This is a genomic window from Sphingosinicella sp. BN140058 (assembly GCF_004135585.1).
Classification (GTDB): domain Bacteria; phylum Pseudomonadota; class Alphaproteobacteria; order Sphingomonadales; family Sphingomonadaceae; genus Allosphingosinicella.
The window spans coordinates 4,667,351-4,724,135 of record NZ_CP035501.1 but is presented as its reverse complement, the minus strand read 5'-3'; the positions used below and the strand labels follow the sequence as shown (position 1 = coordinate 4,724,135).

At 64.7% G+C, this 56,785-nt stretch carries 55 protein-coding genes (2 of these 55 cut by a window edge); 21 read left to right on the top strand and 34 right to left on the bottom strand.

Going from position 1 to position 56,785, the window contains the following annotated elements:
• Nucleotides 1-51, top strand: partial view of a tetratricopeptide repeat protein gene (locus ETR14_RS21320; RefSeq protein WP_165356562.1) — the end only. 894 nt of this gene lie to the left of the window's left edge; only the last 51 of its 945 coding nucleotides appear in the window; its start codon lies beyond the left edge, outside the window; the stop codon is at nt 49-51.
• 15 nt (nt 52-66) lie between these two features.
• Here ETR14_RS21320 and ETR14_RS21315 read toward each other — a convergent pair whose 3' ends face one another.
• Nucleotides 67-1,698 (bottom strand): ATP-binding protein, encoded by a 1,632-nt coding sequence (locus ETR14_RS21315; protein WP_165356561.1) that lies wholly within the window; start codon nt 1,696-1,698, stop codon nt 67-69.
• 250 nt (nt 1,699-1,948) lie between these two features.
• Between ETR14_RS21315 and ETR14_RS21310 the strand changes: the two genes are divergently transcribed.
• From ETR14_RS21310 to ETR14_RS21295, 4 genes are all read left to right on the top strand, one after another.
• Nucleotides 1,949-2,281 (top strand): hypothetical protein, encoded by a 333-nt coding sequence (locus ETR14_RS21310; protein ID WP_206185887.1) that lies wholly within the window; start codon nt 1,949-1,951, stop codon nt 2,279-2,281.
• A gap of 99 nt (nt 2,282-2,380) precedes the next feature.
• The gene (locus ETR14_RS21305) at nt 2,381-3,094 is read left to right on the top strand and encodes a hypothetical protein (RefSeq protein ID WP_129388648.1); all 714 of its coding nucleotides are present in this window, start codon (nt 2,381-2,383) and stop codon (nt 3,092-3,094) included.
• A 57-nt stretch (nt 3,095-3,151) separates the two neighbouring features.
• Nucleotides 3,152-4,528, top strand: a complete 1,377-nt coding sequence (locus ETR14_RS21300; RefSeq protein ID WP_129388646.1) for a M24 family metallopeptidase — start codon at nt 3,152-3,154, stop codon at nt 4,526-4,528.
• A 147-nt stretch (nt 4,529-4,675) separates the two neighbouring features.
• Nucleotides 4,676-5,056, top strand: coding sequence for a hypothetical protein (locus ETR14_RS21295; RefSeq protein WP_129388644.1), 381 nt, complete (start codon nt 4,676-4,678; stop codon nt 5,054-5,056).
• A 34-nt stretch (nt 5,057-5,090) separates the two neighbouring features.
• Here the strand turns inward: ETR14_RS21295 and ETR14_RS21290 are convergent, their stop codons facing one another.
• Nucleotides 5,091-5,555, bottom strand: coding sequence for a TM2 domain-containing protein (locus ETR14_RS21290; protein WP_129388641.1), 465 nt, complete (start codon nt 5,553-5,555; stop codon nt 5,091-5,093).
• Nucleotides 5,556-5,686: 131 nt separating this feature from the next.
• On the opposite strand from ETR14_RS21290, the gene ETR14_RS21285 reads away from it, so the two are divergent.
• Together ETR14_RS21285 and ETR14_RS21280 are read left to right on the top strand one after the other, a co-directional pair.
• A complete protein-coding gene (locus tag ETR14_RS21285) occupies nt 5,687-5,887 on the top strand; it encodes an HIG1 domain-containing protein (RefSeq protein ID WP_129388638.1) in 201 nt (66 codons plus the stop codon).
• Nucleotides 5,851-6,612, top strand: coding sequence for an SDR family NAD(P)-dependent oxidoreductase (locus ETR14_RS21280; protein WP_371416828.1), 762 nt, complete (start codon nt 5,851-5,853; stop codon nt 6,610-6,612). The genes ETR14_RS21285 and ETR14_RS21280 overlap by 37 nt, the downstream gene beginning before the upstream one ends.
• A gap of 12 nt (nt 6,613-6,624) precedes the next feature.
• On the opposite strand, the gene ETR14_RS21275 is transcribed toward ETR14_RS21280, so the two are convergent.
• On the bottom strand, nt 6,625-7,752 hold the full coding sequence (locus ETR14_RS21275; protein WP_243455625.1) for a radical SAM protein: 1,128 nt from the start codon (nt 7,750-7,752) through the stop codon (nt 6,625-6,627).
• Entirely contained in the window at nt 7,752-9,239 is a 1,488-nt protein-coding gene (locus tag ETR14_RS21270; RefSeq protein ID WP_129388632.1) for a deoxyribodipyrimidine photo-lyase, read from the bottom strand. Before ETR14_RS21270 ends, ETR14_RS21275 begins: the two co-directional genes overlap by 1 nt.
• Nucleotides 9,240-9,318: 79 nt before the next feature.
• Here ETR14_RS21270 and ETR14_RS21265 point away from each other — a divergent pair, with 79 nt between their 5' ends.
• On the top strand, nt 9,319-9,654 hold the full coding sequence (locus ETR14_RS21265; protein WP_129388629.1) for a hypothetical protein: 336 nt from the start codon (nt 9,319-9,321) through the stop codon (nt 9,652-9,654).
• A gap of 12 nt (nt 9,655-9,666) precedes the next feature.
• On the opposite strand, the gene ETR14_RS21260 is transcribed toward ETR14_RS21265, so the two are convergent.
• From ETR14_RS21260 to ETR14_RS21220, 9 genes are all read right to left on the bottom strand, one after another.
• Nucleotides 9,667-9,996 (bottom strand): Lrp/AsnC ligand binding domain-containing protein, encoded by a 330-nt coding sequence (locus tag ETR14_RS21260; RefSeq protein WP_129388626.1) that lies wholly within the window; start codon nt 9,994-9,996, stop codon nt 9,667-9,669.
• A 76-nt stretch (nt 9,997-10,072) separates the two neighbouring features.
• Complete coding sequence (locus tag ETR14_RS21255; RefSeq protein WP_129388623.1) at nt 10,073-11,044, bottom strand: bifunctional helix-turn-helix transcriptional regulator/GNAT family N-acetyltransferase; 972 nt, start codon at nt 11,042-11,044, stop codon at nt 10,073-10,075.
• A gap of 130 nt (nt 11,045-11,174) precedes the next feature.
• Nucleotides 11,175-11,840, bottom strand: a complete 666-nt coding sequence (locus tag ETR14_RS21250; RefSeq protein WP_371416713.1) for a hypothetical protein — start codon at nt 11,838-11,840, stop codon at nt 11,175-11,177.
• 296 nt (nt 11,841-12,136) lie between these two features.
• Nucleotides 12,137-12,631: a hypothetical protein gene (locus ETR14_RS21245; RefSeq protein WP_129388620.1), complete on the bottom strand. Its 495-nt coding sequence runs from the start codon at nt 12,629-12,631 to the stop codon at nt 12,137-12,139.
• Nucleotides 12,632-12,672: 41 nt separating this feature from the next.
• Nucleotides 12,673-13,587, bottom strand: coding sequence for a subclass B3 metallo-beta-lactamase (bla, locus tag ETR14_RS21240; RefSeq protein WP_243455624.1), 915 nt, complete (start codon nt 13,585-13,587; stop codon nt 12,673-12,675).
• Nucleotides 13,588-13,893: 306 nt separating this feature from the next.
• Nucleotides 13,894-14,502, bottom strand: a complete 609-nt coding sequence (locus ETR14_RS21235; protein WP_129388617.1) for a DNA-3-methyladenine glycosylase I — start codon at nt 14,500-14,502, stop codon at nt 13,894-13,896.
• Nucleotides 14,503-14,604: 102 nt separating this feature from the next.
• A complete protein-coding gene (locus tag ETR14_RS21230) occupies nt 14,605-15,567 on the bottom strand; it encodes a rhodanese-related sulfurtransferase (protein WP_129388614.1) in 963 nt (320 codons plus the stop codon).
• Nucleotides 15,568-15,797: 230 nt separating this feature from the next.
• The gene (locus ETR14_RS21225; protein ID WP_129388611.1) at nt 15,798-16,256 is read right to left on the bottom strand and encodes a hypothetical protein; all 459 of its coding nucleotides are present in this window, start codon (nt 16,254-16,256) and stop codon (nt 15,798-15,800) included.
• Between the two features lie 64 nt (nt 16,257-16,320).
• Nucleotides 16,321-17,868 carry a carboxylesterase/lipase family protein gene (locus ETR14_RS21220; RefSeq protein WP_165356560.1) on the bottom strand — a complete coding sequence of 516 codons (1,548 nt, stop codon included), beginning with the start codon at nt 17,866-17,868 and terminating at the stop codon, nt 16,321-16,323.
• Nucleotides 17,869-18,052: 184 nt separating this feature from the next.
• On the opposite strand from ETR14_RS21220, the gene ETR14_RS21215 reads away from it, so the two are divergent.
• The gene (locus tag ETR14_RS21215) at nt 18,053-18,532 is read left to right on the top strand and encodes an ACT domain-containing protein (RefSeq protein ID WP_243455623.1); all 480 of its coding nucleotides are present in this window, start codon (nt 18,053-18,055) and stop codon (nt 18,530-18,532) included.
• 75 nt (nt 18,533-18,607) lie between these two features.
• Here the strand turns inward: ETR14_RS21215 and ETR14_RS28555 are convergent, their stop codons facing one another.
• Both ETR14_RS28555 and ETR14_RS21210 read right to left on the bottom strand, forming a co-directional pair.
• Nucleotides 18,608-18,784 (bottom strand): hypothetical protein, encoded by a 177-nt coding sequence (locus ETR14_RS28555; RefSeq protein WP_165356559.1) that lies wholly within the window; start codon nt 18,782-18,784, stop codon nt 18,608-18,610.
• A 48-nt stretch (nt 18,785-18,832) separates the two neighbouring features.
• Complete coding sequence (locus ETR14_RS21210) at nt 18,833-19,261, bottom strand: hypothetical protein (RefSeq protein WP_129388602.1); 429 nt, start codon at nt 19,259-19,261, stop codon at nt 18,833-18,835.
• Nucleotides 19,262-19,557: 296 nt separating this feature from the next.
• Between ETR14_RS21210 and ETR14_RS21205 the strand changes: the two genes are divergently transcribed.
• Nucleotides 19,558-19,851, top strand: a complete 294-nt coding sequence (locus ETR14_RS21205; RefSeq protein WP_129388599.1) for a hypothetical protein — start codon at nt 19,558-19,560, stop codon at nt 19,849-19,851.
• Nucleotides 19,852-19,929: 78 nt separating this feature from the next.
• Here ETR14_RS21205 and ETR14_RS21200 read toward each other — a convergent pair whose 3' ends face one another.
• A complete protein-coding gene (locus tag ETR14_RS21200) occupies nt 19,930-20,214 on the bottom strand; it encodes a hypothetical protein (protein WP_129388596.1) in 285 nt (94 codons plus the stop codon).
• Nucleotides 20,215-20,548: 334 nt separating this feature from the next.
• Nucleotides 20,549-21,022 carry a helix-turn-helix transcriptional regulator gene (locus tag ETR14_RS21195; protein WP_129388594.1) on the bottom strand — a complete coding sequence of 158 codons (474 nt, stop codon included), beginning with the start codon at nt 21,020-21,022 and terminating at the stop codon, nt 20,549-20,551.
• 240 nt (nt 21,023-21,262) lie between these two features.
• On the opposite strand from ETR14_RS21195, the gene ETR14_RS21190 reads away from it, so the two are divergent.
• From ETR14_RS21190 to ETR14_RS21180, 3 genes are all read left to right on the top strand, one after another.
• Entirely contained in the window at nt 21,263-21,754 is a 492-nt protein-coding gene (locus ETR14_RS21190) for a hypothetical protein (RefSeq protein WP_129388591.1), read from the top strand.
• Nucleotides 21,755-21,901: 147 nt separating this feature from the next.
• Nucleotides 21,902-22,342 (top strand): N-acetylmuramoyl-L-alanine amidase, encoded by a 441-nt coding sequence (locus ETR14_RS21185; protein WP_129388588.1) that lies wholly within the window; start codon nt 21,902-21,904, stop codon nt 22,340-22,342.
• Nucleotides 22,343-22,585: 243 nt separating this feature from the next.
• A complete protein-coding gene (locus ETR14_RS21180; RefSeq protein ID WP_129388585.1) occupies nt 22,586-23,059 on the top strand; it encodes a hypothetical protein in 474 nt (157 codons plus the stop codon).
• An 818-nt stretch (nt 23,060-23,877) separates the two neighbouring features.
• Here ETR14_RS21180 and ETR14_RS21175 read toward each other — a convergent pair.
• Nucleotides 23,878-24,831: a LysR family transcriptional regulator gene (locus tag ETR14_RS21175; protein ID WP_243455622.1), complete on the bottom strand. Its 954-nt coding sequence runs from the start codon at nt 24,829-24,831 to the stop codon at nt 23,878-23,880.
• Nucleotides 24,832-25,205: 374 nt separating this feature from the next.
• Between ETR14_RS21175 and ETR14_RS21170 the strand changes: the two genes are divergently transcribed.
• Nucleotides 25,206-25,565, top strand: coding sequence for an NIPSNAP family protein (locus ETR14_RS21170; RefSeq protein WP_129388582.1), 360 nt, complete (start codon nt 25,206-25,208; stop codon nt 25,563-25,565).
• A gap of 29 nt (nt 25,566-25,594) precedes the next feature.
• On the opposite strand, the gene ETR14_RS21165 is transcribed toward ETR14_RS21170, so the two are convergent.
• On the bottom strand, nt 25,595-26,401 hold the full coding sequence (locus ETR14_RS21165) for an RNA methyltransferase (protein WP_243455621.1): 807 nt from the start codon (nt 26,399-26,401) through the stop codon (nt 25,595-25,597).
• A gap of 73 nt (nt 26,402-26,474) precedes the next feature.
• The gene (gene leuA / locus ETR14_RS21160; protein ID WP_129388575.1) at nt 26,475-28,151 is read right to left on the bottom strand and encodes a 2-isopropylmalate synthase; all 1,677 of its coding nucleotides are present in this window, start codon (nt 28,149-28,151) and stop codon (nt 26,475-26,477) included.
• 271 nt (nt 28,152-28,422) lie between these two features.
• On the opposite strand from leuA, the gene ETR14_RS21155 reads away from it, so the two are divergent.
• Nucleotides 28,423-28,623 carry a hypothetical protein gene (locus ETR14_RS21155; RefSeq protein ID WP_129388573.1) on the top strand — a complete coding sequence of 67 codons (201 nt, stop codon included), beginning with the start codon at nt 28,423-28,425 and terminating at the stop codon, nt 28,621-28,623.
• 28 nt (nt 28,624-28,651) lie between these two features.
• Here the strand turns inward: ETR14_RS21155 and ETR14_RS28550 are convergent, their stop codons facing one another.
• Entirely contained in the window at nt 28,652-28,801 is a 150-nt protein-coding gene (locus ETR14_RS28550) for a hypothetical protein (RefSeq protein ID WP_165356558.1), read from the bottom strand.
• An 87-nt stretch (nt 28,802-28,888) separates the two neighbouring features.
• Nucleotides 28,889-29,239: a thermonuclease family protein gene (locus ETR14_RS21150; protein WP_129388570.1), complete on the bottom strand. Its 351-nt coding sequence runs from the start codon at nt 29,237-29,239 to the stop codon at nt 28,889-28,891.
• A 299-nt stretch (nt 29,240-29,538) separates the two neighbouring features.
• On the opposite strand from ETR14_RS21150, the gene ETR14_RS21145 reads away from it, so the two are divergent.
• Nucleotides 29,539-31,092 carry a DUF885 family protein gene (locus ETR14_RS21145; protein ID WP_206185886.1) on the top strand — a complete coding sequence of 518 codons (1,554 nt, stop codon included), beginning with the start codon at nt 29,539-29,541 and terminating at the stop codon, nt 31,090-31,092.
• 35 nt (nt 31,093-31,127) lie between these two features.
• Here ETR14_RS21145 and ETR14_RS21140 read toward each other — a convergent pair whose 3' ends face one another.
• From ETR14_RS21140 to ETR14_RS21125, 4 genes are read right to left on the bottom strand one after another with little or no spacing between them, the layout of a single operon-like run.
• On the bottom strand, nt 31,128-32,552 hold the full coding sequence (locus tag ETR14_RS21140) for an amino acid permease (protein ID WP_129388566.1): 1,425 nt from the start codon (nt 32,550-32,552) through the stop codon (nt 31,128-31,130).
• 19 nt (nt 32,553-32,571) lie between these two features.
• Nucleotides 32,572-33,234, bottom strand: coding sequence for a GntR family transcriptional regulator (locus ETR14_RS21135; RefSeq protein ID WP_129388563.1), 663 nt, complete (start codon nt 33,232-33,234; stop codon nt 32,572-32,574).
• 58 nt (nt 33,235-33,292) lie between these two features.
• On the bottom strand, nt 33,293-34,291 hold the full coding sequence (locus ETR14_RS21130; protein ID WP_129388560.1) for a 4-hydroxyproline epimerase: 999 nt from the start codon (nt 34,289-34,291) through the stop codon (nt 33,293-33,295).
• Between the two features lie 12 nt (nt 34,292-34,303).
• On the bottom strand, nt 34,304-35,221 hold the full coding sequence (locus ETR14_RS21125) for a dihydrodipicolinate synthase family protein (RefSeq protein WP_129388556.1): 918 nt from the start codon (nt 35,219-35,221) through the stop codon (nt 34,304-34,306).
• Nucleotides 35,222-35,296: 75 nt separating this feature from the next.
• On the opposite strand from ETR14_RS21125, the gene ETR14_RS21120 reads away from it, so the two are divergent.
• Both ETR14_RS21120 and ETR14_RS21115 read left to right on the top strand, forming a co-directional pair.
• Nucleotides 35,297-36,532, top strand: coding sequence for an FAD-binding oxidoreductase (locus ETR14_RS21120; protein ID WP_243455619.1), 1,236 nt, complete (start codon nt 35,297-35,299; stop codon nt 36,530-36,532).
• Nucleotides 36,529-37,710: a Xaa-Pro peptidase family protein gene (locus ETR14_RS21115; protein ID WP_129388553.1), complete on the top strand. Its 1,182-nt coding sequence runs from the start codon at nt 36,529-36,531 to the stop codon at nt 37,708-37,710. Before ETR14_RS21120 ends, ETR14_RS21115 begins: the two co-directional genes overlap by 4 nt.
• Before the next feature lie 72 nt (nt 37,711-37,782).
• On the opposite strand, the gene ETR14_RS21110 is transcribed toward ETR14_RS21115, so the two are convergent.
• Genes ETR14_RS21110 through ETR14_RS21100 form a run of 3 tightly spaced genes read right to left on the bottom strand, consistent with a single transcriptional unit; the run spans nt 37,783 to nt 42,922 of the window.
• Entirely contained in the window at nt 37,783-39,558 is a 1,776-nt protein-coding gene (locus ETR14_RS21110) for a DUF885 family protein (RefSeq protein WP_129388550.1), read from the bottom strand.
• Complete coding sequence (locus ETR14_RS21105; RefSeq protein ID WP_129392211.1) at nt 39,555-40,556, bottom strand: Ldh family oxidoreductase; 1,002 nt, start codon at nt 40,554-40,556, stop codon at nt 39,555-39,557. The genes ETR14_RS21110 and ETR14_RS21105 overlap by 4 nt, the downstream gene beginning before the upstream one ends.
• 29 nt (nt 40,557-40,585) lie before the next feature.
• Nucleotides 40,586-42,922: a glycoside hydrolase family 127 protein gene (locus tag ETR14_RS21100; RefSeq protein ID WP_243455618.1), complete on the bottom strand. Its 2,337-nt coding sequence runs from the start codon at nt 42,920-42,922 to the stop codon at nt 40,586-40,588.
• 134 nt (nt 42,923-43,056) lie between these two features.
• Here ETR14_RS21100 and ETR14_RS21095 point away from each other — a divergent pair, with 134 nt between their 5' ends.
• The gene (locus ETR14_RS21095) at nt 43,057-45,894 is read left to right on the top strand and encodes a DUF5695 domain-containing protein (protein ID WP_206185885.1); all 2,838 of its coding nucleotides are present in this window, start codon (nt 43,057-43,059) and stop codon (nt 45,892-45,894) included.
• A 45-nt stretch (nt 45,895-45,939) separates the two neighbouring features.
• Nucleotides 45,940-47,736 (top strand): DUF885 family protein, encoded by a 1,797-nt coding sequence (locus ETR14_RS21090; RefSeq protein ID WP_129388544.1) that lies wholly within the window; start codon nt 45,940-45,942, stop codon nt 47,734-47,736.
• Here the strand turns inward: ETR14_RS21090 and ETR14_RS29365 are convergent.
• Nucleotides 47,640-48,131: a S9 family peptidase gene (locus tag ETR14_RS29365; RefSeq protein WP_243455617.1), complete on the bottom strand. Its 492-nt coding sequence runs from the start codon at nt 48,129-48,131 to the stop codon at nt 47,640-47,642. The genes ETR14_RS21090 and ETR14_RS29365 overlap by 97 nt on opposite strands.
• A gap of 358 nt (nt 48,132-48,489) precedes the next feature.
• Entirely contained in the window at nt 48,490-51,363 is a 2,874-nt protein-coding gene (locus ETR14_RS21080) for a TonB-dependent receptor domain-containing protein (protein ID WP_243455616.1), read from the bottom strand.
• A gap of 312 nt (nt 51,364-51,675) precedes the next feature.
• On the opposite strand from ETR14_RS21080, the gene ETR14_RS21075 reads away from it, so the two are divergent.
• Nucleotides 51,676-52,131 carry a RidA family protein gene (locus tag ETR14_RS21075; protein WP_129388538.1) on the top strand — a complete coding sequence of 152 codons (456 nt, stop codon included), beginning with the start codon at nt 51,676-51,678 and terminating at the stop codon, nt 52,129-52,131.
• Nucleotides 52,132-52,237: 106 nt separating this feature from the next.
• Here ETR14_RS21075 and ETR14_RS21070 read toward each other — a convergent pair whose 3' ends face one another.
• The 3 genes from ETR14_RS21070 to ETR14_RS21060 form a co-directional block, all read right to left on the bottom strand.
• Complete coding sequence (locus ETR14_RS21070; protein WP_129388535.1) at nt 52,238-52,513, bottom strand: hypothetical protein; 276 nt, start codon at nt 52,511-52,513, stop codon at nt 52,238-52,240.
• A gap of 180 nt (nt 52,514-52,693) precedes the next feature.
• A complete protein-coding gene (locus ETR14_RS21065; protein WP_129388532.1) occupies nt 52,694-54,712 on the bottom strand; it encodes a glycoside hydrolase family 97 protein in 2,019 nt (672 codons plus the stop codon).
• Nucleotides 54,713-54,831: 119 nt separating this feature from the next.
• On the bottom strand, nt 54,832-56,785 hold the 3' portion of the coding sequence (locus tag ETR14_RS21060) for a TonB-dependent receptor (RefSeq protein WP_243455615.1). The gene runs 1,496 nt beyond the window's last position; only the last 1,954 of its 3,450 coding nucleotides appear in the window; its start codon lies beyond the right edge, outside the window — the gene reads right to left on this strand; the stop codon is at nt 54,832-54,834.

Below are 56,785 nucleotides of genomic sequence, written 5' to 3'. Positions count from 1 at the left end.
GCGGAGCGGGCAGCAGCCCTCGATCCGCGCTACGCCGACTTGCCGAACTGAACCCCTCGCCTGGATTCAGGCCGCGTCGGACAGATCGTCGGCCTGCGCGAGCGTGAAATGAAAGGAGGCGCCGCCATCGGGCTCGTTCACGGCCCAGATCCTGCCGCCATGCGCACGAACGATGGTGGCGCAGATCGAAAGCCCCGCCCCGAGCCCGCCGCTGGTCGACTGATGCAAGGTGGTGAACAGCATTCCGAACGCTTCCTCCGGTATCCCTGGCCCGTAATCGCGAACCGTGACCTCGACGCAATCAGCATCGACGGCATGCGCCGTAACCATGACCAGGCATTCCGAACCGGATCGATTCGCCTGATAGGCGTTGCGGATGAGATTCAGGAGGACCTGCTCGATCTGGATACGATCCACGCAAACCGTCGACCGGACCGGTGCCAGCTCGGTGCGAATGCTCAGACCCGGGCACTCCCCAGATGCCGCCAGGAGGGCACGAACCCGCGCAACGAGATCTGCGAATTCGACCAGTTCTCGTTTGACGAGGCCGCTGGTCACCAGGGTGCGCGCGCTGCGAATGATCTGGCCGGCACGCGCGAGCTGATCGTCGGCGAGCGCCGCCGCCTCGGCGACCTTGGCAAGCTTGTCGCCGGCCAGGGAGGGCAGCAGATAGCGGACCGCGCTGAGGTAGTTCCCGGCGGCCGCCAGCGGCTGATTGAGCTCATGCGCGATGGTCGTCGCCATCAGGCCCATCGCGCTGACCTGCCGACCATGCTCGATCTGGGCCCGCAGGCGCGCCGCCTGATCCTTCGCCTGATGTTCCTCGGTCATGTCGGAACCGGCACATAGCAATCCGACGATACGCCCATTGGCACCGACCATCGGCTCGACGATCATGTCGACGTGGCGACATGACGAGCCCGCCGAAGACTTTTTCCTGCGCAACGGGAGATCCCGGCCCCTGAATGGCGCTCCGCTGTCCCAGACGCTGCGGAGATGCACGAGAAGATCGTCGTCGTTCAGATCCCGAAGGGCTTCTTCCGCTGCATGTCCGAAGACGGTCTCACGACCGATGAGATCATGGAAGGCACGATTGGCGTAGCCGAACTGCAAGGCGGGACCTTCGCACAAGGCCAGGAACAGCGGCGCCTGCTCGAACAGCAACTGGAAACGCTGAAGCTGGATGCGCTGTTCGGCAAGTGATCGCCTGAGCTCGAGCTCGCTCATCACCTGCCGCGCCAGGCCGCGCAAAAGGCGCTGCTGACGCGGGCTAAGCCCTTCCGGCCGCGGACAACGATCGAGCACCGATAGAGTCCCCAGCGGAACCCCGTCGCGCCCGATCAACTGGACCCCGGCGTAGAACCGCAGATTTTCGGCTCCGGTGACCAGCGGATTGTCGGTGAAGCGAGTATCCCGGCTAAGATCCGGAACGATGAACGTGTCCGGCTCCAGCATGGCGTGCGCGCAGACGGCGACCGCACGCGGCGTTTCGCGCTGACCAAGGCCGTATTCGGCCTTGAACCACTGCCGCAACTCGTCGACCAGGCTGACGAGCGCAATCGGCGTGTCGCACACTTCGGCCGCAAGCGCGACGATCTCGTCGAAGACCGGCTCCGGCGGCGTATCCAGAATCGAGTAATCGCGGAGTATGCGCAGCCGCTCAACTTCGGTCCATGACGCACTGGAACCCTTGGACATTCTGGCAAGCTCCTGACGCTTCATCTTAGGAATGGCGGCGCAAAGGGCAAGACAACAACCCGCGCGCAGGCCGCCGGTTTCGTTCCGCCCCGGTTCCAAGCTCGTCGCTCGTGCGATGCCTTGCCTGTTGCCAGCCGCTGTCTTCTGCGGGCGGGAGCGAGACGATAAGCCGCCTTTATCACCGAAGCGGGGGAATTGCCTGTCACCGGTCGACGGTCGAATGCTAGAATCCGGTTTTTGAGAGGCGCCGATGAACAGGCCTACCATGATCTTACGACGCTGGTCTTCCCGGATCAGGACCTCGGACACAGCCGACTATGTTCGCTATATCGAGGAGACCGGGTTCAAGGACTATCGAGCTACCGCCGGCAACCTTGGTTGCCAGATGCTGCTGCGCGATCTTGCCGATGGCTCGACCGAAGTGACGACGCTCAGTTGGTGGGAATCGCTGGCGGCGATCGAAGCCTTCGCCGGACAGCCGATCGACGTGGCGCGCTATTATCCGGAGGACGACCAGTATCTGCTCGAGAAGCCGCAGTCGGTCGAGCACCACCGCATCGCAGCGAGCGACATGCGCCTTTGAGGTCGATCCGTCAGAGCCTCGTGCGGTGCGCATCCGGATCCATTGCGGAAGCGACGCATCCACGGCATTCTCCCACCGAATACGTGTGGGGGAGCCTCAATGAGCCGATATCTGGTCGCAGCCCTGGCCCTGGCGCTCGCGGGCCCTGCCGCGGCGGGCAATTACCGCGTGCAGCTGAGCGGCCAGGATCACAAATTGCTGCACGGCTATGGCGGGCTTCATGCCGCCGACAGCCGCACCGAGGGTTCGCTGGTGCGGGTGATCTCGCCGGGAAGCGCGATCACGAGGCGCGGCACAGTTCGGGTGCTGGTGATGAACCTGGGCGCCAAGGTCTTCGATTTCGGCCCCGCGAGCGTCCGATTGGAACTCGCCGACGGCTCGGTGCTGAGCGAAGTACCGCTGACCGAATTTGCCAAGGGCGCCAATCTCGTAGAGCGCGAGATGGGACGTGCCGCATCGGTCGACCGCCGGGTCAAGGGCGATCTGTCGAGCCTAGCCCAGTCGGCGAGCACCGGCACCCAGGTGCCGACCGGCTTCGTCAGCGGCGGGAACGGCACGGCGGCGAGCAATGCGGCAGCCGCAAGGCAAGATCGCAATCAGGACGCGGACCTGCTGCCCGGTGCAAAGCTGCTGAGCGCGATCGACGGCGTTCTGCAGCCCGCCAAGGTCGGCCCTCAGGAGGCGTCGGGCGGCTATCTCGTCTTCGAATTGCCGAAGATCGTGCGATCGCAAAAGGCGGATCAGCCGCTCACCATCGTCGTCACGGCCGGCCGCGACGAGCACCGGTTTGCGGCGATGCTGCACCGCGACTGAGGCGCCGGAGAATCCTGCCCCGGCAAAGCGCCGCCTGCCCCTCCTTCAGGAGTGCACATGACCCTGATCCTTCGCGGCACCCGTGCCGTCGCCCTCTCGCTGGCTGTTGCCTTGCTCCCGCCGGCGGCCGCCGAGGCGCTGCCGTCCACTCCCACCGCGGACGCCGAGCAGCTGCCGGCCGTGCTACCGCCGATCATGCCGCTGCGCGATCAGGCGCGGCTTCGCGACACGTGGCTGGCGCAACGGCTCGATACGGTCGTGCCCGCACTGATGCGCGAGCAGGGTATCGACATGTGGGTGCTGGTCGCCCGCGAATATCTCGAGGATCCCGTCGTAGCGACGATGCTGGACGCCGAGAGCATGCGGGCGCGCCGGCGGACCATCCTGATCTTCTTCGATCCGGGCGGGGGGCAAGGCGTGCAGCGGCTGACGGTCAGCCGGTACGGGATGGGCGGCCTGTTTCAGCCGGCGTGGCGGCCCGAAGAGGAACCGGATCAGTTTCGGCGGCTCGCCGCCATCATTACCGAGAAAAACCCGCGCAGGATCGCCCTCAACGTCTCGGAGAACAGCGCCTTTGCCGATGGGCTGACCAAGAGCCAGCATGATTCGGTGTTGGCAGCCTTGCCGGCCGGCTACGCGAAGCGGGTGGTGTCCGGAGAGGAACTCGCGATCGGCTGGCTGGAGGCGCGCAGCGCAGCCGAGATGGAGACCTATCCGACGATCGTGCGAACCGCGCACGCGATCATCGGCGAAGGGTTTTCGCGCCACGTGATCACCCCCGGCCGGACAACCGCGGCCGACCTCGTCTGGTGGTTTCGCGAGCGGATCGCGGCATTGAAGCTTTCCACATGGTTCCAGCCTTCGGTCGGCATCTTCCGCAAGGGCGCTGCCGGCGAGCTCTCCGGCGACACCGTGATCCAGCCGGGCGACATGCTTTGGACCGACTTCGGGATCATGCATCTCGGTCTCGCGACGGACACGCAGCATCTCGCCTACGTGCTGAAGCCCGGCGAACGCGATGCACCGCCGGGATTGCGTGCCGGCCTCGCCAACGCCAATCGAGTCCAGGACTCCCTGGCGACATCCTTTGCCGTCGGCCTTTCCGGCAATCAGATGCTGGAACGTGCCCGCGCGAAGGCGACTGCGCTCGGACTGGAGCCGAGCATCTATTCTCACCCGATCGGCTTTCACGGTCATGGTGCGGGCGCCGCGATCGGCTTCTGGGACGATCAGAAGCCGAGCCCCAGAGGCGAGCGGCGGCTCCGCGCCAATACGGCCTGGTCGATCGAGCTATCGCAAACCCAGGCCGTGCCCGAATGGGGCGGACAGAGGATCCCGTTCCGACTGGAGGAAGATGCCTATTTCGACGGCACGAGCCTCACCTACCTGGACGGCCGCCAGAAGGCGTTCCACTTGATCGAGACCACGCGGTAGCGTTCGCCCTGCCCCTTCAGAAAACCGTCCGGGTCGCCTGGCAGTGACATCTTCGTTCCGGGCCGGAAACGGCTGGGCAAGATCGGCGCGACTTTGTAGGGCGCGCGCGGCCGGCTGCCAGATCCCTTATGCCGGCGGAGACCGTACATGCCGATTGTCGCCATTCTTCTCGCACTTGCCGCGCCGGCGGCGGCCTCGCCGAAGGCATCGCCCGGGCAGGTCCCGGCGAAGTTTCAGGGCGAATGGGTCATCGATCCGGCCCATTGCGCGTCGCGCGGCGGCGACAATGTCGAGGGCGCGAAGATCACCGCGACGGACATCGTCCGCTACGAGGAAGGCGTCACGATCGTGCGAGTCACGGCGTTGAGCCCCGACAGCATCCGCTATGAGGGCACCTTGTCGACCTATGACGGCGACTCGCCAGCGACCGGTATCCTCGAACTCTCGCCCGATGGACGCCGGCTCAAAGGTGCGGGCTATGCCGACGGCCCGGACGCTCAGGGGCCCGAGCTTCAGCGTTGCGAGTGAGAACGACCCGACGCCGAATGCGCCCCCGTCGCAGCTATGCTTCGTACCGCGGGTAGCGCGCCTCGAATTCGCGCTCGGACATGACCAGATAGCGGATCATGTCGATGATCGCCCAGGGCACCGAGAGCAGCAATCCGACGATGGTGCAGCTGAGCACCAGCATCAGGATGCCGGTACCGGTGCGGCCCAGGTAGAAACGGTGAATGCCGAGCGGGCCGAACGCGAAGGCGATCAGCGCCGCGATATATTTGTTGCGGTCGTTCGCAACGGGCGCGCGGACGCTCGCGATGTCGTACGCGGGCCGAACCGGCGCCGCGCCCGGAACCGGGAAGATGCTGAGCGCACGGCTCTGGTCGGTTTCGAAATCCACCTGGAGGCCGACGGCGGGCTCGCCGCGATCGGCCCAATCGCGCGGCCGGAAGGTGTAACGGCGGCCATCGTCGCCGAGGACGATCCCGTCGCCCGTCCGTGTGTCTACGCCAAGTACCTGTCCGCGCATATTTCCCCTGCCCTTCGTTCCTCCATCTTGCCGAGAGACGGGTCTTTGACAATGGCGAATGCGGCGGCAAGATCTTTGCGGAGCGCTGCCGTGCCGATGAAAACTGCGGGGGGAGGTCCTATATCCCGATCATGCAGATCCTTCTTTTTATCCTGATCATCGCCGCCGCCGGAGCGACCTTGTTCGTGCTGGTCAAAGGCCTCGTTGCCATGGCGCAGGGTGGCGGCGACGTCCACGCTGTCCGATCGCAGGCGCTGATGCAGAAACGCGTCGCCTATCAGGCGATCGCGATCGTATTCGCGGTCCTGTTCATCCTGATCGGCCGCAGCTGACCGAACGGCGGCGCCTCGACCATGTCGTCATCGTCGGCGCCTCCGGCGGTGTCGGTGCAGCGCTCGCCGCCGCCTTCGCGGATCGCGGCGCATTGGTCCATGCCCTTTCGCGCCGCGCCGATGGTGGCGACCAGCGCGTTCGGCGGGTTGCGATCGACATCGAGGACGAAGCCAGCATCCAGCGGGCGGCAGCGACCGTGTCGCAATCGGGAAAGCCGATCGACCTCGTGCTGGTCGCGACCGGGATCCTGCACGGCGACGGAGTCGCGCCGGAAAAGACCTATCGGCAGATCTCGGCAGAGGGGATGGCGCGCACCTTTGCAATCAATACGATCGGCCCTGGTCTGATCGCGAAGCACTTCCTGCCGCTGCTGCCGGTACACGCACCCTCGATGATGGCGATGCTCTCGGCCCGGGTCGGCAGCATCGGCGACAACCGGCTCGGCGGCTGGTACAGCTATCGGGCGTCTAAGGCGGCGCTGAACATGATCGTCAGATCGCTCGCAATCGAACTCGCCCGGACGCGGCCGCTGACGGCGTGCGTCGCGCTTCACCCTGGCACGGTCGATACGAAGCTGAGCCAGCCATTCCAGCGCGGCGTGCCGGCCGACAGGCTGTTCTCCCCCCAGACGGCGGCGCGGCAGCTGATCGACGTTATCGAGCAGCTCCCGGCCGATGCCAGCGGCAAGCTGTTCGCGTGGGATGGGCGCGAGATCGTCCCCTGACGTCCGCTTTGCTCAGGTGAAGTAGAGGATCCGGGCACCGGGCAAGGCCTGGGAGATGCGCTCCTCGAAGAAGCTCTTGAGACCGGCCATCGTCGGCGGATCGTAGACGTGCTTGATGCTGCCGAATTTGGTGCGCTTTTCCACACGGTTTCGCGCCGACATGTCGAGATCCGACCCCGGATACCAGCGAGTCAGCACCTCCTTCGATCCGGGAGTGTAGCGATGGGTGATCAATTCGACAGTGAGATCGACAGGTATCCCAAGCAGGGCTTCGGCCACCTCGTCGATGAGATCGCCATAGACGTCGCGCCACCCGGGAGCCGCGATGATCGGCGCGATGGTGAGCCCGATCCGGTACCCCGCTTCCGCCATCAGGCGCAGGCCGGCGATCCGCGCCGCGACGGGGCTGGTGCCGCCCTCGTGACGGGCGAATGCCGGCGGGTTGACCGAGATGCGCATGCGTGTGCGCCCGCCATGGTCCCTTGCCAGCAAAGGCGTCACCGACGAAAACTTCGTCGTGAAGCGCAGCTGGACATCGGCGTTCCAGCGACCGAAGAAGTCGATCAGCGCGGAAAGAGAGCCTGTGATATGCTCGATCGCAAGCGGATCGGTATAGCAGGAGGCTTCGTAGGTCGTGCCTTCATGGCCGCGCAGCTTCGTTCCCGAGGTGACAGAACCCTTGCCGAGATAATCGGGCAAGGCCGCTAAAATTTCGGGGAGATTGGCGTAGGCGCGGGTGATCGGCGGTCCCTTCAACGACCCTGCCAGATAGCAATAGCTGCAATGCGCCGGGCACCCTTCTGCAAGGTCGACCCGCCAGTCGGCGCTTGGCGCGATCGGCTGCAGGCGCCGCTTCGAGGGCGAAGCATTCACCACGGCGAGGGTCTGCTTCGCCTCGGCATAAGCCCGCCTGGGATCCGTCCAGCGATCCAGCATCAGGCGATCGGACGGAAGCTCAATGATCTCGATGCCGAGAGCACTCGCCCGTTCGGCGATGGCGCGGCCATGATCGAATGACCGGGCGGAACGGGTGAGGAGGACACGTTTGGGGCGCCAGAGCCGGGACGATGCAGCCTGCGGGTTGCCGGCGGCGGCATCTTCGTGCCCGCCGATCGGGGCGGCTGCGGCGCGATCGCCCATCAGATCGGCAGCGTCTCAGTGATATAGGGATCTTCCGGAGCCCTTTCGGGGACTGCCAGCCGGGGGCCAGCCCGTGCAGCGGCGGCGCGCAGCCATTCCGGTCCACCGGGCCGCTCGCGGATCGAACGATCGGTCCGCTTCTGGACGAGGCCGTAAACGGGATTGTCGCGGTAGCCGGGCGCCGCATCGCCGAACGCCCAGGCGAGATTGCCGTAAGTGGAAGGATCGCGCCCGTCGAGGCTCAGCCGATCGTTGAGATAGCAGGCTGTCGCCCAAGCCGTCTTCGGATCGGGTGTCATCGCGATGATCCGCTTCGCCCAGTACATGCGCAGATTGTTGTGCATCCAGCCGTCGATCAGATACTGCTTCTGACACGCATTCCAGCTCTCGTCGCCTGTCTCTCCGTGGAGCAGCGCTTCGAGGGACTCTAAGTCCGGCCGGGGGTCGGCCGCGTGGTTGTCGAGCTGGGTTCGCGCCCAGTTGGGGATGCGGGCGTAGCTCTCCGGCACACGCAGCGTCCGCGCCTTGTAGTGGAACCACTCGCGCCAAGTGAGCAGTTCGTCGGCGAACTTCTCCTGCTGGGCCGCGGGAACATCGGAAGCCCGGATCGCGGCCATCACCTCGCGCGGCCCGACCAGCCCGAAGTGCAGGTAAGGGGACAAGGTGCTCGCCCCTTCAGGACGCGAGGCATCCCCGCGGGCGTCGGCATAAGCCGGAAGTACTTCGCGCGTCAGACGCTCCAGGCGAAGGCCGACTTCGGCGCGCGCCCCCGGCAGCATCGCGCTCGGCGGAAGAGCATGGTCGATGTCGAGCGTGGCGACGAGCCGGTCGAGCGCCTGATCGTCCATCGACCCGAGCCGATCCGGCGCGAACGGAAGCGCTCCGTCATAAGCCGCGATTGCGGGCTCCGCATCCGTACCGCGCTCCCATTGGTCTCGGGCCGCGAGGTGGCGGCGGCGAAAGGCGGCCGTAGTGCCGACCCCTTGATCGAGCGCAGCGGGCGGCACGAGGCAGGCCGCATTGACGGCGATCACGGCCACGTCGCTTCGGGCAGCAACCCTCTCCGCCTGCCACTGGGCGACGAAGGCGGGCTGATCCTCGAGCACGATGGCCGCGGCATCGGCGGCAAGACGATAGACCAAGCCCCTCTCCCGAACGCCGACGCGGTCGACGTGCTGCACGCAGGCGATGCCGCGATCCGCACAACCGCGCGCGAGATCCCGGCTCGCGCCCAGGACGAACCGGTGCAGGCGATCGGACGCATAGGGATAATCCTCGCGGAGGCCGTGGTAGACGAGCACGGGAAGTCCGAGGTGGTTGGCGAGCAGCACAGCCGCATCGATCGCGGGATTGTCGGTCGCGCGCAGCGCCTGCTGCAGCCAGCACAGCACATATTTGCTCCGAGGCCGGAGCGGAGCCCGGTTCAGAACCCGGCAGCGCGGCGCTTCAGGCCAGTCGGTCAGGGACTCGGGAAGTACAGATTGCATCCGCGTCCAACCACCCGGCGAGCAAGAAGCTGCTACGGCAAAAGGAACTACCGCCCGGCACGACCGGTTGTCGCGCCAGATGATCGAACCGCCGCGAACACCCGATGGGCGCTACCTGATCGTCCAAGGCAAGCTCGGACCGCGGCTGTGGCGGGCCTCCAACCCGACCCTTCCGGAACAGGACCGGCGCGTGCTCGTCAGCGCATTGATGGACGCGCGGCGTGCGGTGCGTGCCGCCGGCGACAAGCAACCGGAACTGACCCGCGCCCGGCGCGACGTCGACCAGGCGAAACGGGCGCTCGGCGAACGCGGACCTGTGTGGTGGAGCGACGGCGCGCCCGATCTCAACCGCACTCTGGTCAAGAACTCGCCCTATCGGGATTGGTGGGAGGCGCAAGGACGCGAGGCGCCCTGACCCGCCCCCATCCTATTCCACAAACGAATCTTCCGGATTGAACACGCGGTAACCGATGATCGTTTGGGTGCGGTCGACATTGTCCCACTGATCGGCGAGCAGGCTTTCCATCACATTGCTTTCGAAGTCGGCCTCCACGCCGCGTGGGCTGACCAGAGCGCGCACCATCAGATCCCAATCGCCGCTGATCGAGTGGATCTCCTGCACTTCCTTGAGGCGCTTGCGCACCATCGACAAGCCCACCTGAGTGGTCTTCCCCGGCTTGCAGCGGATGAAGATGAAAAACTGCATGGGCGTCCTCTCCTGGATCGGCGCGTGCACGGACCGAAGCAGGTCGGGCACGACTTGACCGTCCCATAGAACCGACGGGCTGCGGCAGGGAAGATCGTACGCGGCAAAAACCCTGTGCGACCGGACCTCACGCGTTCCCCGCTGTCCCGAGCGGACCGTGATAGCGCATGGCGACGTCGCAGCGTTCGTAGCGCGCGCCGTACCTCGCCATGATCTCCGGATCGTGGCGGAAGCCGGCCTTTTCGTAGAGATGGACAGCAGCGGCACAGCGCCTGTTGGACAGCAGATAGAGTTCGCGCACGTCCATCGCGGCGGCGCGATCGAGCATCGCCTTCAGCAGAAACGCACCGGCCTTCATCCCGCGCGCGCTGTCGCGGACGGCCATCTTGGTCAGTTCGAACCGCCCTTCCCCTGTCTTCTGCAGAGCGCAGGTGCCGACCACGCCGAGGCCTTCGACTTCGACGAACAGGATCGCTCCGCCCGGCTCGATGATCCGCGTACGCGGGTTCTCGAGAACGTCGCGGTCGGTCGGCTCGAGCGAGAACATCGCCGCGATCCACTCGGCGTTGAGATCGTGGAAGAGCGGAGCAAGCGAGTCATCATACTCGACGAGGCTGAGCTTCGGCCTTGGCGCCCTCGCGACTCGCGACTCGAGCGGCTCGGCCGTCAGCGCCGCCTCGAGCGCCGCGACCTGTTCGAGAAACCCGCCGGACACGCTTGCGCACAAATCGCCGACGGCGGCCTCGACGCGCGGCCAGATCAGTGCACGGCTCTGCGTCATCACCCTTTCACCCGCACCGGTCAGCGACAGGCGGCGCTCGCGCTGGTCGGTTCCCCGTTCCGACGTCACCAGGCCCAACGCGACCAGTTGCCCGACGCTTCGGGTAATGCCCGGCTGGCTGGTGCCGACCATGTCGACCAACTGCCCGACCGTGGTGGGTCCGCTTGCGAGCGCGGTCAGCAAGGGCATATGACTCGGCTGCACCGGCAGGCCGGCGTCCGCGATGATCCGGGCGGCGCTGCCCTGGAACCGCTCGGCAAGCCGCTTCAGCCGGCTGCCGAGGAAGACGGGGCCCAAATCTGCAATCACGTCGGTCATAGATCACTCGCCTCATAACCCGATATATAACCTGTTATGATAGTGGATGTAACGAGTCAACTGGGCGCCTAGGTTTGGTACGGCTTGGAGGCGGACGGGACACGCGGCCCGGCCGCCTCTTTAGTTCCCGTCAGCGGGTCGAAGGATCGGCAGCGGTGGCGACAGTCACCGGTTCGGGCGCAATGGTGACGGGAAGCGGTGCCTGCTCAGCGGCCGCCATCGCCAGCGGCACATCCTCGTCGACGAAACCCTTTACGATCGTGCCCAACGGCACCTTGGCGCTGGTGCCCGTCATGAAGAAGCCAGCCGGGAGAAACACGACCGCGGAAACTGCGACCGCGCCGATGCCGCCCGCCGTGCCCTTGTCGTCGAACGCACCGGTGAGCCGAATCTGGCGGCCGTTCACGGTTACGTACAGAAGCCGGGCGTCGAGCCTGCCCGACTTGCCCCACATGCCCTTGTTACGCACGTCGGTAACCTCTCCAACGGCGGGGCTGCCGCTGGGGATGACGGTTGCACCTTGAACGACCACCGCGTCGGACGTTTCAAGCCGGAAACGATGGCCGACCTTCAGCTTCTTGCCTTTGGTGGTCAGTTCCTCGACCAGCCGAAGCGGCACCTCGGTGCCGGTGCGCAGGACGGCATTGCCGGCGGCAGGCGCCATGATCGGCGACAGGGCCGATGCGGCGACCGGTGTTGCCGCGACGGCCGAGCTCGTCGGCGCGGCCGGCGACACTTGTCCAAATGAAATGGTCGGTGCGAGCAGAAGCCCGCACGCGCAAAGGCGCTTTTTCACGTTGTAATACCCCCTCAAGTCGCGACCCGGCCCTGATCCGAGTCGCAGCATCATGATCGGGCATTGAGGCGCTAAGTGTCAAACCGCCAATGTCTTGTTTTGAAGCACAATTCTAAATGGATGCTGGCCACGACCTACATTGGCGAGGCCTGACATATCCGGCCGGTCGGCTGCGATTTCCTGTTCTGGCCGTCGGTAGGACCTGATCGATCGCCGGATATTGGTGAGCCACTGCAGGCGCTGCGAGTGAAGTGTCGTGATGCTACGCCGTCGGCACGCGACGTCTGCGCCGGCAGTCACCGCGGATCGGTTCGCTGCCGAGCCTTGTCTTCGCGGTCCATGCGCTGACGCACGCCGCCCTCGACGCCGCGGCCTTCCGGCGTCGGGCGATGCACCGCGCCGGGCGTTGCCGGATCCGGGCTGCCCTTGGCCATTTCCCGATGGACGATGTCGGCCGAAATCTTCTCCGTCAGATCGGGCAGGATCGTGTGGAAGGTCGAGGCCGCCTGCGCCTTCCAGCCGACCGGAAGCTCCTCGCGGGGATGCAGCGATACCCACACGATCGCCTCGGCGACCTTGTCGGGATCGTCCATCAGGATCATCCGCGGCTTGTGCCCCGAATAATTGGCGGCATGCGTCCAGAAGGGCGTGTCGGCAGCCCAGGGCATGAGCGTTACCACCTTGATCCTCTTGCCGACGCCGGCAAGGCGCAATTCCTCGTTCAACACCCGCCCGAGCGCCCACACCCCGGCTTTCGTCGCGGCGCAGGAGGAATGATAGGCGAGCGGCACCTGGTTTGCAGCAGGTCCGGGCGATATTTGCCTGATTCAGATCAGAAGCTCCCAGCGGCTTCGTCGGCGAGGCGTTTGTCGAGCAGGCGTTCGTAGCGGTCGGCGTAGGCGCGACAGGCGACGGGATCGAGGAACGGATTGGGATCGCGTTGTCGCTGCAGCTGCGCGAACTTGAGATCGCCGCCGGATTGATCCGGATGCGCGGTCAGAAGGATGCCGCACGATATCGTTCGCAAGGTCGCGAAGGAGCGGCGGAACGCGGCCAGCGCGGAGGCGCGTGCCGGGCTCGAGAAGCGATAGCTTTCCGCTGCGATCGGCCTCAGACTCGCCCCGAACACGATCCGCACGCAGCGCCCGGCTTCACACGAATCCCACGTCCAGCTCATACTTCCCGGCGTGTGACCGGGCGTCGCCACCGCCGTGACCGTCACCTCGCCGAGGCGCAGCGTCTTTCCGCCGGCGATCGACCGAACCCGCGCGACAGCCGGATAGGGCGCGAGCCAGGCCGCCTGGGGATCGTCGGCCGCGCTCCGCCCCCTGCGGAGCACTTCCGCGGCGGCAGGCGCGGCCACCACCACCGCGCCCGTGTCCCGGGCGAGCGCGGCGAGGCCGCCGGCATGATCCCAATGCGGTTCGGTACTGAGGATCAGCTTGATGTCCTTGGGATCGAATCCGAGGCTGCGAATGTTGCGTTCCAATGCGGCGACGCCCTGCGGCACGCTGCCGTCGATCAGGATCAGGCCCGAACGTGTCCGGATCAGCGCCACGTTGAGCCCGGCGAAGCCGACAAGAAAGGTATTCCCGTAGATGCGGGCCGGCGGCTGCGACACCAGCCAGCGCTTGGCATATTCGGGTTCGATCGGCTGCAGCAGCGGATCGCTCCGCTCGTGCGCGCCTCCGGACGACTGGAGCAGCGCCGCACTCACCCACAAGGCAAACCATTTGCTTCGTCTCACTTACCGCCTCCCGAATGTTCGGGAAGGGGATCTCCCATGCCTAAGCCAACGACAAAGCATCATTCCTCGGGGCAGACATCAATCGCGCTCATGGCTCGTCTGGATCGAACACCCCTCGGTTCCGCCCTGCGACACATGTCCGCACCACTGGAGGCTTTTTAGGCGGTCGATCTGTGCGGCAGGTCGTCCACGCCACCCGGGGGCGCTGCCATGACATCGCAGGAGATGCAGCCGCAAACCAGGTGGTGCGAGAGAGTGAGTGATGCCACGGGTCCGATCGACATCCCGCGCGTACGGGCGGTCTGCCTATCGCACCGCGGGTCGGGTGAAGTCGGCGCGCGCTTCCGCGACTTTGCGGCGGATGACGCAATCTTCGGCATGATCGTTGATGAGCCCCATCGCCTGCATGAAGGCGAAGATCGTGGTCGGGCCGACGAAGCGCCAGCCGCGACGCTTCAGATCCTTCGAAATTGCGATCGAGGCTGAGGAGGTGGATGCGGATTGGGGCGCAACCTGCGCTTCGGAGCTCGGCTCGAAGCCCCAGAGATACGCCGCGAGCGATCCCTTCTCTTCGACCAGTTCGACGGCGCGGCGGGCATTGTTGATCGTCGCCTCGATCTTGCCGCGATGGCGAACGATGCCGGCATCGCCGAGCAGACGCTCGACATCGGCTCCACCGAATTCGGCAACCGCTTCGAAGTCGAAGCCGCAAAAGACGGTTCGGAAGCGTTCGCGCTTGGCGAGGATGGTCCGCCAGCTCAGCCCCGACTGAAAGCCCTCCAGGCAGATCTTTTCGAACAGGCGGCGATCCTCAGCGACCGGAAAGCCCCATTCGCGGTCGTGATAATCGAGGAATTCAGGCGCTGCCGCCGCCCATTTGCAGCGTGCCTTGCCGTCGGGGAAGAGTGTGGCCACGTGTTCTCCGGAACCAGGATCGGGAGCGCAACGATCCAATCTGGACGGCCTAGATGCAAGCCTTCATTGGCCCTTCAGGTCGGCTGAGCCGCGGCTGGAGGCTCAACCGTCCTCGGCCTCGGGCAGGATCGCCCCGACATGGGCGATGCCGCGCGCCTCCGCCAGACGAACCTGGCGCTCTCGCTCGGCATAGCGCGCCCGCTGGGCATCGCTGCGTTCGTGCTGGCAGGCCGGGCAGCTGACTCCTTCCCGGTACAGCGGCGAGGCCCGCTGTTGGGGCGAGACGGGCATGCGGCAGGCACGGCAAAGGACGAAACCGCCGGGTCGCAGACCATGGCCGACGGTTACCCGTTCGTCGAACACGAAGCAGTCGCCCTGCCAGCGGCTTGCCTCGGCCGGCACCGTCTCGAGATAGGCAAGAATGCCGCCCTTCAGATGATAGACCTGGTCGAGGCCTTGCGACTTCAGAAAGGCGGTCGACTTCTCGCAGCGTATGCCGCCAGTGCAGAACATCGCGATTTTCGGACGGGCAGTTTGTCCATTCCCGTCCAAGGCAGCGCGATTGGCCTCGAACCAGGCTGGGAAATCGCGGAAGCTCCGGGTCCTGGGATCGATCGCACCGGCGAACGTGCCGACGGCCACCTCATAATCGTTGCGCGTGTCGATCACGATTGTGTCGGGATCATCGATCAGCGCATTCCAGTCGGAGGGCGCGACATAATGCCCAGTGCCGCTCAGCGGATCGACATCGGGCTTTCCCATGGTCACGATCTCGCGCTTGATGCGAACCTTCATGCGGAGAAACGGCATCGATGCGGCGCGAGAGTCCTTGACCTCGATGTCGGCGCATCCCGGCAGAGTGCGGACGTGTTCGAGCACCCGATCGATGGCGGCGTCGGTTCCGGCGATCGTGCCGTTGATCCCTTCGTGCGCGAGCAGCAACGTCCCCTTGATGCCCTCGTCCACGCACAGCTGCTCGAGCGACGAACGGAGCGAGGCGCAGTCTTCCAGCGGTGTGAATTTGTAGAGCGCCGCCACACGGATCGGCAAATCGAGATCTGACATCGTGCTCGCCCGAATAAGGCACAGCGGGCGGTTCGTCCATTGTCGCGGGCGCGGCGCCAGGAATCCCGATCCTCACTGCCGCACCGGGCGATCGGGGAGAAAAGAGTACGAAGTACGCTTAATGGGCTTTCGGCGCCGGAAGGCCCCTCCCCCGCCTCCGGCGGTCCCCCTCCCCATCCGCTTCGCGGACAGGGAGGAGAAGATCCAACGCCATCGACGCGTCCGGCGCCTCAGTTCCCGGGGCCTCCAAGCTCGATGAGGGCGACGGCGGACAGCGAGATCGCGATCACCGCAGCATAAGGCAGCGCCACGAAGGGGAGCATCAGGATCGGCGGCAAGGCCTGCCAGCGCGAATAGTCCGATCCCCACGAGCGGCCCCACTCGGTGAAGATCTGGAAAGCGGGGATGTTCTCGTCGCCCTCGCCTCGATGCCAGGCTTCGAGAGTCCGAATTCTCGCAGCGAAGCAATATTGAAAGCTCTTCCAGATCGCCTCCAGCAGCCAGAGCGATGCCGCGACGAACAGGGTGCCGAGCAGAATCAGGCTGCTGCTCTCCTTCACGCCGATCGCCAGACCGGCGCCGAGCAACGGCGTCGCAAGACCTTTGAGGGTCAGCGCCCGCTGATCATATGCCTCATATTGCGACTGGATCAGCAGATATTCGGCGCGAAGATCATCGTTCGAGCGCATCTCTCCTCCTCCCATCGCAGCCTACACTGCATCCAGCAGACCTGCCGGAGCAGGCCGCTCCCGGTCATTTCTTCGTACCCATGTCGCTGCGCAGCAAGGCGCGCTTTTGGGGCGCCAGAAGCGGCTCGGGCGCGAGGGGTTCGCCAAGCCGCATCACCCGCGGATCGTCGACGCGCAGTGCCGGCCAGGCAGGCAAACCGGCACCGTTGGGATTGCCGGTCTTGATGAAGTTCAGCCAGTAGCCCGCGATCTGCGCGGAGAAGGCGTGATCGTCGGCAGTGAAGCCCCGCTCGGGCGCTGCATCGAGGGTGCCGAACAGATAGGGGATCTCCGAGGAATGGAAGGCGCGCCAGCGCGCGGATTGCGGACCTGGCGCAACCCGGGTGAAGCGATAGCCATAAAGCGGCGCACGACCGTTTCTGGCGCTTGCCCATGCTGCGAGCAGCCACGCCCAGCGATCGCGGTGCAGCTGGATGTTCGATTCGGCACGATCGGCGTCGGTCGAGTCACGGTAGAGCACCGCGGCACTTGCCGCCCGCGGACCGAAAAGCTCCTCCCGGAGCTGCCGCAATATGCCCGGATCGGGCGCGCCATAGGCGCTGGAAAGCCCGCTTCCCTCGTCCGCCGTGAATCCGGCGAGCATCGGCACGTCCGCGCCCCGCCCGCTTCGCAGGGCCTCGCCGAGGGGCTGCGGGAGCAGACGACCATCGATCACCGGCCCGAAGCGACCGGAATTCGCCCCGCGGGACGATTGCAGCGCCTCCGCCGGAAGGGCGCGCAAGGCCGCCAGGGAAAGCGCCTTCTTCTCGGCACCGAAGGCGAGCCCCTCTTTCTCGGCCTCCGCCAACCTGGGCAGGGGCAGCGGGCGGGGAAAGCCGCTTTGCGCGATCGCCCGCTGGAACAGCCCCCGTGCCGAGGGTGCGGCGATCAACGCATGCACGGCCATCGCCCCTGCCGACTGACCGGCGATCGTGACCTGACCCGGATCGCCGCCGAAGGCGGAGACGTTGTCCCGCACCCAGTGCAGCGCCGCGATCATGTCCTGCAGCCCGAAATTCGCGGCGGGTGCGGCGCCCGCTTCCGCGCTGAGGCCCGGGTGGGCGAGGAAGCCGAAGACGTTCACCCGATAGTTGATCGTCACCACGACGATGCCCCGCGCGGCGAGCGCCCCGCCATCGTAGATGGGGACTGCCCCCGAGCCCGAGTTGAATCCGCCGCCGTGTATCCATACCAGCACCGGCCGGCGGCGAGCCTTCCCCGCGGCGGGTGCCCAGACGTTGAGGAACAGGCAGTCTTCGCTGACATCGCCCTGCACCACATATTCGGGGCTCCACGGACCGAAGCCCTCCGGCGTCACCCCCTGCCAACAGCTGGCGCCGGAGGTGCGGGCGGAGCGCACCCCGCTCCAGGCGGCAACCGGGCGCGGCGCACGCCAGCGACCGGGACCAACCGGAGCAGCGGCAAACGGGATGCCGAGAAAAGCATGGACCGCGCCCTGATCGATGCCTTCGATGCGGCCGCTGCGGGTCGTCGCCACCGGCCCCGCCGAAGGCGGTGCGGCCGCCGCCAGGCTGAGGGGGGCGACCAGGCAGATGGTCAAGCGGAGCGCCAAGCGAAACAGGTCACCCTCCATCGTTCGATGTCGAAGCAGCATAGAAACAGAGCGGCATTGGACAAGCCGATTTGCGCCGGGAACCCGGCCGTGGCCCACGGTCCACATCAAGGCTGTTCGCCGGCAGTCGCGGCGATCCGCCCGTGACCGCGGCCGAGGCAGCGGCGACCAAGGCGCTGCGAACTTGATCACGGCGCCGGTCGTGCGAATGCTGACCGAGCGACACAAGCAATGGCTAGAGGAGTCGTTGAGGATGGAAGAGGTGGTGCGCGATCGTGATGCGATGATCGCGGCGATGGATCCGGTGCTGCGGAACGGGCGCTTCATATTCTGCACCACCGCCAGCGAAGCGGTTGCACGTGCTTGTCGGGAGGCAGCGATCGGCATGTTCGTCGAGGCGGAGGGCCAATCCTTCCTGCTGCCCGCCGAGCGGGCACGGGCCCTCGGCTTCGAGACAGATCAGGAAATGTGCCAGATCACGCTCAACGTCCATTCGGCGCTCGACGGCGTCGGCCTGACCGCCGCCGTTGCCACGGTTCTGGCGGCGTGCGACATCCCGTGCAACATGGTCGCCGCCTACCACCACGACCACGTCTTCGTACCGGCGGCGAGCGCGCCAGCCGCGCTCGCCGCCTTGCTGGATCTACAGCGCGCGCATGCTTGACCCACGCCGCTCAAACGTCGCGGCAAGGCCTTAAGCCTGCTCGGTGGCGTCATTGGCTCTCCGGGTGCGGAGCGGCTAGTCCTGCGGCTTCGGCTGCCACTTGCCTTTGGTGCGGCTCGTCAAGTGAAAGCGCCGGCAGCGTTCGCAGCGGTAGGGCCGGAGCGGAAGGCCGTAGCCGCGCGCGGCTTCGAGCGCTTCCCGGGCGGTGGCGTAATCCGCCTTGCGGAGGCAAATGCTCAGCCGCGTGCGCATCTTGTTCTCCTGCAGCATCGCACCAGGCGTTCCGAGCTCACATAGCCGCTAAAGGACGTATTTCGCGCCGTTCCACCGGGCGACCGGGATCTTTCCGAAGCCCGGACCGCCAATCTCGATGTCGCGCCAGCCGCCGTGGCTGCTCGGCAGGATGGACATGATGCCTTGAGCAGAGAGGATCGGGCGCCAAGTTCCGCCGACCTTGCGCAAGACGACGAACATCGCCCCCGCTGCGCCGTAGCACGCGCCCCCGTCGGAAACGACGATTTCCCCGGTTCCGTCACGGTCGAGATCATGCCGCTCGAACGAGATCATCTCCGCGACTTCGTCGCACCCGTTCGCGATGACATCGCCACGAAGGCGAAAGCCTGCTGCCCGGGCCGCTGCGACGCGCTCGGCCTCCGAGATGCCTACGGGCTCCGAGGAGCGCTCCGGAGCGATCGCGATCGCCGCAAGAGTGGCCATCAATGCCAACATGATGCTGTCTCCACGAGCGCCGGGTGCGCGGAACGCCGCTAGCACGCGCCATGGCCCGCGCGAAGGATCATAGTGCCAGGGCCTCCGAGCAGGTACCGCAGGGATCGAGCGGGAGTCGAGAGGTCTCCCTGTGAGCACGGGCCGAGCAGTCGAAGGCGCTGCCGCGTTTCCAGCGACGCCTCCGGCACGAAGCGAAGCGTCCCCGAGGCGTCCCCGTTTCAGGGCGCCGTTAACCTTTTTTTAACCAATGTTAGCGATCGGTAAACGGGTAGTGTGCGTATTGCTAGAGGCGAGCCATGGGCCTTCTTCCAAAGTCCGATGTTCCGGATTCAGACTATCTGTTCGAGCGCGCTCAAGCCGAAGCAGCATGCGCGGCCTGCGCCGAGCCCGAAGCCGCGAAAGCGCATCAGCGCCTCGCCTCGCAATATCTGGACCGGCTGTTCGGCGAGAATGGGACAGAGGACGCCGTATTGGAGAGCCGGCATCGTGAGACTCGCGAAGCGATGACCAGCATCTTTCACGCCCTGGAACTCCCGGCAGAGACTGCGTCGCTCGGTTTCGAAGACCTGCTGGTGAGCCTGGATCGATAGGAGACACGCCCTTTCGCCGCTCTGCGTGAAAAAGGGAGGTGCATGGTGGCGATCCGCTCGGTCCGGCGGTACGGCCGATCAGGCCGTCATCGCCCTGAGCAGGCGATCATAGGGCACCAGTGCGATATCCTCGACGAGCCTGATCAATTGAGCTTCGCTGTCTTCGCGCGCCTTCTCGGCTGCGGCGTAGGCCGCTTCGTCGAGCGTGCCTCCGCCGGCGCAGAGTGCGCCAAAGTGCGCCGCCGTTGCGAGGTGCCGGTCGATTGCGTCGAGAAGCCTTTCACGGTCGCTGCGCCCGTCCGGCGTCATCCCCCAGACGAGGGGTGACACGCGCCCATCGGTGGTGATCGGAGCATGTCTCATTGGTCGTCGCCTCCAGGATCATACACGTGCGTCCGGCGGGGCGAGGCCGCTGCCGCCCTCGATCTCAGTCGGCCTCTCCGCAGCCTGAAACCATCTCAGCCTCCATGCCTCATCCATGCGGAGAAGGCAAGTGCATTTTGCATCATTCGAGAAGTCTTTCTGTGCTGTTGCTGCTTCTCAGCCGCGCGTCAGCGTCAGGTGGGAACCCATTCCCGCTTGCGATTTTCACTACTTGTTGGTAGAACATATGGAGAACGGGAGAGTCGAGTCGTGGACGAACTCAAGCACCTGCTCCTTCAGGAGCCCGCCTGTGAGGCGGCATGTCCCAGCTGCCTCATGGCGTGCGCGATCCTGCCCTCGCGCCTGAGCTGGTGGTCGCGCGAGATCGAGCGACTTTGCCGGGAGCGGTCTCTACGCCCTCAGTCGACCGCGCTCCGCGAGCAGCTCGATACTGCACTAGCTGCGCATGAAGCGCTGGGCCGACGATATGCGGAAAGTCCGCGAGCCGAGCGCCGGCAGGGACCTCAAGCATCGCGATTTCCACCATTTTCTCCAGCTCGCCCTCAGTAGGAAGAGGGTCGTCGACATCGGTATCGGGCTGCCGGCCGGTGAGCAGCCAATCGAGCGAAACGTCGAAGAAGTCGGCATAACGCTCGGCCGCCCGGCGCGGAATGCTGCCCGATCCTCGCAGACCATTTTCATGCTGATTGTAGGTCGCGACCGGCATGCCCAGCGCCTTGGCCGCGTCGATGGCGCGGGGGAAGCGGCGGGCGCGAGCGATCTTCAAGCGCTGGTTCGGTGTCGTCATGCCAGAACAATATCAGAAATGGTGCAAAAAGCACTTGCTTTTGTATGATGCCTTTTGCATTATTCCACGATGAGATCAGCAACGCCCGCAGCGTTGGATCAGCAGGCCGAATTCGCATCGGCGGCCCCCTCCCCTCCGCCGCGACCTCCGGAGCGCCGCGCAATCGGCGCTCCGGCCTTTCGGCCGCGAAGCAGCAACACACTCGATCACCCGGAACGAAACAGTCAAAGGAGTGCCGCAATGGCGAAGGACAAGCGCAGGAAGAAAGCCGCCGTGCCGGAAGAGGCGTTAATCAACCCATTCGCCGCGCAGCATGCCACCTACCGCCAGGCCACCGTGGTCGATCTTTCGGGCGAGCTCGGCGGCGGCCGGCAGAAGATGATCAAGGTGCTGCGCAACCTTTATCCGAACGTCGCCGACAGATGGCTTGCCGAAGGCGGCGAGGGCTTCGGCGACCCGCGAGCGCGAGGATGCCGCGTTGCTGCTCGCCAAGGAGCGGATCCAGACCGATCTCGAGGTCGCCCGATCGATGACAGCACTCGCGGCCAGAATCGAAGGACTACGCTGATGTGTGGACAATCCGATGCGATGCGGACGGTGCGGGACGCGGCCTGTCAGCTGAGAAAGGCTTGCAGCCTTATCGATCTGTTCTCGCATCCCGGGCCTGCCCGTGCGTTGATGCCGGATCGGCGGCTCGAAGACCTGATCAGGAAACTCGACGGAATCGACTGATTTGGCTCCCGCTCCGCCGCGGGCGATTTCAAAGGCCAGGCAAAACGGACGGTAATCCCTGCCTCCGCAATCCGGCGGGACTCTAGGCCACGCTGCCCTTCCCGGAGCGCCAACCAACCATGCTCCTCAGACGAAAGGCTCATCTCGATGCGCAAAATCTCCGCAATCGTCCTTCATTGCTCCGCTACGCCGGAGGGACGCGAGATCAGCGCGTCTGATATCGACCAGATGCACCGGACCCGCGGCTTCGATCGAATTGGCTACCACTATTTCATCCGGCTGGATGGCAAGATCGAGAAGGGGCGCCCTGACGGCGTTCCGGGCGCACATGTTCAAGGCCATAATCTGGATACCATCGGCATCTGTTACGCCGGCGGTGTCGACGTGGCCATGCGTCCGAAGGACACGCGCACTCAAGCGCAGAAGATGGCGATGAAGGCTCTTATCGGAACGATGCTGGAGGCATATCCCGAGGCAAGGGTCTGCGGCCATCGTGATTTTCCGGGCGTCAACAAGGCTTGCCCCAGCTTCGACGTTGCAGCCTGGATGGCGGAGACCGACTTGGGAAAAACCGCCGCCGGCGCTTAGTGCGCCCCTGCTCCTGGTCCCGAGGCTCATGCCTGAATGTGCCGACGCAAAGCTCAGTTCCTGCCCGCGCGGGGAGCTATGGGCGAGACGTGCACCCGCACTGTTTCGAGTTCGTCGCCACTCGGGTCCGCTGCTCGCCGGCCATCAACGCGCTCAGAAAGGAGACACGGTCGTGAAGTTCTTCACCGTCGCAGCGATCCTTGCCGTTCCAATACCGGCCAGCCAGGAGCAGGCTCTTCCTCCGTGCGCGTTCGCACCATTGCCGTCACCTGCGCCGATCCAACCGATGTTGAACACGCCTCCCTATTTCGGACCGGCACGACAACAGCTCAATCGGGGGATTGCCTGATGGGTAGGCTCTCCTTGCTCGGCTCCGTGCTGCGCTACTGGCGTATAGCGGCTGCCGGATCGATCGTCCTGATCATCGCCTTTCTCTGGCTCTCGTTGCAATCCGAGCAGCGTCATGCGGCCAAGCTCAATGCGCAACTTGCGGACGCAAATGCTCTGATTGGCGTGCAGGCACGTGCCGCGCGACGTCTCGCGGACGAGAGCGCGCGGCGCATGACGGAAGCGAAGACACTGCTTGCGGCCGCGAACAAGGCCAACCGCCTTCAGGCCCCGCACATCACGGCGCTTCGGAGGTCAGCCGCCCGACCTCGCACTGTCGCGGAACCCTGCACGATCAGCGACACGCTGCAGACGATGTCCGGTCTGTAGCCGGACGAAGCGCCCCTACTCAGGCCAGAGGATCGGTAGCGATGATGATGACGTTAGTCGGCGGCCAAGCCGCCATTTCGGTACGCATGGTGCCATGCCTTGCCGTTGTCCTACTCAGCGGCTGTGGGAGGGTGACGCCGACGATTGCTTATATTCCGGTGGCCGTCACCTGTGCGGATCGTGGTGACATTCCCCCTCCCGTGCCTATGGTCGGTCCACTTCCGAAAGATGCACGCGCAGCCGCCGACATCCTGAGTGCGAAGGTGCTGGAGTTGCGGGCAACCGACCGTTCGCTCCGAGCGCTCCTCGGTGGGTGCGCAAATTTACCTGGACGCCTCAGAACGACGGGAGATCAGGGCAGCCTACGCGATTGAACACGTTGCGTCGGGGTAAGTGGCGGGAACGGCAGCGTTACCGGAATGATGCAGTTCACGCCGCTACGCGACGACCTCCCCTGCCCGCTGGGCGTCGGTCTCGTCCACAGCACCGCGCCGACCCTCGATCATGTCCGCAGCACCGCCGATCCTAGATCAAACGTCCTCGCCTCTCTCCATGGCGATCGGCGACGAAGGCTCCGGGACAGGCACGTAGTTCCGACATCCGCCCAGATGGCGACGGCAGTCTGCTGATCGATCTCGCGAAGACGGGTGTCGGTGGCGACACCGGCTGGAATCAGGATGCCCCCCAACACGCGCCATCGAATTACGCTGGGGCCGCTCAGCTACTCCTTCATCATCAGCGGAACGTCCACGCCGTGTGGAGGGTGTTGACGAGCATTTGCCGGCAGGCACGCTCCTGAATGGCCGAGCGTCACGGGCTCAGGCTGCACCGGCAAAGTCGGCGAGGCGGGCCCGGAGCCAGTTCTGCGCAGGGTCATGCCGCGTGCGCTCGTGCCAGGCGGCGATAATCGTGAACTCCGGAACCGCGACTGGCAGCGGTTGCTGCTCGAGGTCCGGCGCGCTCCTGACCAACCGCTCGGGAATTGCTGCAATAAGATCGGTCTCCGCAAGGATGTCGAGCAGGGCAAGGAAGCTGGGCACCGAAACCGCCACATGACGAGAGCGCCCCAGTACATCGAGTGCAGCATCGACGCGGCCCCGAAAGCCGCCCCCCTGCGGCGAGACCAGTGCGTGCTTGAGGTCGCAAAAGGCGTCGAGATTCAGCACGCCGGCGGAGAGCGGGTGGCCTCGCCGCATCGCGCACACGTAGCGATCGTCGAACAATCGCCGGGAGATGAGCTGTTCCGGCGCCTCCTCGAGCGTCAGCAAGGCCAGATCTACGGAACCGCGCGCCATCAGTGGCAGCAGACTGCCGCCGAGCAATGGCCGTATCGCCAGCCTTAGCCCCGGCGCGTCTCGCCCCAGAATCGAGAGAAATGGCGTGAGCAGGACGCGCTGAGTGTAATCCGAGGCGGACACCGATACCTGAAATTGCGCCGAAGCCGGATCGAACGCCGACGGCTGGAGGATCGCCTCGGCTTCCCTCAACACGCGTTTGACGGAGAGCGCCAGATCCAGAGCGCGCGGGGTTGGCACCACGCCCCGCTGGGCACGGACGAACAACGGATCTCCGAGCGCGTGGCGCAAGCGTGCCAGGGCCCCACTGACCGCCGGCTGAGTCAGGCCGAGCCGCGACGCGGCTCCGGTCACGCTTCCTTCGTCGAGCAGCGCGTCGAGGATCCGGATCAGGTTGAGGTCGAACGTCCTGATATCCACCATCTCGATACCGTATATACGAAAGGAAAATTGGACCAATATCTCCGGCGTCCGCATCTCTCGACGGCAATAAAGGCGCCGATGGCCGTGCATCAGCAACGTCCTTCCCGCGCCGGGCTCGAAGGAGGGAAAGTGAACATCTTCATCGTCCAAGCGCATTCGGAGCAGAGCTCCCGCCGTGCATTGACGGTCCCATACGGTCGCCGGAATGGCGGGCATGGTGATGCACCGCAGGTTTGGAACTCCGGGAGCGGCGAAGGAGCAGGCGGATGCCCTCTTCGCTTCCTGCGGTCGGGTGATCCACCTAAGCCTCCGATCGTTTCCGGAGACCGGCCATTCACCGATGTGAAGTGGCGGGACGCGTGCGGTGCAGGGGGGCTCCCGCCCCTGTCCCCACATCGGGATGCACGTTCATCCGCGAAGGCGCAGAGATGATCACGTGCGTCGTCCATTATGTCATCGCGCCCAAGCGCCTCGACGCCTTCGAAGCGTTCGCCCAAGCTTGGATGTGCCTCGTCGCGCAGCACGGCGGCGTGCATCACGGCTATTATCTTCCGGCCGAGGGTGCAAGCGACCTGGCGATCGCTTTGTTCAGCTTCGACAGTCTTGCCGCCTACGAGAGGTACCGGCAACGGTTCGGAGTGGATCCCGAATTCATTGCTGCCGATCGCATTCGTGACGAGAGCGGATGCGTCCTGCGCTATGAACGAAGCTTTCTGCGGCCCTTGCTGCCGGTCGGGTGCACCCGAGACGTCTTGAGCGGCGCAGCAGCGCCAGCGGATCGGCGCTGACACGAGGCTCGTCGATACCAGATTGCGGGTTAGCAGATCCGTCCGCGCCGTTCGACTGCGATGTGGTGCAGCACGATGCCGCTGGTGGTTGCGACGTTGAGCGAGTCGAAACCCGCGCTCATCGGTATCCGCAAGCTCGTCGTGCGTGCCAACATTGCCGGAGAAAGGCCCGGCCCCTCAGCGCCGAGGAGCACCGCGTTACGCCGCTGCGGAGCCCAATCGGACAGTATCGCCGCGCCAGCCGGACTGAGCGCGACCGTATGAAAGCGGTGGCGCGCCAGCAGGTCTAGCGGATCCTCGCCGCGCCCCAGCCGTGCGAACGGCACCAGCAAGGACGCGCCGACAGATACCCGGATCGCCTTGCGGTAGAGCGGATCGCAGCAATCCGCGTCGAGCAGCACTGCCGCGATCCCGAACGCGGCCGCGTTGCGAAAGATTCCCCCTACATTGTCGTGATTGGCAATTGCCGAGAGCAGCAGCACATCCGCGTCGGCGGGAAGTCCGGCGAGCAACGTTTCAGCACTCGATGTCTCGCTGCGCGCACCGATCGCAAGGATCCCGCGGTGCAACGGGAAGCCCGCGACGCCGTCGACGACCCGCTGTGACGCCGCGAATACCGGCACGTCATCGGGAAGGCGGGCCAGCAGCGCCGCCAAGGCATCCAGGCGCTTGGCAGCGATCAGAAGGGATTGCGGGTGGTACCACCGGCTGTCGATCAGTTTTTCCAAAACCACCTGCCCCTCGGCGACGAACAGGCCATCGCGCCCGACAAGGTCGCGCTCGCGTATGTCCCGATAGGCCGCGATCCGAATGTCCGCCGGATCATCGATGGTCACGACGTTGGGCATGTTCAGGTCCTGATACGCAAGGCTCGGCGCTCGAAGGCCTCGAGCGCCGAAGCCGTTCTTCTCACTCCGATCTCTGCAGCGCCTGATTGGCGGCACTGAGCAGGGCCTTGACCGAGGCACTGGCGACATCGGTGTCGAGGCCGACGCCGAAGAAGGCGGCACCTTCGGGCGTCCTGCACTCGACATAAGCCGCCGCCTGGGCGTCGCTGCCGTGGCCGATGGCATGCTCGTGATAATCCGCGATGTCGAAGCCGACGCCGCAGGCATCCTGCAAAGCGTGCAGCACACCGGAAAGCAGCCCGTTTCCGCGGCCGGCGAGCCGAACCTCCTGGCCATTGAAGCGGATCTGGCCGATAAACTGCCGGTCGCCATCGCCGATGGATCGGCCTTCATACTCGACAAGAGCCAAAGGCTGCTCGCCGACGAGTGCATAGGCCTGCTGGAACACCGACCAGATGTCCTGCGCCGTCAGCTCCCGGCCCAAGGCGTCCGCATGCGTCTGCACGTGCCGGCTGAAATCGGCCTGCATCCGCTTCGGCAGCTTGAGCTTCTTGTCCTGCTCCAGCACCCAGGCGGCTCCGCCCTTGCCCGACTGCGAATTGACCCGGATGACGGCCTCGTAGGAGCGACCGAGATCCGCCGGATCGATCGGCAGGTAAGGCACGTCCCAGATTTCATCGTTGCGCTGGGCTTGCGCTGCGAACCCCTTCTTGATCGCGTCCTGATGGCTGCCCGAAAAGGCGGTGAACACCAATTCGCCGGCATAGGGATGTCGCGGATGGACCGGCAGGGCGTTGCAGTGCTGGACGATGCTGACGACTCGATCGATGTCGGAAAAATCGAGCCCGGGATCGATGCCCTGCGTGTAGAGGTTGAGCGCCAGCGTCACCAGATCGACGTTGCCGGTGCGCTCGCCATTGCCGAACAGGCAGCCCTCCACCCGATCAGCTCCGGCGAGGATCGCAAGCTCCGCGGCCGCGACGCCGGTGCCGCGATCATTGTGCGGATGAACCGAAATCACAACGCTGTCTCGGCGCGAGATATGCCGGCAAAACCATTCGATCTGATCGGCGTAGATGTTCGGCGTCGACGCCTCCACTGTCGCCGGCAGGTTGAAGATGAGCGGCCGCTCGGGGGTCGGCTCGATCACGTCGATCACCGCCTCGCAGACCTCCAGGCTGAATTCGAGCTCGGCCGTCGAAAAGGTTTCCGGGCTGTATTCGAAACGCCAATCGGTCTCCGGCCGGCGCTCCGCCTGCTCGCGCATGCGAGTCATGCCGCGAATGGCGATCTCCTTGACGCCTGCACGATCGAGACCGAACACGATCCGGCGCCAGGCCGGGGACACGGCGTTGTAGAGGTGGACGACAGCCGTTCGGGCGCCCTCCAGGCTTTCGAACGAGCGATCGATGAGGTCGTCTCGCGCCTGCGTCAGAACCTGGACGGTCACGTCGTCCGGGATCGCGCCGGAGCCGACGAGCCCGCGAATATAGTCGAATTCGGTCGCTCCTGCGGAGGGAAAGCCGATCTCGATCTCCTTCAGTCCGACCTCGACCAGCAGATCGAAGAAGCGCTGCTTCTTCTCGGCATTCATCGGGTCGATCAGCGCCTGATTTCCGTCCCGCATGTCAGTGGAGAGCCAGCGCGGCGGCTTGGTGATCGTTCTTGCGGGCCACTGGCGGTCGGGCAGCGCAACGGCCGGGAACGGGCGGTATTTGATTGATGGGTCGCGCAGCATCGGTGCGCCTCCTGAAACCTGTTGATGTGGAAACGACAGCGATGCCGCCGCCGGGCGGCCGTCAGTCCCGGCGGCCGCCGATAAGTCGCAAGCCGAGCGACATGCCGGGAATCGAGGCAAATGCTGCTTTCACAGGAATTCGTCTAAAGCAGAAGCGGTGGTTGATGCAATGCGGCATTCGCGCCTCCACTCGTGGTGTCAGTAGCGTGGTGATCCGCCGACACGTTGCAGCCCACTGGACGACCGGCACCGTGCTGGCTACCGGCCCGCGATGAGCATCATTGCAACCATCATGAACACGTCCACCGGCCTTCCGATCCAGAAGATGACCTTCGGGCGCATGCCAAAACCCTGGGCCCCTTTCACGCTCGCAAGCGGCGAACTGGTGAAGGCTGAAAGGGTGGACGTCGGAAAGCCGGAACCGGGCAAGTTCGTCGTCCCGGTTTCGGTGTGGGTCACGCCCAAGAAGTAAGGACGCCTGACCGGCAGCGTCCCTCGGCTCAGCGTTCGGACGTGAACCGCTTCACCTTCACCGGCAGCTTCTTGCCCTTGGTGCGGCGCGACGGGATCTGAACGGGGTTCTTCTTCTTCCACTGCGCCCAGGTCATCGGCCCCTCAGGCGTGTCGATGATCTCGTCATCTAGTGACATATGCGCTCCTCCTCCTCCTCCGCATCGATGATCCAACCGAAGAACGGGCGATCGGCTCCATTCCCATCCCCGGAAACTCGCGCCCGATCAACCGGATTGGCGGCAAAGCCTGCGCGCGCGATCATATTTGACGTCGTGCGCCGCGTAACCCGCCCGCACCTGGGCACAGGAGAGATCGACACCGCCGGCGCTGCACCACGCATTCTGCCGCTTGTAGGACATGCCGCCGTCCTTGCGGCATTGGAGCTTTCTGCCGAGCGCAAGCTTTTGCAGATGGCGCTTCGAGGCAATCGGATCTCCTTCGACGCAAACCCGGCCGCGCCGCCCACCGCATCCCCTGATCTCGGGCGCGTCGACAGCGCGCAGACGAACCTTGACCCCGCTTTCGCAGGTCAAGGTGTCACCGTCGTAGACGCTGACGACGGCACAGACGAACATGACGGACGCAAACATTACCAACGCTACCGATACGCTTCTTCGAACACTGGAGGCACGCCCCCGGACGGCCTGATAGCCGCCCGCTTCATCTCCCGATAGCGGTCTCCTTGTCCCGTTTGTTGACCAGGGCGAGCTACATCGTATACGATTTTGGCTCACTGATCAGGAGAACCGGTGTGCGAGCGTCCTTCATCGCCGCAGCATGTGCGCTCGCACTCTGTGTTCCGGGATACGCACGCCCCGACACGCCACATCCGAGTGGGCAAGACGGGAAATCCGATTACGCGGACCTCGCCTCATTGTTCGAAGCCTGGCGTGTCTTTCAGGCTCCGGAGATACACGGCGGGGTTCCGGACTATTCGGCTGCCGCAATGGCACGCAAGGCGGCTGCCCTCCCGGGATGGAAGCAACGCCTGGCCTCCATTCGGACCGCAGGCTGGAATGCCGAGCAGCGCAACGACTACAGACTTGTCGAGGCGGAGATGAACGGCCTGGATTTCGAGCTGCGGGTGCTTCGCCCCTGGGCGCGGGACCCTGCTTTCTACGTCCAGGTCTGGGCGAGCCGCACCGACGTGCCTCTTCGCGAAGGACCGGCTGCACAACCGGAAATCGCACTTCACGCGTATGAATTTCCGCTTTCCCGAGCGGATCAGGCGACGCTCACGGCACAGCTTCGTGCAATCCCTGCGCTGCTCGCGCAGGCTCGAGCGAATTTGAAGGATTCCAATGCCGGAGATCTCTGGCGCTACAGCCCTCGAATGCTGCGCGACCAGGCCGAAGCACTGACGCAACTCGAGGCGGGAACGCTGATCATATCCAAGCTGGATGGCAGCCGAAAGGCCGACATGACCGGTGCGGGCGGTGCGCTCCGACAGGCGATCAATGCGGCGCGCACGGCGACTGATGGCTTCATCGAGTGGGTCGAGACGGTAGCACCAGGGAAAACCGGCCCGTCCGGCGTCGGCCGCGACGAATATAGCTGGTATCAGCGCAATGTCCATTTCAGCCCCTATGACTGGAACGAGGAAATGGCTCTGCTCCGCCGCGAGCTGGAACGCGCGCATGCCGCGCTGAAGCTTGAAGAGCATCGCAACCGGGATCTGCCGCCACTCGCGCCCGTTACCGATGAGGCGACCTTTCAGGCGCTGTCGAATAGACGTCTCGACGCGTTCGTCGCCTTCCTCGTCCGAGAGCAGATAATTCCCGACAAGCCCTATCTGAGGACTGCCATCGCACCGCAGATCGGCCATTTCGTGCCGGAGCCGCAACGCGCCTTCTTCGCACAGGTCACGCATCGCGAGCCGATGCTGCTGTTCAGCCACGATTACCATTGGATCGACCTCGCCCGGATGCGCGACGAGCCGCATCCGAGCCCGATCCGCCGGGGTGCCTCGCTCTCCAATATCTGGGATGGGCGCGCCGAAGGTTTCGCCACCGCCTTCGAGGAACTGATGATGCAGGCGGGCCTGTACGACGACAATCCGCGTGCGCGCGAACTCGTCTGGATCATGCTTGCCAATCGCGCCGCGCGCGGGCTCGCCTCATTGCACGTACAGGCGAATGAATGGAGCCTCGAGCAGGCAGGCCGCTTCCATGCCGATTGGACGCCGCGCGGCTGGGCAAAGGCCGGCGACGACCTGACGGCCTTCGAACAGCTTCTCTATCTTCGCCAGCCAGGTTACGGCACCAGCTACATCACTGGCAAGCTGATGCTCGAAAGGCTGATCGCCGACGCAGCACACCGCTCCGAACGCGCCGGAAAGCCATTCGTCCTGCGGGCTTTTCTGGATTCGTTCAACAAGGCGGGAATGATCCCGATCCCGCTCATCGCCGACGAGATGCTCCCGAACTGAGCAGGCGCACGACGCGCCGGTCGTGCAGCCTTGCCCTATTCCGCGGCAGCGACAGGTTGCGGGTCGCGCAGCGCGCTGCGGCGGCGCCCGTAGGCGTAATAGACCACGAGCCCAACCAGGTTCCAGATCAGGAAGCGGACGATCGTCGTCTCAGGGAGGCTGACGAACAGATACAGGCAACCGAGGATGGCGGCGGTGCCGACCAGATATGGTTGGGGGCAGCGGAACAGACGCGCCGCACCTGGCGCCGTGCGCCTGAGGATCATCATGCTCGCGGCCACCGCGACGAAGGCGACGAGGGTGCCGGCATTGGCGAGTTCGGCGATTTCATCGAGACGGAAGAAGCCGGCGACGGCGGCGACCACGATGCCGGTCAGCAGGGTGATCAGGGTCGGAGCGCCAGTGCGCGGGCTCACCGCCGCGAGCCGGCGAGGCAACAGTCCGTCACGCGCCATCACGAAGAAGATCCGGCTTTGGCCGTACATCATCACCAGGATGACCGACGGCAGCGCGATCACCGCGGCCAAGGCGATAAGATGTGCGGCAACGGGATGATCGAGCGTCCGCAGGACCAGAGCGAGCGGCTCGGGAGAATTGGCGAGCGCGGTGAACGGCAGCGCTCCGATCGCCGAAATCGCCACCAGCATGTAGATGATCGTGCAGGCTGCCATCGATCCGATGATGCCGATGGTCAGATCCCGACCTGGTTGCTTGGCTTCCTCCGCCGACGTCGCAACGGCATCGAAGCCGTAGAAGGCGAAGAAGACGATCGCCGCCGCGGCCATCACGCCCTTCTTCTCGCCCATCACCTCGGTGCTGCCGAAGCCATAAGGCATGAACGGCTGAAGATTGTCGCTTTGAAAGGCGGGCAGCGCGAAGATCACGAACAGGCTGAGCGCGACAAGCTTGATGACGACGAGAATGATGTTGAGGGTAGCGCTCTCCCGCGTGCCGGCGATCAACAGACCCATGATCGACAGCGCGACGACGACGGCCGGAAGGTTAATGATGCCGCCGGCATGGGGGCCGACCAGCAAAGCTTGCGGTAGATCGAGACCAGCCGACTGTAGCCAACCGACCAGATAGCCAGACCATCCGACCGCCACCGTCGAACAGGCGAGCGAATATTCGAGCACCAGGCTCCAGCCTATCACCCAGGCGATCGCCTCACCCATGGCGACATAGCTGAACGTATAGGCGCTGCCGGCGGCCGGAACCATGGTGGCCATTTCCGCGTAAGCGAGTGCCGCGCACGCGCACACCGCGCCGGCGATGGCGAAGGCCAGGATCACGGCGGGACCGGCACGTTCCGCGCCCACCCCCGTCAGCGTGTAGATGCCGGTGCCGACAATCGCGCCAACCCCAAGCGCGATCAGGTGCGGCCAGCTGAGAGTCTTGGCGAGACGATGTCCGGCACCTTGACTGCCGGCTGTGTCGATCGATTTACGCGGTCCGAACATCGTCTCCCCTTCATTTTGTCTAGCTACCCTCGCCCGCCGAATTTGCCAGCTGGGCTCTCAGATCCTCGAGCGTGCCGCGAATATGGGCGGTCAGCAGCGCAGCAATTCCTTCTGCATCGCGCGCGAGCCAGGTCTCGATCAGTTGCTTGTGCTCCAGGTGCGCGCGGTCCTCGCGGCCGGCCGGCTCCAGGTGCGTCACCACGTAGCGCTCCGAGAGGATCGCCAAGCGCTCGACCAATTGGGTCGTGAGCAGCCGCCCGCCGGGACGAACCAGAGCGGTGTGGAAGGCGCGGTTGCGCACCGCCACTTCGGCACCGGCATCGAGCGCCGCACTGTCGAGCGCCTCATAAGCCTCGACCGCCGCCGCCCGGCCGACGTCGTCGGCAAGCAACGCTCCCCGCCCTGCCGCCTGCGGCTCCAGACTCAGCCGAAGCTCGAATATCTCTTCGGCGGATTCCGCCGACATCGGCCGGACGAAATAGCCGCGATTGGCCTGGCTGACGAGCAGGCCTTCCTGCTCAAGGCGCGCCAACGCCTCGCGGAGCGGAATCTTGCTGACGCCGAGCTCGTTGGCTAGCGCATCCTGGCGGATCGGCAGTTGATCGGGAAGTTTGCCGAGCACGATTCGTTCCCGGATGATCTCGAAGATCTGCTCGGACAGGGTTCGGACCACGATGCTCATTGGGAAAGGCTCCTGCTCGACCGAGCCGCGACGGCCGGGAGCCGGGATCTGGCATCGATCACTTGACCTGAAAACCTTCCCAGAAAGGATCGGCGCGATCAATCCAGATCGTGTTGAACCCGGTTGCCACCGCAGAGCCCTCGATGGACGGGACGATCGCGGACTGGTCGCCGAGCTTCGTCTCCTGCTCGACCCGTCCGATGAACCGGCTGCCGATGTAGCTTTCGTGCACGAACCGCTCCCCGACCTGGAGCCGTCCGGTGCCCGCGAGATGGGCGAGCCGCGCCGACGTGCCGGTACCGCACGGGCTTCGGTCTATCGCCTTGTCGCCGTAGAAGACCGCATTGCGGCCGTCGGCACCGTCCCAGCGCGGGACATCCGCCCACAGGACATGACTGACGCCGCGGATCGTCGGATCGAGCGGGTGAACGGGTTCGAACTTGGCCTGCACGGCCTGACGGACGCGGCCGCTGAGCTCGACGAGCCTTGCGGCACCCATCGCGTCGAGCCCCTCATACGCCCCTTGCGGCTCGACGATGGCGTAGAAGTTGCCGCCATAAGCGACATCGATGCTGAGCGGCCCGATCCCCTCCACATCCACCGTGATCCCGCGCGCCGCGATGTAGGAGGCGACGTTGGTGATGCGCACCGAGGTGACCCGGTCCCCTTCCCGCGCATAGGCGATTTCGAGCAACCCGGCCGGCACCTCGACCCGAAGTCGGCTCGGCATGGCGGGTTGGATCAGGCCGTGCTCGATCCCGAAGGTCACCATTCCGATCGTGCCATGGCCGCACATCGGCAGGCACCCCGACGTCTCTATGAACAGAATGCCGACATCGTTTGCAGCATCCGTCGGAGGATAAAGGAACCCTCCGGACATCATGTCATGGCCGCGTGGCTCGAAGCACAGACCGGTGCGAATCCAGTCGAAACGAGCGAGGAAGTCCTGGCGCCGTTCCGACATCGACGCTCCTTTCAGCAACGGCGCGCCGCCAGCGACCAGCCGTACCGGATTGCCCGCCGTGTGGCCGTCGATGCAGAAGAAGGTGTGGCGCATCTTCGATCCGGTTCAGGCCGCCTGAGCGGTGTTGGCGAGCTGCGGACGCGTTGCGGCAGCCTTTTCGACCATGGCGATGATCTCGGCCCGCCGGGCGCCCTCCAGAGTCAGTCGCGGCGGCAGCACCCGTTCCGAACCACGGCCCATCACCTGCTCGGCAAGCTTGATCGCCTGAACGAGATCATGTTCCGCGTCGAGATGCAGAAGCGGCATAAACCAGCGATAGATCTCCAGCGCCTTCGCATGGTCGCCCCTCTCGAAGGCCGCAACGAGTTCGACCGACTCCCGTGGAAAGGCGTTGGTGAGACCGGACACCCAACCCTGTGCGCCCAAATAAAGCCCTTCGAGCGCGACATCGTCGAGACCGGCGAACAATATGTAGCGATTGCCGAACCGGTTGCGAAAGTCGGTGAAGCGGCGGGTATCGGGCGCCGATTCCTTGACTGCAACGATGTTCTCGACCTCGGTCAGCGCATCGAGCACTTCCGCATCGATCGTCGTCCGATAGGCCGGAGGATTGTTGTAGAGCATGATCGGAAGCGTCGTCGCCTGGGCGACGCCCTTGAAGTGAGAGACCAGCTCGTTGCGCTTGGGAACGTAGACCATCGGCGGCAGCAGCATCAGCCCGTCCGCCCCCACCGTCTCGGCTGCCCGGGCGTAGCGTGCGGCGCGACGGAGGTCGTATTCGGAACAGCCGGTCACAACCGGCACCCGTCCGGCGACAACTTCGACGATGGCGGCGAGGGTCGAAACCTTCTCTTCGTAGGTCAGCGAATTGTTCTCACCGACGGTGCCGAGGGCGATGATCCCGGTGACACCATCACGGATGAGATCGTCGACCACCCGCTGCGTATTCTCGAGATCTATCGTAAGATCCTCGTGCAACTGCGTTGTAACTGCCGGGAACACGCCCTTCCATCCGATGGCCATCTGTTCGTTCATCCGTTCCTTGAAGACTTATACGGTATACGATATAGAATTGCGCAGTGCAACTGAGGAAATGGTGTGACTGATGTTCTGATCGTCGGCGGAGGTGTGATCGGACTCGCCGCGGCGGTCACCCTCGCCCAGCAAGGCCGCTCGGTGAAGGTGCTCGAACCTTCGCCGATGCGCAATGCCGCATCATGGGGGAATGCAGGTCACATTGCGGTCGAGCAGGTTGCGCCGCTCGCCTCCGCTGCGACGTTTCGCGCATTCCCCAGACGACTGTTCTTCAGGGGCGGTGCTCTCTCCTTGCCGCCGTCCATGGTGCGCGAGTGGCTTCCTTTCGGCGTGCGGATGCTCGCCGCGTCGACCCCCGGCCGCTTCAAAGTCGGACGTGACGCGCTCGCCGCGCTTCTTGGGGATGCGGTACCCGGATGGCGGCGATTGTCCGACGCCGTCGGCCGTCCCGATCTGCTGCGCTGCGACGGGCACATCGTCGCTTGGGAAACCGCCGCGAGCGGTGCCGCCGGCCGGGCTGCCTGGGAAGCGGCGGACATCGGCACGGCGCGGATCGAGCCCGTTGCCGGCGGTGACCTCCGCGACATCGACGCAATGACGAAAGGACGTGTCGCCGACGCAATACAGTTTCGGGGAAGCGGGCAGATCACCGATCTCAGTCAGCTGGCCGATGCGCTCGAAGCGGCGCTGACCGCCGCGGGTGGTACGATCGTCCGCGCCCAGGCGTTCCTTCGTGTGGAGAACGGCCGCGCAGTGGTCGACGCTCACCCAGCCGACCTGGTGCTGGTCTCGGCGGGCACGGGCTCGCGTCGCCTCATGGCCGCCGCCGGACATGCCGTGCCACTGATTGCGGAGCGCGGCTACCACATCCGCGCAAGCGCCGATCGCTGGCCCTCGCACCTGCCTCCGATCGTGTTCGAGGATCGCTCGATGATCGTCACCGGTTATGCCGACTGCGTGCAGGCAGCCAGCTTCGTCGAGTTCGGACGTGTCGATGCGCCGCCGGATCCCCGCAAGTGGCGGCGGCTGGAAGCACATGTCGCGGCGCTGGGGCTCCCGCTCGCCGCACCATTCGCGCGCTGGCTAGGCGCACGACCGACCCTGCCCGATTACCTTCCCGCAATCGGCCGCTCGCGCCGTGTGCAGAATCTGTTTTATGCTTTCGGCCATCAGCACCTCGGCCTCACCTTGGCGCCGGTCACGGCCGAGATCGTCGCCGCGCTGATCCGCGGTGCCGCGACCCCGATCGATGCGACGCCGTTTGCTGTGGAGCGTTTCGAAAGGACGAGAACGATATGACGATTGGCGGCGCAACGATCGAAGCGGAGCTTGCGGCGATACGGCCATGGGCGGATGTTGCACCTGCGATCGATGCCGAAGAGCGGCAGATGCGGCTGGAGCGGGCGCGCGCCCTCACCGAAGCGGCGGGTGCCGACGCTCTTCTCGTAAATGCGGGGGCAAGCCTTCGTTACTTCACCGGACTTGCCTGGAGTCTGAGCGAGCGAATGGTTGCACTGTTGCTGCCGCTGAGCGGACCTCCGGCCATCGTCTGCCCGGCCTTCGAGCGCGGCAGCCTCGAAGCTGGCGTCGCCATCGCCGCGGATCTGCTGCTTTGGGAGGAAGACGAGGATCCGATCGCCCTAGTCAGGCGGACATTGCCGCGCGGGGCGACGCTAGCGGTCGATCCGTTGCTGCCCTTTCAATGGGGCGAACGGCTGCGCGCAGGCGGCCTCGAAGTCATCGATGGCGCCGCTGCGATCGATGGTTGCCGCAAGTGCAAGTCCGGCGCGGAGCTCAAGCTGCTCGCTCAGGCCAAGGCGATGACCCTGGAGGTCCATCGACGCGCCGCGCGCATCCTGTCGCCGGGAATGGCAGCCAGCACGGTCACGAAGTTCATCGACGACGCCCACCGGGCGATCGGCGGCGGCGGATCGACGTTCTGCATCGTTCAGTTCGGCCGCGCGACCGCCTTCCCCCACGGCCTTCCGGGCGAGCAATATCTTGAAGAAGATCAACTCGTTCTGATCGACACCGGCTGCCGGGTTGAGGGCTATCATTCCGACATCACCCGCACCTACGCCTTCGGTCGCGCAACTGACGAGGAGCGAATGATGTGGGCGCTAGAGAAAGAGGCGCAGGCGGCGGCGTTCGCCGCAGCCCGCCCCGGAACGCCATGCGAAGAGGTGGACGCAGCCGCCCGCCGCGTGCTCGAGGCCGCCGGACTCGGACCCGGTTATCGGCTGCCCGGGCTTCCCCACCGCACCGGCCACGGTATCGGGCTGTCGATTCACGAACCCGCTTATCTGGTCCGCGGCGACCGCACACCGCTCTCACCGGGAATGTGCTTCTCGAACGAGCCGATGATCGTGGTTCCGGGCAAGTTCGGCATCCGCCTCGAAGACCATTTCCACGTCACCGAAGATGGCGCCGCCTGGTTCACGGAGCCGCAGACAGCGATCGACCGTCCGTTCGGCTGACGAGGACCTGGGAACCATTGCCCCGCCCGGCCTGATACGCGGGGTGCGCCGGCCGCCCGAGCAAGGCTCGGATCATCTCTCGATCGGATACGGGCCCTTGCCGCCATCGGCGATCAACTGGTCTATGCGATCCTTGATCACCGGCAACGGCACCGAACCGAGCGACAGCACCGCATCGTGAAAGGCGCGGATGTCGAACTTTTCCCCGAGCGCCTTCTCGGCACGCGTGCGCTGCTCCTGAATGGCGAGTTCGCCCATGTAGTAGGACAAAGCCTGCCCCGGCCAGGCAATGTAGCGATCGACCTCGGTCGTCACCTCGTGCTCGGCCAAAGCCGTATTGTCGAGCAGGAAAGCGATCGCCTGGGCCCGGGTCCACCCCTTGGTGTGAATGCCGGTATCCACCACCAGCCGCGCGGCGCGCCACATCTGGTAGCTCAGCATGCCGAACAGATCGTAGGGCGTCTCGTACATGCCCATCTCCTCGCCCAGCGCCTCGGAGTAGAGCGCCCACCCCTCGCCATAGGCCGACAGATAGGAATCGCGCCGGAACTTGGGCAAACTGTCATTCTCGTTGGCGAGCGGCATCTGGAAGGCATGGCCCGGCGCGCTCTCGTGTAGGGTCAGCGCCGGTAAGGAATAGAGCGCACGAGCGGGCAAGTTGTAGGTGTTGACCAGGTAGATCCCGGGTCCGCCGCGACCGCTTGTGTAGAAGGGCGCGATCGCCTCGGGCACCGGCTTGATGGCGAACCGGCTTCGCGGCAGCCTGCCGAACCAGTCGGCCGCCTTGCCGTCGAACGTCTTCGCGATCCAGGCCGCCCGATCGAGCAGCGCTTGCGGAGTCTTCGCGTAGAAACGCGGATCGGTACGAAGAAAAGTGAGAAACGCCTTGAGGTCGCCTTCGAACTTCACCTGCCGCATCACGTCATGCATCCGCCCGCGGATCTTGGCGACTTCGCCCAGACCGATGGCGTGGATCTCCTCGGCAGGAAGATCGAGCGTCACGAACTCGCGTATCTTCGCCTGGTAATAGGCCTCGCCGTTTGGAAGATTCCTGGCGGCGAGAGCAGTTCGAGCCTTCGGGAAATACTCCTCGCGAAGAAAGGTCAGCAGGTCTCGATGCGCTGGGACTACCGCTTCCTCGATCGCGGCACGCCCCGCCGCGCGAAGCTCCGCTTGCCGGTCTGCCGGGATCGTCTCGGGCATCGCCTTGAACGGCGCGTAATAGGGCGACGCTTCGGCGCTCTTCGCCTCCGTTACTTCGATCACACCGGAATCCCGCCCCTCCAATGTCACCCTCGGCGGCGTGAAGCCGCGGGCGAGACCGGCGCGCATGTTGACGATCTGCTGCGCGAAGTGCGCGGGCATGGTGCGCAGCATGCGGATATAGTTGCGATAATCCGCCTCGGTGCGGAAGCTCTCGCCTGCGACCCCGGCAATGTCCCCCCAGAAACTGCTGTCCGCATTGAGCGGCTTTTCAAAGTCGCGAAAGCGCTGCCCGGCCAGAAGAGCGTCGACCTGGCCCTTGTAGACAGCGAAATTGACTCGGTTCTCGGGCGAGAGGCTGTTCCGGTCAATCGCGGCGAGCGCGGCGCTCACTTCGGTCCAGCGCGCGGTTTTTTCAGCCTGAACCCGGGGCCCGACGTCTGGAAGGCGATCAGGAATGCTGCGCGGCCCATCTTCGCTCGGTCCGTTCAAGGTCTCCCGCCACGCATATTCCTGCGTGTAGATCGTCTCGAACTTGGCATCCGCTTCATTCTTCGGGCGCTCGGCGGCCGGGGCCGCAGCCTGGGCTTCCCCCGGGCCCGGCGCGGACATGAGCATGGCGAGAACCAGCAGCGAGCTCTTCATTCGGTCTCCAGAATCTTCGTAATCTCGGCATGAAGGGCCGACGGAATGAGGACGCCATGCTCGAGGCTGTGCGCGCGAGCAGCATAACGGCGCGCCGAGGGCAAGCGCGCGCCCTGCCTTTCGATCGACTCGAACATCGCCTCGGCTTGAGCGAGATGCTCAGCAACGCTGCCGCCGAGGAAAGCGGCTGGATCGATTGCGATCAGCAATTCCCCGCCGATCGGCGATCCGCCGCGCTCGGCGTCCGCGATCAGCGACTGGCGGCTGGTCAGATCCCCGATCAGTGGGCCCGCGAGCAACTCTACCATCGCAGCAAGCGCCGAGCCCTTGTGTCCGCCGAACGTCCGCATCGCACCGTTCAGCACCGCCTCCGCATCGGTGGTTGCCTTTCCCTCGGCATCATAGCCCCAATCATCCGGCACCGCCTTGCCGGCCCGACGATGGAGTTCGATCTCGCCGCGCGCAACCGCGCTGGTTGCGAAGTCGAACACGAACGGATCTCGTCCGGGCCGTGGCCATCCGAACGCGATAGGATTGGTGCCGAAGACCGGCCGAGTACCGCCGGCAGGCGCAACCCAGGCGTGGCTCGGAGTCACCGCAAGGGAGACGAGACCATCTTCGGCAAGCGCCTCGACTTCGGGCCACAAAGCAGCGAAGTGTACCACATCGTTCAGCGCCATCGCGGCGATCCCGAACCGGCGTGCCTTGTCGACCAGGCGCGGCCGGCCGCGCGCGAAAGCGAGCTGGGCGAAGCCGTAATCACCACGGACGCGGACCAGTGCCGGTCCGGGCTCCTCGATCTGCAATTTCGGATTTGAGGTGACGATGCCCTTGCGGATGGTGTTCGCCGCTACCAGCAGCCGATAGGCGCCGTGCGACGCACAGCCGTCGCGCTCGCCGGCGACAATCGTCTCCGCAACCGCCTCGGCATGGTGGCCGGCAAGGCCGGCGCGACGCAGCACCGTACAGGCGAGCACGCGCAGCTCGTCGAGGCGCATCGCCACGCCAGCGTCGGCAGCAGCCCCAGTCACGCCGTGGGGAGCGGTTTGGCGGTGAAAATCCTCGCGCCGAACACGGGGCCGGCGCGGCTTCGATCGTGCGGCAGGAACTTCACCTTGACCGATGTCTTGCCTTTGGTGAGCGCTTCGGGAACCGGATATTCGACGTCGAAGAAGCTGCCGGGCTTGTCGTGATCGAGAATTTGGCTGCCGATCTTCACGCCGTCGACCAGGATGTCGAACGATACCCGCCGCTCGTCGCCCCAATAGCTCGCCTGCAGGATGAGCGGACCGGGCCTCACCTTCATCGTGAATTCGAAATAGCCGCCGGAGCGCGCGTCGCGCCCCTGCCGCGCCCTGTACGTCACGGGATAGGAGATTTCCGAGACAAGCGAATGATCGCGCTCCGGCTGCATTTCGCCAAGGTGCATGACGTCCACGGAGCGCGCGGCGATATCCCGCTGACGCGCCTGCTCCTTCAGGAAGGCGGCTTGCTCCGCGACCCAGCTCGCATCCGAGAAACGCTTGAAATAGACGGCGCTGCGACGCCGATACTGGCTGTAGAACGGAACAAAGGTAAGATCGGCCGGCCGAACGATGCCGCGCGCCTGGTAGATGCCGCGCGAGGGCTCGACCGGAGCGAAGGCGGCAAGCAGATCGTCCCCGACCATGGCGGGGGCGACGCCGTCATAGCCTTCGACGTCCCGCCCGGACTTGCCGGTCGGCGCGGCGCCGAGATCCGCAGCAAGCACCATCGGACCACGCACGAAGGCGATCGTGTCCGGATCACCAGGTGTCGATTCTATGCGAAGTTCGAGCGGCAGTGCGATCGACACGACGTCACCTGCCTTCCACCGACGCTCGATTACGGCATATCCCTGCGCCATCGGCGGAGAAACGGGCTTTCCGTTGACGGCGATCGACGCTCGGCCATTCGCCCAGCCGGGCACCCGGAATGCGATCGCGAACCGCCCGGGTTTTGCGAGCTTGTTGAGGGTCAGCCGGCTCTCCGGAGAATATGGATAATTGCTGTCGAGGCCGAGCGAGGCGCCGCGCGCCTTCCATTCCGCGGTCGCGGGGATGTAGAGGTTGACGAGCAGGCCGCCCTCCCCTTCCCAGAAGATTGCTTCGCCATGCTTGGCGTGGCTCTCCATGCCGCTGCCGACGCAACACCAGAAGCTGTCTTCGTCGGGAGCGGAATAGCCGCGCGGAATGCCCGTCATCAGCGGGGTCATGTAGGTGAAGCCGCCGGTCGCGGGATCCTGCGCCGACATGACGTGGTTGAGGTGGGCGCGTTCGTAAAAGTCGAACAGCGCGCCATCCGGCTGCCACTCATAAAGGTGGCTGGTCAGCTTGAGCATGTTGTAGGTGTTGCAATGCTCGCACGTTTGCTCGGTAATATGATTGGCGACGGTATCGGGCTCGAAGAAATATTCGCGGTCGGCATTGCCCCCGATCACAAAGCTGTGATGGCCCGTCACCCGCTCCCAGAAGAAGCGCGCGGCGGTGGCGTAGCCCGGCTTTCCGGTCAGCTCGTGCAAACGCGCCAGACCGATCAGCTTGGGCACCTGGGTATTGGCATGGAAGTTGGCGAGCTTGTCCTCACGTGCAGCGAGCGGATCGAGCACCTTGCGATCGTAGAGCCGCTCTGCGACGGTGAGCCAACGCCGTTCGCCTGTCCGGGCGTAGAGCTCGGCAAAGCTCTCGTTCAGCCCGCCATATTCGCAGCCGAGAACCTCCTGCATCTGGGCGTCGTCGAGTGCGGCGAAGACACGTTCGAAATAGCCGCCGAGTCCGGTCGCGACGGTCAGCGCCTGCGTGTTTCCCCAGCCGGCATGAACATCGAGGAGGCCGGCGAAGACCTTGTGCACCGTGTAGAGCGGAGACCATGAGCCGTTGAGATCGAATCCGCCGGATCGGATCTCGCCGCGCATGATTTCGGGAAATATCTCCTCTCCGTCGACCACCGACCCGTCGTTGCGCTTGCGGCCGAGCGCTCCGACATAGCCGTCACCGCGCTTGGCCTGCACGTCGGCGAGTTCGTTGACGATATAATCCGCGCGCCGGCGGCATTCGCCGCAGCCGGTCTGCGCGTGGGTCAGCACCAGGGCGGTCAGATAATGGCCGAGCGTATGGCCGGCGATGGTGTCGCTCTCCCACCCGCCGTAGATCGGCGCCTTGGGCGTCAGCCCGGCATATTTGCGAAAATTGTGCAGAAGGCGATCTGCGTCGAGAGCAAGCAGATACTTGCGGTTGACTTCAACCGCCGTGGCGAAGGGGGATGACGTCAGTCGAACGGCGGAGAGCGGCAGCGGCTTCAGGCGGCGTGGCAAAGCCGTCCGCGGAAGGGCGGCCTCAGCGTTCATGGCCGTTTGCAAGAGCGCCATCCCGGCGCCCGTCATCAGCAAAGTTCGGCGGCTCGTCACCAACATCCAGCCACTCCTTGAAAATACCGTATACGATATTACAGAACTAGGATGCGACGGTCAACGCCAAAGCTATGGAACCCCTTCGGATAATATACGATATAATTTATCTTGACGTCGTAAACCTTCGTGCTCACCATAATGGCGCGGCTAAAAATGTCGCATCACAGCTGCGAATGGAGAATGTCGGAATGCGTGGGTCACGCTGGTTCACGGCTACGGCGCTGCTCATTGTCGCCGCGCCGGTCGGGGTCGTTGCGGCGGCAATTACCTCGGCAAGCGCGGCCACCAGCGCAAGCCGCCGGGTGGGCGCGTTTGAGGTCGCGCTTGATGCCGGGACGGGAACCCTCGCCCGCCTCTCTCCTGCCGCCGAGACCGCGTTCGATTTCGTGCCCAGCGGGCGCAGCGCCGAGCGCACGGGTGACGGTTACGTCCACATCGGCGACCTTCATCTGCGCGCGCGCACCGCCGGCGGCCGTTGGCGGGATTTCTCCTCCGCACATCAAAGGCGGCCAGTCCATAGGCTTGAAGGGAATCGCTACGTCCTGGCGGCCGCAGATATCACGGCCTCGATGGGCGATGATGTCCCGCTGACGGTCGAGCGCCGCTGGTTGGACGAGAGCGGCGTACTTGCGCTTCGCTTCACCCTTTCCAACCGCGGCAGCGAACCGGTCGAAGTCGGGGCGCTCGGCATGCCGATGGTGTTCGACAACATCATCACCGATCGAACTCTGGAAGAGGCGCATGCCGAAGCGGTCTTCGTCGATCCGTATGTGGGGATGGACTCCGGCTATCTTCAGGTCACCCGCTTGAACGGCAAGGGCCCGGCTCTGCTCGTAATCCCGGAGAAAGGCACTCCGCTCGAGGCGTACGTGCCGATCGCCACGGCCAAGGAAGCGCCAAAGGCAGTGTTCAACGACCGCTCGCCGCGTGCGCAGACATCGGAGGGCTTTTACGACTGGCTGGTCGCCAGCAAGGGCTTTGCCGATCGCGAATGGAAAGGCGCGGGCGAGCAATGGAACGTGCCGACCGGCTTCACGCTGGCGCCGGGAGAGAGCCGCACGATCGGCATCCGCTTCGTTCAGGCACCGGCGATCCGTGCGATCGAACAGACACTGGCGGATCAGAGCCGCCCGGTCGCCGTCGGCATTCCGGGCTACGTCCTGCCGACCGACCAGTCGGGCCTGCTGTTCCTCAAGAGTTCGAGCAAGGTGGCCCGGATCGAAAGCCATCCAGCCGGTTCGCTCACGGCGACCGCGTCCGGCAGCGTCGACGGCTGGCAGCGTTATGCCATCAAGAGCAGTGGATGGGGCCGTGCCCGACTCACCATCTCTTATGCGGACGGTAGCGTCGGCACCCTCCACTATTTCATCACCAAGCCGCTCGAGGCGCTACACGCCGATCTCGGCCGGTTCGCGACGACCCGGCAATGGTTCGACGACCCGCGCGATCCGTTCGGCCGCGCCCCCGCCATCCTCACCTATGATCGGGAGGCCAGCCGCATCGTCACCCAGGATCAGCGCGTCTGGATCGCCGGAATGAGTGACGAGGGCGGCGGAGGCAGCTGGCTGGCCGCGGTGATGAAGCAGCTCGACAACCCGAATGCGGCCGAGATCGCCAAGCTGGAACGCCTGATCGACGAAACCATCCTCGGCAAGCTCCAGATTGCGGAGGGACCCCATGCCGGCGGCGTCAGGAAAAGCCTGTTCTACTACGACCCAATGAGGTTCCCCGGCGTCTACGACAAGGATCGGGATTGGACCAGCTGGGCCTCGTGGAAAAAGGAGCAGGCCGACGATCTCGGCCGCTCCTACAATTACCCGCACGTCGCCGCCGGTCACTGGGTTCTCTACCGCCTCGCGCGCAACCATCACGGGTTGGTCCGCCACCACGATTGGCGCTGGTATCTGGAGCACGCGTTCCAGACGAGCGTCGCGATGATGCGCGATGCGCCGCATTATGCCCAGTTCGGCCAAATGGAAGGCGACGTCTTCGTCGACATCCTGAAAGATCTGAAACGCGAAGGGCTTGCCGCCCAAGCCGCGGAAATGGAGCAACTGATGCGGCGCCGCGCCGAGCACTGGCGAACGCTGCGCTATCCGTTCGGCAGCGAGATGGCGTGGGATTCCACCGGACAGCCGGAAGTCTATGCATGGATGCGGTACTTCGGCTGGCAGCACCAGGCCGACACCACTCGGGAGGTGATCCTGGGATATGATCCGAGCTTGCCGAACTGGGGCTATAACGGCAATGCACGTCGCTACTGGGACTTCCTCTACGCAGGGAAGTATCCGCGTATCGAACGTCAGATCCATCATTATGGCTCGACGCTCAACGCCATCCCCTTGTTCGACGCGTTTCGGGCCGATCCGTCCGATCTCCATCTGCTCCGCGTCGCCTACGGTGGGCTGATGGGCGGCATCACCAATGTCGACCGGGAGGGCTTCTCGTCGGCCGGTTTCCATTCCTGGCCCGATCGGATGGACTGGGATCCCTATAGCGGCGACTACGGCATGGGCTATTTCGGCCACGTTTATGCGGCCGCCACCTATTTGGTCGATCATCCGACCTTTGGCTGGATCGGCTTCGGCGGCACTGCGCTGGAGCAAGGCAGGAAAATCATGATTGCGCCGAAAGACGGTGCGCGGAGTCGGATCTTCATCGCTCCGGTCGGCGCCTGGCTCACCCTCGAAGCCGGCAAGATTGCCTCGGCCGCCTACACGCCCGCAACCGGCACGATCGAACTAAGCCTTGATCCGGCAAACGCCGCGACTCCGACGGCGCGCCTGGTGATCGAGAGGACGACCGCGGCGGGTCCGCATTACCGCCCGGATCGCGGCCGCCAGGAGCGCGGCGCCTATACCGTTCCGCTCGGCGCAAGGACCACCCGCCTGGTACTCACCCCGCAATGATCGGCCCTGGAGAAGCAGAAAATCTGGCGGTCACGAGGAGGTTGCATGATTGACACTGAACGCGCGGCTCGGAGCACATGCCGTGCCGCCTCCGCTCTCGCGATCGTCCTCTGTCTTGGAGTGGCAACTGCGCACGCCCAAGTGCCGATCCTATCCACCGCAGCCACGGCCGACGCCCGACTGCGCGCACTCTACGAACGCGAATGGGCGTGGCGACAACGCGAATTCGGGCACGTCCCGATTGGCGGTGAACGTGGCAACAATGAGGATCATCTGCCGCGCGTCGACGCCGCCAGCCAGGCGACACGACTTGCTTACTGGCGAGCGGCGCTTCGGGAACTGGATGGGATCGACGTTGCAGCATTGTCGCGGGAGGAACGGATCAACGCCGAGGTGCTCCGGGCGACGATCGAAGGCAATGTCACCGATACTGAGTATAAAAGTTATGAGGCACCGTTCAACGCCGACACCTTCTTCTGGACGAGCCACACGCCGAGGGACGGCTTCGAGACGGCAGACCAGTATCGCCGTTATATCGGCCGGCTGAACGATATTCCGCGCTACTTCGACGATCAGATCGCCAACATGCGGGCCGGATTGAAGCGCGGCTTCACCGTGCCTCGAGTCGCGACGGCCGGACGGGACAAATCGGCCGAACCCTACCTCCAGCCCGGAGAGGTCAATCCCTACTGGGCTGCCATCGCCGCCATGCCGGAAGACATGGCCGAGTCCGATCGCGCTCGCATCTGCGCCGAAGCCGAAACCGCGATCCGGGAACGCGTCATTCCGGCTTATCGGAAGCTGCTGGCCTTTCTGCGCACCGAGTACATGCCGAGGGCGCGAGAGGATATCGCTGCGACCTCGCTGCCCGGCGGGAAGGCTTATTACCAGGCGCTGATCCGCAAGTTCACCACCCTCGATCTTACCGCCGAGCAGATCCACGCCATCGGCCTTAAGGAAGTCGCCCGCATCCGTGCCGACATGGAGGCCACCCGGCGAGCGTCGGGCTTCGAGGGCAGCATGCCGGAGTTCCTCGCCTTCCTGCGCAGCGATCCACGCTTCTATGCGCGCACGCCGAAAGAATTGCTGGCGAAGGCCGCCTATGCGGTCAAAGGCGCCGATTACCGGCTGAAGGGCATCGTGGGCACGATCCCGCGTTTCCGCCACGGCATCCTGCCGGTACCGCCGGCACTCGCTCCGATCTATACGGGCGGCCGGGGCGGCCTCGAAGCCTGCCTATTCAACACCTACAACCTGCCGGTCAGGCCGCTCTACACGTTGACCGCGCTCGCCCTCCACGAAGGCACGCCGGGCCACAGCTTTCAGGCGGCCCTCGAGCTCGAAGCCCCTGCGCGCCCGGACTTCCGCAAGGCGGCGGGCTTCTCCGGCTATGGCGAAGGGTGGGCCCTGTACATGGAATGGCTCGGCACCAAGCTCGGCATGTACGAGACGCCCTATGACGAGTTCGGCCGCGAGACCTACGAGATGTGGCGGGCGGCGCGACTGGTGATCGACACCGGCATTCACCAATTTGGGTGGAGCCGACAGCGCGCGATCGATTACCTCAGGGACAACACCGCCCTCTCGGAGCATGAGATCACCACCGAGGTCGATCGCTACATCGCATGGCCGGCGCAGGCGCTCGCCTACAAGCTCGGCGAACTGCAGATCCGCCGTCAGCGCGCCGAGGCGGAAAAGGCGCTCGGCACCAAGTTCGATCAGCGCATCTTCCACGACGTGATCCTTCAGCTCGGGTCGGTGCCACTGCCGACCCTGGAGCGCGTGCTGGACGAATACATCGCAGCAGGCGGCCGCAACCCGGCACCCTGGCCGCAATCGTGACGGCGGACCGCAGAGCGGGGTTCGACCGCCGTTTCGTCCTGGGCGCCGGCGCTGCCGCTGCGGCGGTGCCGGTCGCGGCATCCGCGCCTATTTTCCGAGCGGTCGGGTGAAGAAATCGAATTGGCGGCGCTGGACATAATCGATCGGTCCGCTCGATCGGCCGACGCTATGCTCCCGCCCGGAACGACGAGCAGCTCGAAGTCCTTCCCCGCTTTGATCAATGCATCGACGACTTGGAGGGTGGAGGCGGGATCGACGTTGCTGTCCTGCTCGCCGACGATCATCAGCAACCGCCCCTGCAACTTGTCCGCATGCACGACTCCCGACGCATCGAGATAGCTCTGATCGACCGGCCAGCCGAGCCACTGCGCGTTCCAGCTGATCCCGCCTGTCACCGTACCGAGCGCCGCCGCCAGCCGACCGGCGTCGAAGGGCGACGATTTCCTGAAGGGTAACCGGATCGACCGCAACGAAGGCGAACCCGCCCGCGATCGTCTTTCGATAGACGAAGCGCTTGCCGTCGTCCGTCCCAAACCACGTTGTCGGCAATATCGCGGGTCAGCCAGCGCCGATCCTCACGAAGGTGAACCGAGCGATCGACGGCGGCGCGGTCGGGCTGTTTGGACGGGGCTGCCGCGCTCACCAGGAGAGCAAATGCGGCCAGAAGCGGAGAGCGCGGGTTCATGGGTCGGACCGCTCGAGGCCGAATGGCCGACGGAAAAGCTCCGCGCCAGGCGCGGAGCTTTTCCGAAATCAGAAGGCAGCGGACAGGCCCGCGAAGAAGCTTCTGCCGGCAATGTCGTAGACGCCCGGATAGGTGTTGCCGTTGCCGAACGCGCTGAGCAGCCCCTGGGCTATCACCGGCGGGTCCTTGTCGAACAGATTGTTGACTCCGAACCGGAAGGCGATGCCCTCCTTCACCTCCACCGAAGCCGCGAGATCGAAGTAGCTATAGGCCTTGATCTTGCTGTTGATGACGTAGGAAGGCCCGGTCAGAAACGGATCGTCGGTATTGTTGGTGAGCTTGGTCCCGCCGATATAGCGCCAGTTGAGCGACACCGAGCCAATCCGATTGGCATCCGAAAGCGTGATGCGCGCCTGATGCCGCCATTCCGGCGTCGGCTGGCCGCACGTCGGTCCGAACCGGCCCTTGCAGTCATAGGCGCCAAGGCCCGGCAGCGGCTCGTTGAGCAATTCGTTGAGCCAGGTACCGACGAAGGACACGTCGACGGCGACCTTGTCGGCGATCTTGGTCGACCAGTTCGCGCCGATGTCGATACCCGATGTCTTGAGCGAACCGGTATTCTGGGTCGTCGATTCGACGTAACCCGCTTCGCCGAACAGCACCCCCGAACGCGGATCGCGGGTGAACAGACCGCAGAAAAACGGGTCGCCGGTGGCGAAGCACTGGCTGATGATCAGCGAGGCGGGAACCGAGCTGATATAGTCCTTCACCTTGATGTTGAAATAATCGACCGAGAGGTTGAACCGCGGCAGGAAGCGCGGCGCAAGCACGATGCCGGCGGTATAGGTATCCGCTTCCTCGGGCCGCAGCCCGGGATTGCCGCCGCCCTGGGCACTGCAGACCTCGCTCGGGCATTCCGGAATACGGCCGAATTGCGCCTGCGTAACCCCGGTCAGCTGACATTGGGCAAGCGTCGCCGTCGGATTCGGCCCCGAGCAGGGATCCTGGGCCGAGACGTTGCCGATCTGCTGGGGCGCGAACAGCTCGGAAATGTTCGGTGCCCGGATCGCCCGATTGTAGCTGGCGCGGAAGCGGATGTCCTTGACCGGCGCATATTCGAACTCGAGCTTGTAGGTCGATATCTTCTTTTCCATCGAGCTGTAGTCGGAGAGGCGGTAGCCGCCGGTCAGCGCAAGCGTTTCCAGGAACGGACGGCCGGAGGCGATCGGCAGCCTGACTTCTGTGAACATTTCCGTGACGTCGAACTTGCCCTGCGATTCCTGCGTCCCCTTCTGCTGAGCCAACGCATCCGCCTCGAACTTCAGGCTTTCGCGGCGATGCTCGACGCCGAGCACCACGCCGATCCCCTCGTCCGACCAAGGGCTCTTGATTCCATAGGACGTCAGATCGGCCGTGACGGTGCCGCTGACGACCAGTTCCTTGTCGAGCCCGCGGGTGAAGGTGGGGGCGTAGATGTAGTCGAAGGCCTCGTCGCTGATTCCGTTGTAGCGGAAGACATCGAGCGGCACGCAATCGGGGTCGGTGCCATCGATCACGGAGGTGCAGGTGGGCACACCGTTGACGTTCACCACCTGCAGGCCGCGATTGGCCGCCGCCGGATCGATGTCGTTCTGATAATTCTCGTTGAACAGCACGGACGAGAACAGTCCATTCACGTCGTAGCGTATGCCCTCCGCAATCTCGCCGCGCAGGCCGCCGGTCACCCTGAAGTCCGTGTGGCGAAGATCGTCGCGGCGCGGCTTGGCATTGCCCGCGACTGGACGATAGCCGATGAACAGGTCCTGCGTCGCCGACGTCCCGGAATCGCCGCCGCACAGGGCCTGCCCCTGCTGCTGGCTGAGATAGGGATTGTTGCAGTTGATCGTGAAGGTGGTGCCCTGGAACAGGGCGGACGGGGCGACCTGCGAGAATGTGTGATCGTCCATGTACATGAAGCTGCCATAGACTTCTGCCGCCGGCGTCACCTCGTAATGGGCGAACGCGCCGGCGACGTAGCGTTTGTCCGAACGCTGGAAGTAGTTGAGCGGCGCCGTGTTGTACCGGAAGCTGCTGTCGTACGGCACCCAGCTGCGCTCGCCGTCACGCGTGTTGTTGAAGCGCAGACCGGCATTGGGTCCGGTCAGCGGCTGGAACAGGCCAAAGGGGTTGTTGCTCGATCCGCCGCAGGTCAGCGTCGAATTGCCCTCGCCCGCCGGGTCGAAGGCGCAAGCGGAAACGTCTCGGTTCGCCTGGACGATCGGCTTGACGTCGCGATAGCCGAAATAGGCGGTGACGTTGCCGCGATTATCCGCGAAATTCGCGCCGAGCGCCAGCGTGGCTTCGAACTTCTGCCCGTCGACGGGAGAGTTGAGCGCATTCGAATAGCCGTTGGCGCTGACGATATCGCGGGCGAAATCGTTGGTGTTGTGGTGCGCGGAGAAACCGTATTGGACGTCGAGCTTGGCGCCGTTCAGATCGTCGATCATGATGAAGTTGACGACGCCGGAGACGGCATCGGAACCATAGACCGCAGACGCACCGCCGGTGACGAGGTCGATCCGTTTGACGAGCGCGGCGGGGATCAGATTCACGTCCGTCGCCTGGATCGGCAGCAGCCGCTGCCCGTTCACCAGAATGAGGTTCCGGTTGCTGCCCAGATTGCGCAGGTTGATCTTGGCAGTGCCGTCGGAGCCGTTCGAGACGTTCTCGTTCGCATCGGGCGTGACCTGCGGCAATCGGTTGATCACGTTCTCGATGTTGGTCGCCCCCTGCAGCCGGATCTCGCCGGCATCGACGGCCGTGATCGGACTGTTGCTGGTGAGGCCGGGGCGCTGAAGGCGCGTGCCGGTGACGACGATATTTTCCCCGGGAGCTGCCTCCGCCGCGCTCGAGAGCGACGCTGTGGTTGCGTCAGCGGAAGGATCGGCATCGGCCGCCCCCACAGTTTGGGCCTCAGCGCCCGACGCGGCGGCGATGAGGGCGATTGCTGCACAGGATCTATGCAGCAAGCGAGTGCGGTTCCGATACGCCATGTGCTTCCCCTTGTCGTTCTCTGGGTATGGGAGACATGGATCATGAATGACTATCGTATGTCAAATATATTATACGATTTGGCTTGGCCGCACGGTGATGATGCCTTGCGTCTGCGGAAAGGCTGCCAGGACAGGGTAGATGTGGCGCGTGGACCCCGCGACAGCAACGTTGAGACGCAGAGCTGTCATGGTAAGCAAGGCTAGGAACCAGGGAGAGCGAACATGAAGAGGTGGTTTGCCATCATGGGGAGCCTCGGCATCGCTGCGGGCGCGATACCCTCCGCGGCGAAAGTGCCGCTCACCCATTATCCCGCACCTGCAGTGAGCGGCAGTCCACTGCCCTTTTCGAGCGCGGTGCGTGTCGGCGACACGCTCTATCTTTCGGGGCAGATCGGTTTGCGCCCGGACGGCACCCTGCCCGCCGGCATCGAGGCTCAGGCGCGGCAGGCGATGGACAATATCGCAGCCGTTCTCGCGTCGGCAGACGCGGGGTGGAACGACGTTTTCAAGTGCACGGTGATGATCGAGAATATGGCCGAGTGGGCGGCGTTCAACAAGGTGTATGTCACCTACTTCAAGCCTGGTGCCCTCCCCGCCCGCAGCGCGTTCGGTGCGGACGGCTTGGCCATGGGTGCGCTCGTCGAGGTGGAGTGCATAGCAAGAGCGCCGCAGCGCTGAGCGAACGCACCCGCCATCGAAGGCTGATTGCCGCAGGTCGAAGCTTTTGGCTCCGACCTGCGGTGCAAGCGGGACCTAAATCGCGGACAGGCGAGACTCGGCGCGCCTATTTGGAAGGCGCAGCCCGAAGCGCCGTCCGGCGCGCCAGTTCGGCCTTGAGCAGCTTGCTCATCTCGGGATTGCGCGCTGCCGCCTTCAGCTCGCCTTGCAGGCTTGCCGTCGGAATCTTCGACAGATCGGCACCTTGGCATCCCGCCGAAAGCGCCTTGTTGTCGCCGCAGCATACGCTTCCGCAGATTGACTTGCAGATCGCCGGATGACTCTTGCAGCAATAGCGCGCCTGGGCTTCCTGCGGCGCGACGATAGCGAAGGCGGCCGCCATTCCTGCGGCAATGAACACGGATTTCATCATCATTCTCCTGCTGCTCCCGGCTCCGCGGGCTGCGCCGAACAGAATAACGGAAATCCCCCAGCACCCAATTGCCGCGGCATGGCATCAGCGGCACCCATTCTTGCACCAGCGGAACTGAAACGCTCGGGCGGGCCGCTCGGCATCCTCGATTCAGTCGGTTTCCTTGAAACGGATGGCCGCCCCTCCGCCGGGCGCGAGGTCGAGAACCAGATGATCCCGGCTCGTCACGATCCGGTGTTCGATGCGAAGGGCATGCGGATTGGTGCGATAATCGGCCCCGGCTCCGTCAGCATAGATCTCCGCCTGGTAGCGCTTGCCCTCGCTCAGGAAATCGAGCGGCTGGTCCAGCCTCCTCCCATTCTCGTCGGTGATCGCACCGAGGAACCAGTCCCTGCCGCCGCGCGGCTGACGTGCGACGACGACATAGTCGCCGATCTCCGCCTGCAGCGTGCGGGAAACCTCCCAGTCAGTCGGGACGTCCCGAATGAACTGGAACGCGTCGAGCCGCTTCTCGTAATTCTCCGGAAGATCGGCGGCCATCTGGATCGGGCTGTAGAGCACGACATATTCCGCGAGCTGGGTCGCCAGGGTGGACTGGACCCGATGGGTGAGTTCGGTCTGACCAAAGGTCAGGTCGAAAATGCCGGGCGTGAAATCCATCGGGCCAGCGAGCATGCGCGTGAACGGCAGGATTGTGAGATGCTCGGGTGGGTTGGTCGGGCGCCCCCAGGCGTTGAATTCCTGTCCTCGCGCCCCTTCACGGCTGACCATGTTCGGCCAGGTGCGGCGAAGGCCGGTGTCCTTGACCGGCTCATGTGCGTCGATCGCAATCCGGTGGCGTGCTGCGGTCTCGGCGGCCATGAGATTGTGGCGCACCATATATTGCCCGGCAAACCATTGCCGGCCGTCGTCGCGGTCGAGGATCGTGCCGCTATGCTTGACGTAGCCCGTCTTCACCGCGGAGACGCCGACGTTCTCGTAGAGCCGCATCGCGTCTTCGATCTGGTTCTCGTAATTGACGACGGCGCCGCCAGTCTCGTGATGGCCGATCAGCTTGACGCCCTTGGTCCGGCCATAATCCGTCACTGCTTTCAGATCGAAATCCGGATAGGCCTTGGTGAAGCTGAACTTGTCGCCATTCTGGGTCCAGTCTCCGTCCCAGCCTTGGTTCCAGCCCTCCACCAGCACGCCGTCGAACCCGTATTTGGCGGCGAAGTCGATATAGCGCTTGGTGTTGGCCGTGGTCGCGCCATGCTTGGCACCGCTCGCCCAGGTCGACCGGTTGAGGTGCATCTCCCACCAGATGCCGACATATTTACCGGGCTTCACCCACGACACGTCGCCGAGCACGTTCGGCGCGTTCAGGTTGAGCTCGATGCGGCTGTCGGCAAGCGCCGCCGCGCTGGTTCCGATCAGGATCGTCCGCCACGGCGTGACGAACGCGCCGGTGCGCTTCGCCGCCACGCCGTCGGGCCAGGGCATCAGCCGCGCGCTCAGCGCACCCGTACCATCGCCGGCGAGCAGCATGCTCGGGAAATCGATCAGCGCCGCCTCGTGAAAAGACAGATAGAGGCCGTTGTCGCCTTTGAGGGTCAGCGGACTCTCCGCGATCGTGATCCGCCGCGAGTCCGTCTGCGTATAGAGATACTCGTCGCGCTCCTGGCCGAACGCTTCGTACCACCAGGCCTGGTAGGCACCCGCGGGGCGAAATTCGGTGCGCTCGCCGCGCACTTCAACCTTCTGACCCGCCGGGATCTGCCCATAGGAATAGCGAAAGCCGACGCCGTCGTCGAAGATCCGGAAGATTACGTCCACCGCGCGGTTGAGCGGCGTGTCGCCCGTGAGGGTTGCGGCCAGCTCCACGTGATTGTCACGAATCTCGCGCTGTTCGCCCCAGGGCTGCTCCCATTTGCCGTCCTTGTAGGATCTGCGCACGTTCGAAAGCGCGGTGTAGCGCGCCGCCGGCTCGCCGACGAAGCTGAGCCCGAGCGCCGAAGCGCCCAGCACCGGCGTGCCGAGCCGATTGATCGAATAGATCGCATTCCCGCCTTCGATCGAGACGCAGACTTCGATCACCTTGTTCGGCGACTGGGCGCATTCGCTTGCAACGGCATGCGCCGCTGCCGACGTGGACAGGAACATCGTGGCAATGACGGTGCGAAGGAACATGGAGCGGACCCGCTGCTGAAGAGGATGAGAATATGTGCTCGGAAGATCGGCGCTGACGGCTTTGTCTCGCCCGAAAAAGCGCGCCGCCGTGAGCTGGCACGGCGGCGCCAGGGGAGACGTCAGAACTTGGCCCGCACGCCGAACTGGAAGCGGCGGTCGACCCGGCTCCACGCGGAATCCCGGTAGACCGGAGTAGCGCCCGGCGTCGCCGGGGAGTCGCCGAAAATCTGCTGCTGATACACGCTCTTGGTGTTGAGCAGATTGCTGGCCTCGACCGACAGCTCGAGGAAGCGGTTGATCGAGAAACGGAGCGATCCGTCCAGATATCCGGCCGCCTTCTGGAACACGGGCAGGCCGATGCAGCAATCGAGATTCTGGGTCAGGTAGCGGGAGCGCCAATTGTAGGCGAGACGGAACCCGATCGGCCCCTTCTCGTACAAGGCGACGGCATTGAACGTGTGGGTCGAGATGCCGGCCAGGCGGTGGGAATCGATCACCGATCCGGTGCCGCCGAGCGCCGGCTGCCCGGCGCCGACCGCACCGACATTGCCGCTCGACGAGGCGTTCAGCAGGTTGGAATTGTTGATCCCCGACTGGTGAACGTAGGTGTAGTTGAGCTGCGTCCCGAGGCCGCTCAGGATACCGGGCAGGAAGTCGAAAAAGGACTGATAGGCCGCTTCGAAGCCGAGCAGTTCACCGCCGCCGTCTGCGTTGCTCGGGCCGAGCACACGCACCGTCTGGGTCGATCCGTTGTTGGTGAAGATGCGGTCGAACTGGCCGAAGCTGATGCTGTTGTTGAGCTTCTTGTAGAAGCCGGTCAGCGTCAGCGAGCTGCTCCGGCCCATATAGCGTTCGTACGATAGATCGAACTGGTCGGCCTTGATCGGCCGCAGCGCAGCGTTGCCGGAGTCCGCCTGGAAGACGAAATTGTAGCCGGTGACATTGGCGGCGACATGCGCGGCCGTCGGCGAATTGTAGACGATATAGGGTGAATCCGGCCCGGTGTTGATCACCGGCGCATTGATCGCAACCGTGTTGCGCAGGTAGCCGAAATCAGGCCGTGAAATCGCCTTCGAATAAGCGAAGCGGATGAAGTTCTTGTCGTCCAGGCCGAAGCGTACGTTGAAGCTCGGCAGCCAGTTCGTGTACGATGATTTGAAGCTGTCGGGGGTCACGCCGCCATTGGCGAAGGCGCGGATCGCCAGCGTCAGATAGCAGCTCGGGTTGACGATCGCGGTGCCGGACAGCGGTGTTCCGCAGGCCGGCAGATTGGCGAAGATCGTCGCCGCCGGAAAGGCCAGGCTGCCTTCGCTATTCTCGCGGGTCCGGACGACGCGCAGGCCGACATTGCCGACCACGCTGACGCCGCCGAAGATCGTCCGGTCGTCACCGCCGAAGCGCAGCATCGCATAAGCGGCGTTGGTGCGCTCGCGCACCTTCAGCACCTCTCCCGGAGTGAAGCAGTCGTCGACGGTCGCCTCCGCACGGTCGCAAATCGCGGTGTAGCCGGGCAGCAGGGGCGAATGGGTGTTTGCCCCGCTCAGCGATTGGATGAGTCCGCCGAAGTCCTTGAGCGTGGCGCGATTGAGATAGACCAATTCGCCGTTCGGATAGACCTCGCCATTGTAGAAATCGTCCATCTGGTACGATTCCCAGATGCCCGCGCCATAGCCGGCGAAATCCGGATGGCCGGCATTGTTGGCGCAATTGGGCGTATTGGTCGGATAGGCGCCGCCGGTCGTGTTGTCGGCATTGAAGCCGGGCCCGTTGCAATTCCAGCTCGCCGCAACCGGAGTCCAGTTGAACGTGGAATAGCGTACCGTCTGCTTGCGGTCGGCGTGGCGCACGCCGATCTTGAGCGAGTCCAGCCAGCCGCCGTCGCCGAAATCATATTCGGCGTCGCCGCGCAGCGCGAGCGCGTTGGCATCGTTGTCCTCGACATGGCCCTGGATGAACGGGATCCAGTAATTGTGCGGATTGGCGAGCCCGCCGGCCGCGTAATTGACGTTGGAGCCGGGCAGCAACGTGACGCGCGGCGGCCCGCCGCCTTCGGCATTATAGTCGAAATTGGCC

Bases quoted from the DNA above. Each gene is read 5' to 3' on its own strand.
- ETR14_RS21225 (WP_129388611.1), bottom strand. From the start codon at position 16,256: ATGCGCTCGAACGATGATCTTCGCGCCGAATATCTGCTGATCCAGTCG.
- ETR14_RS21230 (WP_129388614.1), bottom strand. From the start codon at position 15,567: ATGTCAGATCTCGATTTGCCGATCCGTGTGGCGGCGCTCTACAAATTC.
- ETR14_RS21070 (WP_129388535.1), bottom strand. From the start codon at position 52,513: ATGGCGGCCGCCTTCGCTATCGTCGCGCCGCAGGAAGCCCAGGCGCGC.
- ETR14_RS21270 (WP_129388632.1), bottom strand. From the start codon at position 9,239: ATGCAATCTGTACTTCCCGAGTCCCTGACCGACTGGCCTGAAGCGCCG.
- ETR14_RS21285 (WP_129388638.1), top strand. From the start codon at position 5,687: ATGCAGATCCTTCTTTTTATCCTGATCATCGCCGCCGCCGGAGCGACC.
- ETR14_RS21155 (WP_129388573.1), top strand. From the start codon at position 28,423: ATGAGCATCATTGCAACCATCATGAACACGTCCACCGGCCTTCCGATC.
- ETR14_RS21135 (WP_129388563.1), bottom strand. From the start codon at position 33,234: ATGAGCATCGTGGTCCGAACCCTGTCCGAGCAGATCTTCGAGATCATC.
- ETR14_RS21275 (WP_243455625.1), bottom strand. From the start codon at position 7,752: ATGGGCGATCGCGCCGCAGCCGCCCCGATCGGCGGGCACGAAGATGCC.
- ETR14_RS21305 (WP_129388648.1), top strand. From the start codon at position 2,381: ATGAGCCGATATCTGGTCGCAGCCCTGGCCCTGGCGCTCGCGGGCCCT.
- ETR14_RS21295 (WP_129388644.1), top strand. From the start codon at position 4,676: ATGCCGATTGTCGCCATTCTTCTCGCACTTGCCGCGCCGGCGGCGGCC.
- ETR14_RS21150 (WP_129388570.1), bottom strand. From the start codon at position 29,239: ATGTTCGTCTGTGCCGTCGTCAGCGTCTACGACGGTGACACCTTGACC.
- ETR14_RS21130 (WP_129388560.1), bottom strand. From the start codon at position 34,291: ATGCGCCACACCTTCTTCTGCATCGACGGCCACACGGCGGGCAATCCG.
- ETR14_RS28550 (WP_165356558.1), bottom strand. From the start codon at position 28,801: ATGTCACTAGATGACGAGATCATCGACACGCCTGAGGGGCCGATGACC.
- ETR14_RS21205 (WP_129388599.1), top strand. From the start codon at position 19,558: ATGGGCCTTCTTCCAAAGTCCGATGTTCCGGATTCAGACTATCTGTTC.
- ETR14_RS21265 (WP_129388629.1), top strand. From the start codon at position 9,319: ATGATCGAACCGCCGCGAACACCCGATGGGCGCTACCTGATCGTCCAA.
- ETR14_RS21105 (WP_129392211.1), bottom strand. From the start codon at position 40,556: ATGCGCCTCGACGAGCTGCGCGTGCTCGCCTGTACGGTGCTGCGTCGC.
- ETR14_RS21300 (WP_129388646.1), top strand. From the start codon at position 3,152: ATGACCCTGATCCTTCGCGGCACCCGTGCCGTCGCCCTCTCGCTGGCT.
- ETR14_RS21110 (WP_129388550.1), bottom strand. From the start codon at position 39,558: ATGAAGAGCTCGCTGCTGGTTCTCGCCATGCTCATGTCCGCGCCGGGC.
- ETR14_RS21175 (WP_243455622.1), bottom strand. From the start codon at position 24,831: ATGCGGACGCCGGAGATATTGGTCCAATTTTCCTTTCGTATATACGGT.
- ETR14_RS21255 (WP_129388623.1), bottom strand. From the start codon at position 11,044: ATGACCGACGTGATTGCAGATTTGGGCCCCGTCTTCCTCGGCAGCCGG.
- ETR14_RS21200 (WP_129388596.1), bottom strand. From the start codon at position 20,214: ATGAGACATGCTCCGATCACCACCGATGGGCGCGTGTCACCCCTCGTC.
- ETR14_RS21140 (WP_129388566.1), bottom strand. From the start codon at position 32,552: ATGTTCGGACCGCGTAAATCGATCGACACAGCCGGCAGTCAAGGTGCC.
- ETR14_RS21065 (WP_129388532.1), bottom strand. From the start codon at position 54,712: ATGTTCCTTCGCACCGTCATTGCCACGATGTTCCTGTCCACGTCGGCA.
- leuA (WP_129388575.1), bottom strand. From the start codon at position 28,151: ATGCTGCGCGACCCATCAATCAAATACCGCCCGTTCCCGGCCGTTGCG.
- ETR14_RS21210 (WP_129388602.1), bottom strand. From the start codon at position 19,261: ATGTTGGCATTGATGGCCACTCTTGCGGCGATCGCGATCGCTCCGGAG.
- ETR14_RS21115 (WP_129388553.1), top strand. From the start codon at position 36,529: ATGACGATTGGCGGCGCAACGATCGAAGCGGAGCTTGCGGCGATACGG.
- ETR14_RS28555 (WP_165356559.1), bottom strand. From the start codon at position 18,784: ATGCGCACGCGGCTGAGCATTTGCCTCCGCAAGGCGGATTACGCCACC.
- ETR14_RS21100 (WP_243455618.1), bottom strand. From the start codon at position 42,922: ATGAACGCTGAGGCCGCCCTTCCGCGGACGGCTTTGCCACGCCGCCTG.
- ETR14_RS21195 (WP_129388594.1), bottom strand. From the start codon at position 21,022: ATGACGACACCGAACCAGCGCTTGAAGATCGCTCGCGCCCGCCGCTTC.
- ETR14_RS21090 (WP_129388544.1), top strand. From the start codon at position 45,940: ATGATTGACACTGAACGCGCGGCTCGGAGCACATGCCGTGCCGCCTCC.
- ETR14_RS21185 (WP_129388588.1), top strand. From the start codon at position 21,902: ATGCGCAAAATCTCCGCAATCGTCCTTCATTGCTCCGCTACGCCGGAG.
- ETR14_RS21290 (WP_129388641.1), bottom strand. From the start codon at position 5,555: ATGCGCGGACAGGTACTTGGCGTAGACACACGGACGGGCGACGGGATC.
- ETR14_RS21125 (WP_129388556.1), bottom strand. From the start codon at position 35,221: ATGGCCATCGGATGGAAGGGCGTGTTCCCGGCAGTTACAACGCAGTTG.
- ETR14_RS21095 (WP_206185885.1), top strand. From the start codon at position 43,057: ATGGAACCCCTTCGGATAATATACGATATAATTTATCTTGACGTCGTA.
- ETR14_RS21170 (WP_129388582.1), top strand. From the start codon at position 25,206: ATGATCACGTGCGTCGTCCATTATGTCATCGCGCCCAAGCGCCTCGAC.
- ETR14_RS21310 (WP_206185887.1), top strand. From the start codon at position 1,949: ATGAACAGGCCTACCATGATCTTACGACGCTGGTCTTCCCGGATCAGG.
- ETR14_RS21315 (WP_165356561.1), bottom strand. From the start codon at position 1,698: ATGTCCAAGGGTTCCAGTGCGTCATGGACCGAAGTTGAGCGGCTGCGC.
- ETR14_RS21075 (WP_129388538.1), top strand. From the start codon at position 51,676: ATGAAGAGGTGGTTTGCCATCATGGGGAGCCTCGGCATCGCTGCGGGC.
- ETR14_RS21190 (WP_129388591.1), top strand. From the start codon at position 21,263: ATGGCGAAGGACAAGCGCAGGAAGAAAGCCGCCGTGCCGGAAGAGGCG.